The 40,668-nt window shown below is 73.9% G+C and carries 34 protein-coding genes and 1 pseudogene; 17 read left to right on the forward strand and 18 right to left on the reverse strand.

Annotated elements, in window-relative coordinates; translation table 11 throughout:
• Positions 1-426 precede the first annotated feature (426 nt).
• Positions 427-772: pseudogene (locus ACFRAR_RS27225) on the reverse strand (hypothetical protein); the annotation flags it as partial.
• A gap of 328 nt (positions 773-1,100) precedes the next feature.
• Here ACFRAR_RS27225 and def point away from each other — a divergent pair.
• From def to ACFRAR_RS27245, 4 genes are all read left to right on the forward strand, one after another.
• Positions 1,101-1,646, forward strand: a complete 546-nt coding sequence (gene def, locus ACFRAR_RS27230) for a peptide deformylase (RefSeq protein ID WP_380700835.1) — start codon at positions 1,101-1,103, stop codon at positions 1,644-1,646.
• A gap of 53 nt (positions 1,647-1,699) precedes the next feature.
• The gene (gene fmt / locus ACFRAR_RS27235; RefSeq protein ID WP_380700836.1) at positions 1,700-2,644 is read left to right on the forward strand and encodes a methionyl-tRNA formyltransferase; all 945 of its coding nucleotides are present in this window, start codon (positions 1,700-1,702) and stop codon (positions 2,642-2,644) included.
• A gap of 106 nt (positions 2,645-2,750) precedes the next feature.
• Positions 2,751-4,184 carry an RsmB/NOP family class I SAM-dependent RNA methyltransferase gene (locus tag ACFRAR_RS27240; RefSeq protein WP_380700837.1) on the forward strand — a complete coding sequence of 478 codons (1,434 nt, stop codon included), beginning with the start codon at positions 2,751-2,753 and terminating at the stop codon, positions 4,182-4,184.
• Positions 4,185-4,278: 94 nt separating this feature from the next.
• Positions 4,279-4,464 (forward strand): hypothetical protein, encoded by a 186-nt coding sequence (locus tag ACFRAR_RS27245; RefSeq protein ID WP_380700838.1) that lies wholly within the window; start codon positions 4,279-4,281, stop codon positions 4,462-4,464.
• Between the two features lie 26 nt (positions 4,465-4,490).
• Here the strand turns inward: ACFRAR_RS27245 and ACFRAR_RS27250 are convergent, their stop codons facing one another.
• The 5 genes from ACFRAR_RS27250 to ACFRAR_RS27270 all read right to left on the reverse strand — a co-directional run bounded on the left by ACFRAR_RS27250 (position 4,491) and on the right by ACFRAR_RS27270 (position 9,176).
• Positions 4,491-4,937: a hypothetical protein gene (locus ACFRAR_RS27250; protein ID WP_380700839.1), complete on the reverse strand. Its 447-nt coding sequence runs from the start codon at positions 4,935-4,937 to the stop codon at positions 4,491-4,493.
• A gap of 41 nt (positions 4,938-4,978) precedes the next feature.
• Positions 4,979-5,932, reverse strand: coding sequence for a polysaccharide deacetylase family protein (locus ACFRAR_RS27255; RefSeq protein WP_380700840.1), 954 nt, complete (start codon positions 5,930-5,932; stop codon positions 4,979-4,981).
• Positions 5,933-5,992: 60 nt separating this feature from the next.
• Positions 5,993-6,433 carry a sulfurtransferase TusA family protein gene (locus tag ACFRAR_RS27260; RefSeq protein WP_380700841.1) on the reverse strand — a complete coding sequence of 147 codons (441 nt, stop codon included), beginning with the start codon at positions 6,431-6,433 and terminating at the stop codon, positions 5,993-5,995.
• Positions 6,434-6,777: 344 nt separating this feature from the next.
• A complete protein-coding gene (locus ACFRAR_RS27265) occupies positions 6,778-7,197 on the reverse strand; it encodes a (2Fe-2S) ferredoxin domain-containing protein (RefSeq protein ID WP_380700842.1) in 420 nt (139 codons plus the stop codon).
• Positions 7,194-9,176, reverse strand: coding sequence for a heavy metal translocating P-type ATPase (locus ACFRAR_RS27270; RefSeq protein ID WP_380700843.1), 1,983 nt, complete (start codon positions 9,174-9,176; stop codon positions 7,194-7,196). The genes ACFRAR_RS27265 and ACFRAR_RS27270 overlap by 4 nt, the downstream gene beginning before the upstream one ends.
• 104 nt (positions 9,177-9,280) lie before the next feature.
• On the opposite strand from ACFRAR_RS27270, the gene ACFRAR_RS27275 reads away from it, so the two are divergent.
• Positions 9,281-9,703 carry an ArsR/SmtB family transcription factor gene (locus ACFRAR_RS27275; RefSeq protein ID WP_380700844.1) on the forward strand — a complete coding sequence of 141 codons (423 nt, stop codon included), beginning with the start codon at positions 9,281-9,283 and terminating at the stop codon, positions 9,701-9,703.
• Between the two features lie 9 nt (positions 9,704-9,712).
• On the opposite strand, the gene ACFRAR_RS27280 is transcribed toward ACFRAR_RS27275, so the two are convergent.
• Positions 9,713-10,588, reverse strand: a complete 876-nt coding sequence (locus ACFRAR_RS27280; RefSeq protein ID WP_380700845.1) for a choice-of-anchor K domain-containing protein — start codon at positions 10,586-10,588, stop codon at positions 9,713-9,715.
• A 449-nt stretch (positions 10,589-11,037) separates the two neighbouring features.
• Here ACFRAR_RS27280 and ACFRAR_RS27285 point away from each other — a divergent pair, with 449 nt between their 5' ends.
• The 3 genes from ACFRAR_RS27285 to ACFRAR_RS27295 all read left to right on the forward strand — a co-directional run bounded on the left by ACFRAR_RS27285 (position 11,038) and on the right by ACFRAR_RS27295 (position 14,963).
• Complete coding sequence (locus tag ACFRAR_RS27285; RefSeq protein ID WP_380700867.1) at positions 11,038-11,973, forward strand: glycoside hydrolase family 19 protein; 936 nt, start codon at positions 11,038-11,040, stop codon at positions 11,971-11,973.
• A gap of 204 nt (positions 11,974-12,177) precedes the next feature.
• The gene (locus ACFRAR_RS27290; protein WP_380700846.1) at positions 12,178-13,734 is read left to right on the forward strand and encodes an amidase; all 1,557 of its coding nucleotides are present in this window, start codon (positions 12,178-12,180) and stop codon (positions 13,732-13,734) included.
• Positions 13,731-14,963: an MFS transporter gene (locus ACFRAR_RS27295; RefSeq protein ID WP_380700847.1), complete on the forward strand. Its 1,233-nt coding sequence runs from the start codon at positions 13,731-13,733 to the stop codon at positions 14,961-14,963. The genes ACFRAR_RS27290 and ACFRAR_RS27295 overlap by 4 nt, the downstream gene beginning before the upstream one ends.
• 116 nt (positions 14,964-15,079) lie before the next feature.
• Here the strand turns inward: ACFRAR_RS27295 and ACFRAR_RS27300 are convergent, their stop codons facing one another.
• On the reverse strand, positions 15,080-16,528 hold the full coding sequence (locus ACFRAR_RS27300; RefSeq protein ID WP_380700848.1) for an Ig-like domain repeat protein: 1,449 nt from the start codon (positions 16,526-16,528) through the stop codon (positions 15,080-15,082).
• Positions 16,529-16,907: 379 nt separating this feature from the next.
• On the opposite strand from ACFRAR_RS27300, the gene ACFRAR_RS27305 reads away from it, so the two are divergent.
• Positions 16,908-17,429: a pyridoxamine 5'-phosphate oxidase family protein gene (locus ACFRAR_RS27305; protein ID WP_380700849.1), complete on the forward strand. Its 522-nt coding sequence runs from the start codon at positions 16,908-16,910 to the stop codon at positions 17,427-17,429.
• 53 nt (positions 17,430-17,482) lie between these two features.
• Here ACFRAR_RS27305 and ACFRAR_RS27310 read toward each other — a convergent pair whose 3' ends face one another.
• Complete coding sequence (locus ACFRAR_RS27310) at positions 17,483-18,442, reverse strand: EamA family transporter (RefSeq protein ID WP_380700850.1); 960 nt, start codon at positions 18,440-18,442, stop codon at positions 17,483-17,485.
• A 40-nt stretch (positions 18,443-18,482) separates the two neighbouring features.
• Here ACFRAR_RS27310 and ACFRAR_RS27315 point away from each other — a divergent pair, with 40 nt between their 5' ends.
• Positions 18,483-19,007 carry a MarR family winged helix-turn-helix transcriptional regulator gene (locus ACFRAR_RS27315; protein ID WP_380700851.1) on the forward strand — a complete coding sequence of 175 codons (525 nt, stop codon included), beginning with the start codon at positions 18,483-18,485 and terminating at the stop codon, positions 19,005-19,007.
• Between the two features lie 132 nt (positions 19,008-19,139).
• Here the strand turns inward: ACFRAR_RS27315 and ACFRAR_RS27320 are convergent, their stop codons facing one another.
• The gene (locus tag ACFRAR_RS27320) at positions 19,140-23,903 is read right to left on the reverse strand and encodes a hypothetical protein (RefSeq protein WP_380700852.1); all 4,764 of its coding nucleotides are present in this window, start codon (positions 23,901-23,903) and stop codon (positions 19,140-19,142) included.
• Between the two features lie 411 nt (positions 23,904-24,314).
• Between ACFRAR_RS27320 and ACFRAR_RS27325 the strand changes: the two genes are divergently transcribed.
• Positions 24,315-25,271 (forward strand): helix-turn-helix transcriptional regulator, encoded by a 957-nt coding sequence (locus tag ACFRAR_RS27325; RefSeq protein ID WP_380700853.1) that lies wholly within the window; start codon positions 24,315-24,317, stop codon positions 25,269-25,271.
• Positions 25,272-25,290: 19 nt separating this feature from the next.
• Here ACFRAR_RS27325 and ACFRAR_RS27330 read toward each other — a convergent pair whose 3' ends face one another.
• The 8 genes from ACFRAR_RS27330 to ACFRAR_RS27365 all read right to left on the reverse strand — a co-directional run bounded on the left by ACFRAR_RS27330 (position 25,291) and on the right by ACFRAR_RS27365 (position 32,809).
• Positions 25,291-25,872, reverse strand: coding sequence for a hypothetical protein (locus ACFRAR_RS27330; RefSeq protein ID WP_380700854.1), 582 nt, complete (start codon positions 25,870-25,872; stop codon positions 25,291-25,293).
• A 205-nt stretch (positions 25,873-26,077) separates the two neighbouring features.
• On the reverse strand, positions 26,078-26,323 hold the full coding sequence (locus ACFRAR_RS27335) for a hypothetical protein (protein WP_380700855.1): 246 nt from the start codon (positions 26,321-26,323) through the stop codon (positions 26,078-26,080).
• Positions 26,324-26,518: 195 nt separating this feature from the next.
• The gene (locus ACFRAR_RS27340) at positions 26,519-26,797 is read right to left on the reverse strand and encodes a hypothetical protein (protein WP_380700856.1); all 279 of its coding nucleotides are present in this window, start codon (positions 26,795-26,797) and stop codon (positions 26,519-26,521) included.
• 17 nt (positions 26,798-26,814) lie between these two features.
• Positions 26,815-27,174, reverse strand: a complete 360-nt coding sequence (locus ACFRAR_RS27345) for an antibiotic biosynthesis monooxygenase family protein (RefSeq protein WP_380700857.1) — start codon at positions 27,172-27,174, stop codon at positions 26,815-26,817.
• 118 nt (positions 27,175-27,292) lie between these two features.
• Positions 27,293-28,546, reverse strand: coding sequence for an ATP-grasp domain-containing protein (locus ACFRAR_RS27350; protein WP_380700858.1), 1,254 nt, complete (start codon positions 28,544-28,546; stop codon positions 27,293-27,295).
• The gene (speB, locus tag ACFRAR_RS27355) at positions 28,543-29,433 is read right to left on the reverse strand and encodes an agmatinase (RefSeq protein WP_380700868.1); all 891 of its coding nucleotides are present in this window, start codon (positions 29,431-29,433) and stop codon (positions 28,543-28,545) included. Before speB ends, ACFRAR_RS27350 begins: the two co-directional genes overlap by 4 nt.
• 56 nt (positions 29,434-29,489) lie before the next feature.
• The gene (locus ACFRAR_RS27360; protein ID WP_380700859.1) at positions 29,490-31,091 is read right to left on the reverse strand and encodes an asparagine synthase-related protein; all 1,602 of its coding nucleotides are present in this window, start codon (positions 31,089-31,091) and stop codon (positions 29,490-29,492) included.
• Positions 31,091-32,809 (reverse strand): thiamine pyrophosphate-binding protein, encoded by a 1,719-nt coding sequence (locus ACFRAR_RS27365; protein ID WP_380700860.1) that lies wholly within the window; start codon positions 32,807-32,809, stop codon positions 31,091-31,093. The genes ACFRAR_RS27360 and ACFRAR_RS27365 overlap by 1 nt, the downstream gene beginning before the upstream one ends.
• A gap of 888 nt (positions 32,810-33,697) precedes the next feature.
• Here ACFRAR_RS27365 and argH point away from each other — a divergent pair.
• The 6 genes from argH (at position 33,698) to ACFRAR_RS27395 (ending at position 40,631) form a co-directional block, all read left to right on the forward strand.
• On the forward strand, positions 33,698-35,290 hold the full coding sequence (argH, locus tag ACFRAR_RS27370) for an argininosuccinate lyase (protein WP_380700861.1): 1,593 nt from the start codon (positions 33,698-33,700) through the stop codon (positions 35,288-35,290).
• A gap of 2 nt (positions 35,291-35,292) precedes the next feature.
• On the forward strand, positions 35,293-36,465 hold the full coding sequence (locus tag ACFRAR_RS27375; RefSeq protein WP_380700862.1) for an argininosuccinate synthase: 1,173 nt from the start codon (positions 35,293-35,295) through the stop codon (positions 36,463-36,465).
• Between the two features lie 122 nt (positions 36,466-36,587).
• Complete coding sequence (locus ACFRAR_RS27380) at positions 36,588-37,538, forward strand: methionyl-tRNA formyltransferase (RefSeq protein ID WP_380700863.1); 951 nt, start codon at positions 36,588-36,590, stop codon at positions 37,536-37,538.
• A gap of 102 nt (positions 37,539-37,640) precedes the next feature.
• Positions 37,641-38,501 (forward strand): EamA family transporter, encoded by an 861-nt coding sequence (locus ACFRAR_RS27385; protein ID WP_380700864.1) that lies wholly within the window; start codon positions 37,641-37,643, stop codon positions 38,499-38,501.
• Between the two features lie 295 nt (positions 38,502-38,796).
• Positions 38,797-39,456 carry a ParA family protein gene (locus ACFRAR_RS27390; protein ID WP_380700865.1) on the forward strand — a complete coding sequence of 220 codons (660 nt, stop codon included), beginning with the start codon at positions 38,797-38,799 and terminating at the stop codon, positions 39,454-39,456.
• Complete coding sequence (locus ACFRAR_RS27395) at positions 39,456-40,631, forward strand: ParB/RepB/Spo0J family partition protein (protein WP_380700866.1); 1,176 nt, start codon at positions 39,456-39,458, stop codon at positions 40,629-40,631. The genes ACFRAR_RS27390 and ACFRAR_RS27395 overlap by 1 nt, the downstream gene beginning before the upstream one ends.
• Positions 40,632-40,668 lie beyond the last annotated feature (37 nt).

The raw sequence follows: 40,668 nt of genomic DNA on the forward strand, positions 1-40,668 counted from the left end.
GGGGGGGGGGGGGTGGGGTGGGGGGCCGCGGCCGCGGGGCGGGGCACGGCTGTGGGCGGCTCGGTCAGCCGCGCAGCGGGATGCCGGGTCGGTCCGGCTGGGGGCGGTCGACAGGGGTGCCGCGGTCGGCCGGGGTGCGGTCGATCGTGGGGCGTTCGATTGCGGGGCGGTCCATCGGGCTGCGGTCCATCGGGGTGCGGTCGATCGTGGGGCGGTCCATCGGGCTGCGGTCCAGCGAACCGCGGTCCATCGGGGGACGGTCCATCGGGCTGCGGTCGAGGCTGCTGCGGTCCAGGCCGCCCTGGCGGGCCGCCGGGACGGTCGCGGCCAGGCCGGTGCGCTCGGCGCCGGCGGGCAGCTCCTCGGCGCGGTCCGGGCGGCCCTGGCTCGGGACGGCACCGCTCGCGGCGAGGAGCTCGCTGGTCGGGCGGCGCATGCCGTAGCGCCGGTGCACGGCCTGCTTGGTGACCCCGAGGGCGGAGCCCACCGAGTCCCAGGAGAAGCCCAGCGCCCGGTCGAACTCGACCGCCGCCGCCACCAGCGTCTCCACGCTCTCCCGCAGCTCCTGCGCCAGGCGCACGGTCGGCGCCGGCGCCCGCCCGTACACCACGAAGCCGGCCGAGGTGCTCGGTCGGCGCGGACGGTAGACGTTGCCCAGTTGAGCGGTGAGCGTCCGCAGCGCATCGACCTGCCGCCTCACCCGCTCGATGTCCCGCACCAGCAGGTGCAGGCTCGCCCGCGCCCGGGCGTCGTGGTTGATCTGCTCGGCCATGGCCTACGTGCCACCTTCCGTACGGTTCAGCTCGGCCGGGACGCGGTGTTCCGTGCGCCCGGCCCCGGTCAATCTCTCTTGACCAACGCCGAATCGGGCCCGGGGTAACGCGGCTGGGCACAGTCGGGATGCGCGGACCGCCGATCCGGGTTCGGCGGGGGCTCCGGCGGGGGTGTGCGGGAGGCCTCCGCGGGAGGCCTCCGCGGGAGGCCTCCGCGGGTGGCCGGGCGGGTGGCCGGGCGGGCCGTCCCGGACGGGTTGCATAGACTTGCCGGTGAACCAGCAGCCGACCGCAGCCCGCGCCCCTACGGACAGGAGTCCGCACCCCGTGGCGATCCAGCCGATCCGCATCTTCGGAGACCCCGTCCTGCGGTCCACCGCCCAGCCGGTGACCACCTTCGACAAGGAACTGCGCAAGCTGGTCGGCGACCTCACCGACACCATGCTGGACGCCCCCGGAGCCGGCCTTGCAGCGCCCCAACTCGGCGTCTCCCTACGGGTGTTCACGTACCACGTGGATGGCGTCACCGGGCACCTGATCAACCCGGACCTGTCGCTGAGCGAGGAGGAGCAGGAGGGCCCCGAGGGCTGCCTCTCGCTGCCCGGGCTGCGCTACGACACCAGGCGCGCGTACGGCGTGGTGGCCAAGGGCTTCAACATGTACGGCGATCCGGTGACCGTGGAGGGCACCCAGTTGCTGGCCCGGTGCATCCAGCACGAGACCGACCACCTGGACGGCATCATCTTCATCGACCGGCTCGACCGCGAGCGGCGCAAGGCCGCGCTGAAGGCGATCCGGGAGGCGGACTGGGGCAACGGACCGGCCCCGGTGGTCAAGGTCTCGCCGCACAGCACCTTCGGCTCCGCCCGCTGAGCCCTTCGCCGTCCTCGCTCTCCACTGAACTTCGGTTTGCAGAAAGGCACTTGATGCGTCTCGTCTTCGCCGGCACCCCCGAGGTCGCCGTTCCCGCCCTGGACGCCCTGCTCGCCTCGGACCGGCACGAGGTCGTCGCCGTGGTCACCCGCCCCGACGCTCCGGCCGGGCGCGGGCGCAAGCTGGTCGCCAGCCCCGTCGCCCAGCGCGCCGAGGAGGCCGGGATCGAGGTCCTCAAGCCGGCGAAGCCCAGCGACCCGGACTTCGTCGCCCGGCTCACCGAACTCGCCCCCGACTGCTGCCCGGTGGTCGCCTACGGCGCGCTGCTGCGCCCCGGCGCCCTGGAGATCCCCAAGCACGGCTGGGTCAACCTGCACTTCTCGCTGCTGCCGGCCTGGCGCGGTGCGGCCCCGGTCCAGCACGCGGTGCTGGCCGGTGACGAGGTCACCGGCGCGTCCACCTTCCTGATCGAGCAGGGCCTGGACTCCGGCCCGGTGTTCGGCGTGGTCACCGAGGAGATCCGCCCGGGCGACACCAGTGGCGACCTGCTCACCCGGCTGTCCGTCTCCGGCGCGCGGCTGCTGGCCGCCACCATGGACGGCATCGCGGACGGCTCCCTGCACGCCGTGCCGCAGCCGGCCGAGGGCGTCACGCTCGCGCCGAAGATCACCGTCGAGGACGCGCGGATCGACTGGAACCACCCCGCGCTCCGGATCGACCGGGTGGTGCGCGGCTGCGCGCCGGCGCCCGGGGCCTGGACGGAGTTCCGGGGCGAGCGGCTGAAGGTCACCGGGCCGGTCACGCTGCTGCCGGGCTCCGCCGAGCTGGCGCCGGGCGAGGTCGCGGTGGCCGGCAAGAACAGCGTCCGGGTCGGCACCGGCAGCCACGACGTCGAGCTGGGGGAGGTGCGTCCGCAGGGGAAGAAGGAGATGCGGGCCGCCGACTGGGCCCGGGGCGCGCGGCTGGAGGCGGGGGAGCGCTTCGGGACCGGCGGCTGACGCTCCCGTTTGGCGTTACTGTTCGATTGAGATCGTTCGTTCGCCCTATGTGTTCGAGCCATGTGTTCGAGTTCGTTGATAACCACCGCAGCACCTTGAGGCACCTGTGACCACCCCCAGCGCCAAGCGCGCCCCCCGCCCGCACCGCCGCCCGAAGAAGGACCCGGCCCGGATCGTCGCCTTCCGCGCCCTGCGGGCCGTCGACGAGCGCGACGCCTACGCCAACCTGATCCTGCCCTCGCTGCTCCGGGAGGCCGAGCAGAAGGGCATGGACCGGCGCGACGCCGCCCTCGCCACCGAGCTGGTCTACGGCACCCTGCGCCTGCAGGGCACCTACGACGCGATCATCGCCGCCTGCATCGACCGGCCGCTCGGCAAGGTCGACCCGCCGGTGCTGGACGTGCTCTCGCTCGGCGCCCACCAACTGCTCACCACCCGCATCCCCACCCACGCGGCCGTCTCGGCGACCGTCGAGCTGGCCCGGGTGGTGCTCGGTGACGGCAAGGCGAAGTTCGTCAACGCCGTGCTGCGCCGGATCAGCGCCCACGACCTGGACACCTGGATCGAGCAGGTCGCCCCGCCGTACGAGAAGGACGCCGAGGACCACCTGGCGGTCGTGCACTCGCACCCGCGCTGGGTGGTCTCCGCGCTCTGGGACTCGCTCGGCCGGTGGCAGCCGGACGCCTCCGGGCGCACCGCGGTGGAGGAACTGCTGCGGGCCGACAACGAGCGGCCCGAGGTCACCCTCGTCGCCCGCCCCGGCCGCGCCACCGTCGGCGAGCTGGCCGAAGCGCTGCCCGAGGCCGAGCCGGGCCGGTGGTCCCCGTTCGCGCTGCGGCTCGCCGAGGGAGGCGACCCGGGCTCGGTGGCCGCCGTCCAGGAGAACCGGGCGGGCGTGCAGGACGAGGGCAGCCAGCTGGTCGCGCTGGCGCTGGCCTCGGCGCCGCTGGACGGCCCCGACCGGCTCTGGCTGGACGGCTGCGCCGGCCCCGGCGGCAAGGCCGCGCTGCTCGGCGCGATGGCCGCCGAGCGCGGGGCGGCCCTGGTCGCGAGCGAGAAGCAGCCGCACCGGGCCCGGCTGGTGGCCCGGGCACTGGCCGGCAACCCCGGCCCGTACACCGTGATCGCGGCGGACGGGACGCGCCCGGCCTGGCGGTCCGGCGGCTTCGACCGGGTGCTGGTCGACGTGCCGTGCTCCGGCCTCGGCGCGCTGCGCCGCCGCCCGGAGGCGCGCTGGCGCCGCCGGCCGGCCGACGTCGCGGCCTTCGGCCCGCTCCAGCGGGACCTGCTGCGCTCGGCGATCGAGGCCACCCGGGTCGGCGGCGTGGTCGGCTACGCGACCTGCTCGCCGCACCTCGCGGAGACTCGGGCCGTCGTGGACGACGTGCTGCGCGGCGAGGGCGGCCGGGTCGAGTGGATCGACGCCCGCCCGCTGCTGCTCGGCGTCCCGGCGCTCGGCGACGGGCCGGACGTGCAGCTGTGGCCGCACCTGCACGGGACGGACGCGATGTACCTGGCGCTGCTGCGGCGGACCGCCTGACGCGGTGGTGACGGCGCCTCCTCGGCAGGGGTTTCCGCCCGGCCGGGGAGGCGTTCGGCGTACGGGGCGCGTGGCGGGCGGGCGTGTGGCGTGTGTGCGGGGCGCGGCAGCCGCCCGCTCGTTGACGCCCGAGCTGCCGGAGGACCCGTCGGTCGGACAGGTCGAGGCCTGGGTGGAGTCGGCGCGGCCGGCCGGGGACGCCGGGTACCGGGAGCTGTTGCGCGGGCTGGTGGAGGCCGAGGCGGCGGAGGCGGACTGGGCGGCGCGCGCCGTGGGGTGAGCGGGCTCGGGGGCGCGTGACGGGGGTTATGGGTGGTTCGGGGTCGGGAAGGAGGTGAGGAAGGCGTGGGCCTGGGCGCGGAGGTGGTCGATCGGCGGGTCCTCGCAGATCACCTCCAGGCCGCGTCCGGTCACCCGGCCCAGGTCGTAGTAGGACTGGTAGGCGAGGTAGGGGCGGTGGCCGTCGGTGGGGTCGAGGCCGACGGCGAAGGTCGCGAAGTGGGTCAACTCGCCCTTGGCGGGGGCGGGCTCGGTGCGGGAGAGCCGCCATTCGAACTCGTACGGTTCGGGTTCGGCGGGCAGGTCCAGCAGGGCCTGGGCGAGCCGGCGGACCTCGTCCGGGTTCGCGAAGGAGAACGACTCCGACCAGGCGGGTGCCGAGGCGAGCAGTTCCCAGCCGTCGCCGCTGTGGCCGACGGCCAGGGCCCACTCGCCGTTCCGGTCCTGCCAGCGGCAGCTGATGATCGGGTCCACGGTGGTCAACCTCCGTGTGGCGCTGGGACGTTCGTGCCTCACTATCGTGGCACACCGGGTGCCCCGGGGGCCTGGTCGATGAGCCGTCCTCGGGCTCGTTGCCAGGCTTCCTGGAGCGTGCGGTAGCCGAGGACGGTGATGCCGTGCTGGGCGAGGAGGAGGGGGGCCTCGGGGGAGACGAGGAACGCGTGGTCGGTGCGCCGGACGCGCCAGCCGTCCTGCGGGTCACGAGGGTTCGGGCCGGCCAGGCTCGGGTGCAGGGCCCACTCGGTGAGGCCTGGCGGAAGGGCGGCGAGCAGCCGGGCGTAGTGGGCGGGTTTGTCGTCCACCGGGACGGTGAAACTGTCGAGGAAGCCGTGGTCCACCACCGGCAGCCCGCGCTCGCGCATCCGGGCCAGGGCGGGCGGCAGCCAGACCCGGACCGCCAGGCCGTACTCGGCGCCGAGGGCGAGGGTGAGATCGAGGATGTCCTCGCGGCCGCCGTCGGCCAGACAGTGGAAGTCGAGGTGGGTCGGGGTGAGGCCGGCTGCCGCCACCGTGTCGATCTGGGCGCGGAACTCGCGTTCCACGTCGTCGAGTCGGGCCCGGGCGAGCAGCCGGGCGCGTCCGGACGGGGTGGGGGCGAACAGCTCGCCGTCGGCGTCCAGGAGGGAGGGCACCCGGTCGCGGGCGGTGAGCGGGCCCCAGCGGCGGTCCGAGGACTCGCAGACCAGCGTGAGGTGGACGCCGAAGGGGACCTCCGGGTGCCGGCGCAGCAGCCGCAGCGCGTGCGGGGCGGCGGCGCACGGGGTCATCAGGCTGCAGGAGGCGGCGATGCCGTTGCGGACGGCGTCGATCACGGCGAGGTTGACGGCCTCGTCCAGGCCGAGGTCGTCGCAGTTGAGCAGCAGGAGGCGGGCGTCGGGCGGGTGGCCGAGGAGGTGGTTGGCGGTTCCGGTCGGGATCGGGATCGGGATCGGGATCGGGATGGGGGGTGGGGTGTCGGCTGCGGGCACGAGGGCAGTGTGCCCCGCGCCCCGGGGCGGATGCGCGGGGATTTCCGGAGCGGCGGCCGGTCAGTCGGCCTCGGGGGCCGGGTGCCAGGGGCGGTCGGGGCGGGTCCGGACCGGGGCGGAGGTGAGGCGCAGGGCGTACACCTCGCGGTCGGTGGCCTCGTACGGGACCGGGCCGAGGTACTCGTGGCCGGTCAGGTGGCACCAGGCGGGCAGGTCCAGCGGGGCGGCCGGGTCGGTGGAGTGGATGTGGACCACCGCGCCGGCCGGAAGGTGTGCGATCCGGGCGCGCAGCCGGAGCAGGAGCTGGACGCAGAGCAGCCCGGTGCCGTCGATGGTGAGGTCGGGGACGGCGGAGAACGCCCCGGCGGCGTACTCGGCGGGGGCGGACGGCCGCTCGTCGTACATCCCGGGGTTGGCGGTGTAGGTCCGCTGCCAGTGCGCGCGTTGGGTCTCGGCGAGGGCGCCTGCTCGGCCGGGCCCGGTGCCGGGGGTGTCGGTCACGGTGTCGCCCTTCGCGGGGTGGGTGGTGCGGGGGTGGTGCGCGTTCCTGGGGTGGTGCGTGCTGCGGATGGGGCGGGTTCAGCCTAGTACTCCAGCCGCACTTCGTGATCACGTAGCGAGTCGTCGCAGGTAGTGGCTGTGGCGGGCTCTGCCTTGGTGCACTCGTCGCCACATCGACCAGTGCAGGACCCGAGCGCGCGATCGGGGACGGTCGAGGACGAGTGCGTCGATGAGGCGGCGGATCTCATTGGCGGTCAAGGCGGTCGGTGCCGCCGAGGAGGCGTCGGGGGCGGGGGCGGGCGGGGGCGGCCCCCCCCCCGCGGGCCCTGCCCGTCAGGGCCGGGTCACCTTGATTCGTCGATCTGGCGGCTGATGCGGCGCGAGGGGCTGAACGCGTAGAGGTCGAGGACGCCGGGCGGGTCGGCGAGGCCGGGGCCGCCGGCCCGGACCCAGGCGGTGATGTCGGCGGCGGCGTCGGGGTCGTTGACCAGGCCGAGCCAGACGGGGCGTCCGCCGGCCTTGCGGCCCTCGGCGGAGGGCTGGACGACGATGACGTTGGCCTGCTCGCAGGCGTCCAGGCAGTCGGTGGGCCGTACGTTCGCGACTCCGGCGAGGGAGGCGCCCAGGCCGGTGAGCTGGGCGCGGTGGTCCAGGCCCGGGACCTTCGGGGTGCCGCAGCAGCAGCCCCGGCAGACGGTGACGGTGCAGCGGGCCGCCGTCCCCTGGGCGGGGGCGGCAGTCTGCTTGCGGGCGCGCTTGCTCATCGGCGGCCCTCGGTGCGGGCCCGGGTCCAGGCGGCTTCGCGCAGCAGGCGCAGGCCGTTGAGGCCGACGATGACGGTGGAGCCCTCGTGGCCGAGGACGCCGAGCGGCAGCGGGAGGGTGGCGACCAGGTCCCAGACCACCAGCACGGAGATGAACACCGAGGCGATCACCAGGTTCTGCACCACGAAGGAGCGGGCCCGGCGGGAGAGGGCGACGACGGCGGGGACGGTGGCGAGTTCGTCGCGCACGATCACGGCGTCGGCGGTCTCCAGGGCGAGGTCGGAGCCCGCGCGGCCCATCGCGATGCCGGTGTGGGCGGCGGCGAGCGCCGGGGCGTCGTTGACGCCGTCGCCGATCACCAGGACCTTGCGGCCCGCCTGCTCCTGGTCCCTGACGGCGGTGACCTTGTCCTGGGGCAGCAGGCCGGCGCGGACGTCGGTGATGCCGACCTCGGCGGCCAGGCGGGCGGCGGCGCGCGGGTTGTCGCCGGTGACCAGCATCGGCGCGGTGCCCGTCAGGGCGGTGAGCGCGGTGACGGTGGCGGCGGCGTCCGGGCGCAGGCGGTCGGCGATGCCGAGCAGGCCGACCGGGACGCCGTCCACCTCGACCAGGACGGCGGTGCGCCCGCCGTCCTCCAGCTCGGCGGCGACGCTGGCCGCGCGCGAGGAGACCGCGTCGGTCAGCAGCCGGGCCGGGGCGCCGACCGCGACGGCGCGGCCCCCGACGGTGGCGGTGACCCCGATGCCGGGGGCGGAGGCGAAGTCCTCGGCCGTGGCCAGGGTCAGGCCCCGGGTGCGGGCGGCGTCGACGACGGCGCGGGCGAGGGGGTGCTCGCTGGGGTGCTCGGCGGCGGCCGCCAGCGCCAGCAGTCCGTCCTCGGTGAAGCCGGCGCCGGCCAGGGGGCGGACGTCGGTGACGCGGGGAGTGCCCTCGGTGAGGGTGCCGGTCTTGTCGAGGGCGACGGCGTCGACCTGGCCGAGGCGCTCCATGACGACGGCCGACTTGACCAGCACGCCGTGCCGGCCGGCGTTGGCGATCGCGGACAGCAGCGGCGGCATGGTGGCCAGGACCACGGCGCACGGCGAGGCGACGATCATGAAGGTCATGGCCCGCAGCAGCGAGCCGGTGAACGCCGCGCCGAGGGCCAGTGGCACCGCGAACACCGCGAGGGTGGCGACGACCATGCCGATCGAGTACCGCTGCTCGACCTTCTCGATGAACAGCTGGGTCGGCGCCTTGGTCTCGGAGGCCTCCTCGACCATCTTCACGATCCGGGCGATCACCGAGTCGGAGGCGTCCCGCTCGACCTTCACCCGCAGCGCGCCGGTGCCGTTCAGCGTGCCGGCGAACACCTCGTCGCCCGTCCCCTTGGCCACCGGCAGCGGTTCGCCGGTGATGGTGGCCTGGTCGACCTCGCTTGCGCCGTCCAGGACGCGCCCGTCGGCGCCGATCCGCTCGCCCGGACGCACCAGGACGGTGTCGCCGACGGCGAGCCGCTCGGTCGGGACGCTCTCCTCGGTGCCGTCGTCCAGCAGCCGGGTCGCCGTCGCCGGTGCGAGGTCGAGCAGTCCGCGCACCGAGTCGGCGGTACGGGCGGTGGCGATGGCCTCCAGGGCGCCGGAGGTGGCGAAGATGACGATCAGCAGCGCGCCGTCCATCACCTGGCCGACCGCCGCCGCGCCGAGCGCGGCGACGATCATCAGCAGGTCGACGTCGAGGGTCTTCTCGCGCAGCGCCTGGAGGCCGGCCCAGGCGGGCTCCCAGCCGCCGGTGGCGTAGGCGAGCGCGTACAGCGGACCCCATGTCCACGCGGGGGCGCCGGTCAGCTGCAACGGCAGCGCGATCAGGAACAGCACCAGCGCGGCAGCGGCCCAGCGGGCCTCGGGCAGCGCGAAGATCCGCGTGCGCCGCCGTGGGGCGACACCGGTGGATCCGGCGGCCACCTCGGGGGCGGGGCGCTCGATCAGGGTGGAGGACATGGCAGACAGGACCCTTCGGGCAGGCCATGGGCAGGAGTGACGACCCGATCCACGATACAGGAATACATGAACACCCATTCAAGTGTTGTCTGTAGTATTGGCGCATGGGTCATGGAGCCGCTCCCGCGAAGAACGCCGTCCCGCGCACGCGCCTGGACGCGGACAACGCCGCCCGGGTGGCGACCACGCTGCAGGCCCTGGCCACCCCGTCCCGCCTGCTGATCCTCGCCCGCCTGCGCGAAGGGCCCTGCGCGGCCACCGACCTCGCCCACGCCGTCGGCATGGAACAGTCCGCCTGCTCCCACCAGCTGCGGCTGCTGCGCAACCTCGGCCTGGTCACCGGCACCCGGCAGGGCCGCTCGGTGGTCTACGCGCTGTACGACAACCACGTGGCCGAACTCCTCGACCAGGCCGTCTACCACACCGAGCACCTGCGCCTCGGGCTCAGCGACGCCGTCGGCGCCGAGGACGCGGACCTCGCCGACCTCGCGGGCGACGCGGCGGCCCGGTCGGTCGGCGGTTCCTGAGGGGGTGCCTCAGGCGGTCCCGGTCCCGCGGCCGGCGTCGGTGCCGTAGCTGTAGTCGGAGACCAGCGCGCCCTCGGTGTCGATGAGGTGCGCGGTGTCGCCCTTGTCGTTCCAGACGGCACGTCCGCTGCCGAAGGAGTAGCCGCCCGACTCGGCGTGGACTTCGTTGGTGTAGACCCGGATCCGCTGGCCGGCCCTGAGCGTGGTGCCGGGCGGGAAGGTGAAGTTCTGGCCGGGGTCGTCGGCGTGGAGGAGCCAGCCGGAGATGTCCGCGTGCGCCGTGCCCCGGTTGACGATCTCGACGTACTCGTCGGCCTGGGTGTACTTGACCGAGCCTTTGTGGCGCACGGTGGTGATGACCACGTCCGGGACGCCGACCCGGGAGAGCACGGCGACGATGTCGGCGCTGTTGGAGCCGTTCTCGGGGCTGAAGAACTTGTTGACGATCTCTCCGTTCCGCTTGAAGCCGGTGATCACGGCGGCGTACTCCTCGCCGTCGATGGTCACGCTCTCCGGGGACACCCGCGTGGGCAGGTCGACCTCGTCGTCGGGCGTGGGGCCGTCGTTGGGCGTCTCGAAGTGGTGGAACCTGAAGCTGAAGTCGCGGTCCTCGGCGTCCTCCTGGAAGCGGATGCGGACCACGAGATCGACGTCGAACCGGTTGACGCCGCCGCCCATGATGGGGAAGTTCTGGTGGGTGAAGGTGCCCAGCGTGGTCTCCGGGCCGCCGGCCTCCACGTCGACCGTGCCGCCGGTGAACGAGTAGCCGCTCTTGCCGCCCCCGACGGGGACGCCCCAGGTGATGTGCCCGGTGTGGAGCCCCGAGACGTTGGGCGGGGTCGGGGTGACGGTGGTCCAGGTTCCCGACGTGGTGACTTCGGACATGCTCGGACGACTCCTCGATTCGGTGGGCATGCCGCACGCGACGACGGTTGCGTGCGGCTCGCCGGCGGCCGACGCCGCGACCGGGCCCGGTCGGACCCGGGAGGGCCTTCGCCGGCTGACACTCCACTCTTCCAACTGCGCGGGCGAATCCCGCGCAAGGAGGCCTTTCCTCACTCGTCCGAGTGATGGGCGGCTTCGTGGCAGGGCCGGCGCGGCACCCCGCCGCGCCATCCGGAACCGAACGGTGGGGTACGGCTTTGCCCGGGACCCCTTGACAGGTCTAGACCATTCCGCTTGAGTTCTGGGTCAGCCCCGCAATCGGCCCGCACCCCGGTCGGCCCGTCCCCCCACGACGTGCCCCCGCCCCGCGGGGCCCGGCTCCCCTGCCCCGACGTCCCTACCTCCACGACCGTGCGGCCCCACACCGCACAAGGGGTGATCAAGTGTCCATGAAACGCCTGCTCGCACTGCTCTCCACCGTCGCCACGGCGCTCGCGGTGGTCCTGCTGCTGCCCGCGGCCAACGCCAGTGCCGCCGTCTGCGCCACGGCCTGGAGCTCCTCGGCCGTCTACACCGGCGGCGCCGCCGTCTCCTACAACGGCCACAACTGGCTCGCCAAGTGGTGGACCCAGAACGAGCCGCCCAGCACCGGCGGTTCCGGCGTCTGGTCCGACCAGGGCGGCTGCGGAACCGGCCCGACGACGACCCCGACCCCGACCGTCACACCGACCGTCACGCCGACCTCCACCGCCACGCCGAACCCGGGCGGATTCCCCGTCAGCCAGGCCCAGTTCGACCAGATGTTCCCGAACCGGAACCCCTTCTACACCTACCAGGGCCTGATCGACGCGCTCTCCGCCTACCCCGCCTTCGCGGCCACCGGCAGCGACACCGTCCGCAAGCAGGAGGCCGCGGCCTTCCTGGCCAACGTGAACCACGAAACCGGCGCGCTGGTCTACGTCGTCGAGCAGAACACCGCCAACTACCCCCACTACTGCGACAGTTCGCAGCCGTACGGCTGCCCGGCCGGGCAGTCCGCGTACTACGGGCGCGGCCCGATCCAGCTGAGCTGGAACTTCAACTACAAGGCGGCCGGCGACGCCCTCGGCATCGACCTGCTGCGCAACCCCAACCTGGTGCAGACCGACCCGGCCGTCGCCTGGAAGACCGCGCTCTGGTACTGGAACACCCAGAACGGGCCGGGCACCATGACCCCGCACAACGCGATCGTCAACGGCTACGGCTTCGGCGAGACCATCCGCAGCATCAACGGCTCGCTGGAGTGCAACGGCGGCAACCCCGCGCAGGTGCAGAGCCGGATCAACGCCTACCAGCGCTTCACCCAGCTGCTCGGCACCGTGCCGGGCAACAACCTGAGCTGCTGAGCTGAGCTGTTGGGCCGGGCTGGGTTGCTGACCTGAGCCGCTGAGCGCCCGACAGGACAGCTGGTCCACATCGCGGGCCGCCGTGCCGATCCTGGCGCGGCGGCCCGTTCGCATGAGGTAAGGCTTGCCTTGCTTTTTGGTCATGGCTGCCCCTACGCTCAAGTCCTCAGACAACCTGACAACCTGAGGACTTAGGGGCTGATCATGACTGACCTCCATGACCTGACGCTGGCCGAACAGGCCGCGGCGGTCCGCGCGCGCACCGTCTCACCGACCGAACTGGTCGACCACCACCTGCGCCGGATCGGAGAGCTGGACGGCGTGCTGGGCGCCTACCGGACGGTCGACGCGCCCGGCGCCCACCGGGCCGCCCGCGCGGCCGAGGCCCGGCTGGCCGCTGCCGGAACGGGGGCCGCCGGTGGAACGGGGCAGGGCGACGGGGCGGGGGAGGGCGATGGACTGCCGCCCCTGCTCGGCGTGCCCCTGTCCGTGAAGGACACCTGGCCGGTCGCCGGGCTGCCGTTCACCGCCGGCTCCGCCGCCTTCGACGACCGCGTCGCCCCCGCGGACGCCGCCGTGGTCGGCGCCCTCCGGGCGGCCGGCGGCGTACTGCTCGGCACCACCACGGCCGCCGAGTTCGGCTGCTCCGCGTACACCGAGACCACCCACGCCACCGCGCGCAGCCCCTACGACCCCACCCGCGGCGCCGGCGGCTCCAGCGGCGGGGCGGCCGCCTCGGTCGCGGCGGGGCTGGCGGCCGGTGCCCTGGGCAGCGACGGCGGCGGCTCGGTCCGGATACCGGCCGCCGCGTGCGGAGTCGTCGGCCTCAAGCCCAGCCGGGGACGGGTGACCCCCGCCCCCGGGACGGACGCCCTCGGGCTGGCCACCGCCGGCCCGCTGGCCAGGACGGTGCTGGACGCGGCCCTGCTGCTGGACGCCATGGCGGGCAGCACCCCGGGCGACGGCAGCACCCTGCCCGCCGTCCCCGCCGGGCACTTCCGGTCCTGCGCCGAACGCGAGCCCGGCCCCCTGCGGATCGGGATCCTGCCCCCGGCGGACGGCTGGCACCCCGAGGCCGCGCTCGCCTGCCGCCGCACCGCCGACCTGCTCGCCGACCTCGGCCACCGGGTCGAGGAGGCCCCGCCGTTCGACCCGGCCGAGTACCTGCCGGACTTCACCGTGCTGTGGAGCGTGCTGGCCGCCGCCGTGCCCGTCCCGCCGGAGCGGGAGGAACGGCTGCTGCCGCTGACCCACTGGCTGCGGGCCCGGGGCGAGGAGCACGGCGCGGTCCGGCTGTACGCGGCGACGGCCTCGCTGGCTGCCACCGCCCGGACGATCTGCCGCCGCTACGAGCGGTTCGACGCGGTGCTGAGCCCGACGACGGACCAGCCGCCGCTGCCGGTCGGCTCGCTGGCCGATCCGGACGACCCGGAGCGCACCTACGCCCGGATGCTCGCCGTCACCCCGCGCACCCCGGTGGCGAACCTCACCGGCCGGCCCTCGATCAGCCTGCCGCTGCACTGGACGCCGGACGGTCTGCCGATCGGTGTGATGCTGACCGCCCGGCTCCACCAGGAGGGCCTGCTGCTCGCCCTCGGAGCCCAGCTGGAACGGGCCCGGCCCTGGGGCCACCACGCCGCCCGGCAGGCGGCCGTCCTGGAGCGGGCCCGGCAGACGGCGGCGCCGGAACAGGCCCGGCAGACGGCGGCGCCGGAACAGATCCGGCAGACGGCGGCCCGGCCCGAGCGGAGCGCCCGGTGAAGCGCGGCAGGCTGGCGTTCCTGACCGGCACCCACATCGTCAACGACCTCTACCAGGGCGCCGTCCCGGCGCTGCTGCCCTTCCTGATGTCCCAGCGGCACTACAGCTACACCGCCGTCTCCGGCATCGCCCTGGCCGCGAGCGGCCTGTCCAGCGTCATCCAGCCGCTGTTCGGCCTGCTCGTCGACCGCCGCCCCCGCGGCTGGCTCATCCCGGCCGGCTTCCTCACCGCCGCCGCCGGCATCACCGGCGCGGCCATGGCCGACAGCTACCCGCTCACCTGGCTCTGCGCCGCCCTGGCCGGCATCGGCATCGCCGCCTACCACCCGCCCGCCACCCACCAGGCCCGGATCGCCGGCGGGCAGTCCCAGCGGGCGATGAGCCTGTTCTCCGTCGGCGGCACCCTCGGCGCCTCGCTGGCCCCGGCCCTGGTCACCCTCGTGGTCGGCTCGTACGGCCTCGGCGGCGGCTGGCTGCTGGCCGTCCCCGCGCTGGTGACGGCCGCGCTCTGGGCGGCGCAGGCCCGTCGGCAGCGGGGCCGTGCGACGTCGACCCCGACACCCGCCCGGGCCGCCGCGGCGAGCTCCCACCGCGACGACTGGCGGGCGTTCGGACGGCTCGCGGCGACCACGGTCGCCTGGTCGATCCCCTACGTGACCGTCACGTCGATGCTCGCCCTCCACATCCAGCGCGACCTCCACGGTTCGACCGGGCTCGGCGCCGCCGCGCTCACCCTGCTCACCCTGGCCGGGGCGGCCGGCACCCTGCTCGGCGGCTGGCTGGGCGACCGGCACGGACGGCTGGCCCCGATCCGCACCGGCTACCTGCTGGCCGTCCCCGCCCTCGCCGCCGTGGCCTTCGCCCCCTCCGCGGCCGTCGCCGTGGCCGGAGCGGTGGCCTTCGGGCTGGCCATGTTCCTGCCCTTCGCCCCGCAGGTGACCCTCGCCCAGGACTACCTGCCCACCCGGCCGGGCACTGCCAGCGGCCTGACCCTCGGACTCGCCATGTCCGTGGGCGGTCTGGCCGCCCCGGCGCTCGGCCGCCTGGCCGACGCCCACGGCCTGCGGACCGCCCTCGCCGTGGTCCTCGGCGTGCTGGTGGTGGCGCTCGGCTGCGCGCTGTGCCTGCGCGACCGGGTCCTGACGGAGGCCGAACCGGGGGACGGGCCGGAGGAGGGACCGGCCGGGCCGGCTGCCGAGCCGGTGACCGGGGGCGCGGTATCCGGGTGACGACGGGGCTGGCGGTGCGGCCGGGGCGGGACGGGGCTGACGGTGAGCCCGCCCCGTCCCGCCCCGCCCCGTGCCCTGGCGGTTCCGGTCAGGGGCTCACCGTCACGGTTTCACCGTCAGGGGCTCACCGTCACGGTGATGGTCTCGGGGCTGCCGCTGGTGTCCTGGTACACCGAGTCGCCGCTGTAGACGGCGGTGACGGTGTGGGCGCCGGTGGTGCCGAAGGAGGTGACCAGCCCGGCGGCGGCGCACCTGCCGAGGGAGAGGAACAGCCGCCCCGTGCCCAGGGTGGTGTGGGTGGTGGCGTCCGTGAACGTGACGGTGCCGGTGGGCGTGGCCGTGGAGCCGGGGCCGGGGCAGACGAGGTCGCCGAGCACGACCGGCCGGCCGGTCCGGGGGCTCTGCGGCATCGCGGTCAGCAAGGTGGTGACCGGCTTGCCCACGGTGTACGTGACGATCACCTGGCCGTTGTGGTTCGCCGTCCCGACCGTGGACAGGGCGTAGGACGTTCCGGTGCCGGACGGGGCGGCGAAGCTGCTGCCCCCGCCCCCGCCGCCCCCGCTCGCGTCGGTGCCGGTGTTGTTGACGGCGCCGCTGCCGCCGCCCCCGCCGGCGAAGTACCCGCCGCCGCCTCCCCCGCCGGCTCCGGTGGCCGTGGCGGCACAGCCGCCGTCGATGCTGCCGCCGGTACCGCCGGTGCCGACCGCCGCGCCGGAGAACCCGGCTCCCGGGCCACCCGCCGTGGCGCTGCAGAACGAAACGGTGCCGTGGGCCCCGCCGGTGCCTCCGGTGCTCGTGCTGGTACTGCCGCCGCCCCCGCCCTGCCCGGGCGAGGCCCCGGGGCCGGTGGCGGTTCCCGTGGTGCCGCCGGTGGCGTCCGGCGTCCCGCCGTCGCCTCCGGCCCCACCCGCGAAGCTGCCGCCGGTGCCGCCGGCCGCGCCGCCGCCTCCGGCGACCACCAGGAAGGAGCCCGCGCTGACGCTGGAGGCGCCGCCGCCGCCCGGGCCCTCCGCCTGGAAGCCGGTGACCGAGATGCCCCCGCCCGGGGCGCCGCCGTTGAACCCGCCGGCCCCTCCCGTGCCGGTGCCGTTGCAGCCCTTGCCTCCGGTGCCGCCGACGTTGATGGTGAGCGTCGTCGGGGAGGCGGTCTTCGGGAGGGTGGTGACGACCCGTGCCCCCGTCCCGCCCGTGCCCGTGACGGAGCACGGGGTGCCGGTGTCGTCCGCGCCGCCGGCGCCGTCGGCGGTGATCGTGACCACCGCGTTCGCGGGGACGGCGAGGCTCTGCGGGGCCCCGGTGAAGGTGTAGGTGAACGTCGGGTCGCCCCCTTGGGCCGATGCCGGGGTGAACGCCGGCCCGGCTCCCGTCAGCCCGGCCCCGGCCGTCCCGGCTCCCGCTGACACGGCGGCCGCAGGGGTCAGCCCGGTGCCGGACAGTGCCATGAACAGTCCCGCCACCACCCCTGCCCGCCGCCACTGCTCGCGCCGGTCGGCGCCGGTGCGGGTTTGACTCCGTCCGGCCTCCGCGCCGGGGAGGGACTGTTCCGGGGCGTGCTGTCTGGTCACTGCTGTCTCCTGACGCTCTGGCGTGGGGTGGGGCTCCGGGTGATGACGGACCACGCGTCCTGCCGACGGGTCGTCACAGCGGCCGGACGCTCCCCGGATCTGCCACCGCCGGCACCCGTCAGCCCGGAACGCCCGAGGCCGGTGACGCTCGCCGGGGTGCTCCAGTGAGGTGCCCGGCTGTCCGGGCCGCGAGCACAGCGTGACGGCTGGACGGCCCGGGTGCCCCCGATTGCTCCGATAGGCGGCATGTCACACCGGTACGCGGGTCGGCTGATGAAACACGACAGGAGGTGTCGGGTTTCGGCGGGAGAGTGGGGGACCGTCGGCCGGTGCCGCCTCGGCGCCGACCGGGAACGACGTACGGACACAAAGGACCCCCATGCGCGAGACCCCCGACGAGCTCCACCGCCTCCAGGCGCTCCTGGACACCTCCCTCTCCCGCTCCACCGCGCACCTGCGGTCGATCGTCAACGACGAACGCACGCTCACCGCCGAACAGCTCACCCGCGTCCTCACCGGCATGTGCACCCTCGCGCTCTCCACCGTCACCGCGAAGGGCGAGCCCCGGATCAGCGGCGCCGACGGGCACTTCCTCCACGGCATGTGGCACTTCGGCACCGCCCGCACCGCCGCCAAGGCCCGTCACCTCGCCGCCCGCCCCGCCGCCAGCGCCGCACACATGCGCGGGGAGGAGCTGGGCGTCTTCACCCACGGCACCGTCGAGGTCCTCAACCCCCAGGACGGCGAGCCCGCCGCCGACTGGCCGGAACTGCTCGCCTACTTCCAGGACTTCTACGGCCGGGACACCTTCGACTGGGACAACGACGTCGTCTACTACCGGCTGCGCCCGCACTGGATGACCGTCTTCGCCGCCGACCCCGCCGCACTCGGCCTGGGGTGACGGCGGGTCCGGCGCGTCCCATGCCGAGGTAGGGCAGCGCCGCCCGGCGGCGGTCAGCGGTGCGCGGTCGGCCGGGGTGAGCCGGGCTCCTCCCCGGCCGGGTCGGTGTCGGCCTCGGCCCCGGGTGTCCCGGGTATCCCCGCCCGCGGGCGACGCCCCGGGCGGCGGCCCCGGGCGGGCCGCCCGAGGACGACTCCGGCCAGGACGAGCGCCAGCCCGCACAGCTGCTGGGCCGTCAGCACCTCGCCGGCCACGGCCGTGCCGAGCAGCACGCCCGTGACGGGGTTGAGCAGTCCGATCAGGCCGACGGTCCCGGCGGGCAGGTGCCGCAGCCCGGCGAACCAGGCGGCGAAGGCCAGCGCGGTGGCGACGAGGGTGACGTAGCCGAACGCGAGGAGCGCCGACGGGGAGAGTGCGGGCGGAGGGCCCTCGACGGCCGCGGCGACGGGGAGCAGGAACAGTCCTCCGGCGGTGAGCTGCCAGGCGGTCGAGGCGAGCACGTCGGTACCGGTGTTCCACCGCTTGGCCAGGATGTGGCCGAAGGACGACACCAGCATGGCTGCGGCCGAGACGAGGACCCCCGGCACGCTCACCCCGCCCGCCCCCGTGAGCAGCATCAGGCAGACGCCGCCGAGCCCGATCGCGGCGCCGGCCAGGTGGGCGGTGCCGGGCCGCTCGGAGACGAGGCTCCAGGCGATGAGCATCATCGCCAGCGGGGACACCGCCATGACGGTCGAGGCGATGCTCGCGGGCAGGAGTTGGGAGGCGGCGTAGACGAGCACGAAGAACACGCTCACGTTGAGCAGCCCGAGCATCGCGGACCGCCACCACCAGGCACCGCGCGGCCGCCGCCGGCATAGGCCCAGCAGGACGAGTCCGGCGGGCAGCGCGCGCAGGGCCGCCCCGTAGAGGGGACTGCCGGGTGGCAGGAACTCGCGGGTGACGTAGTAGTTGGCGCCCCAGGCGACCGGCGCGACGGCGGTCAGCGCCACCCAGCGCAGATTGGCTTCCATGGAAGGCAATATAGCTTCCCAGGAAGCTACTATGGTGCGCATGCACGAACCGCAACCGCCGGACCGCGTGGCCCGCATCCAGGCCGACTGGCGCCGCGAACGCCCCGACCTCGACGTCTCCCCGCAGGGCGTGATCGGCCGGCTGCACCGCCTGGCCGACCACCTCACCGACGAGCTGCGCCTCGTCTACGGGCACTACGGCCTCAGCGAGGGGGAGTTCGACGTCCTGTGCGCCCTGCGCCGCGCCGGCGAGCCCTACGAGCGCGCACCCGGCGAACTCGCCGCACACACCATGGTCACCACCGGCGCGATGACCAAGCGCGTCGACAGCCTGGAACGGGCCGGACTCGTCACCCGCCGCCGCTCCGACGACGACCAGCGCGGCCGCATCGTCGCCCTCACCCAGCCCGGCCGCGAACTGATCGACCGGGCGTTCACCGACCACATGCGCAACGAACGCCGCCTGCTGAGCCTGCTGACGCCCACCGAGAGCACCGCGCTCGAAGGGCTGCTCACCACCTGGCTCTCACACGTGGAGAACGCGGCCCCGTCCGGCAGCAGCTGACCCGGTCGGGAGCCCCGGCCTCCGGCGACAGGGCGATGACAGTGAGGCGCCCGCCGGGGGCACGGGTGGGTTCCGTGGCCCGGCGGGCGCCGGTGACGTGGGTTGTCGGGTCAGGTTGTCCGGTCGGATCGGTCAGCGGTTGCGGCGGCGCCTGCTGAGGCCGATGGCGAGGGCCCCGATGACCAGCAGCACGCCCGCGACGGCGGTCGCGGTGAGGACGGCGGCGCCGGTGTGGGCGAGCGGTCCGGACGGCTTGGGCGCTGCCGGGGTGGCGGGGCCGCCGGGGTTGCCGGGCGTGGCCGGGTCGTCGTGCTCGACCTTCACCGTGGCGGTGGCCTCGGGAGAGGCGATCGCGCTGTTGCCCGCCTTGCCGGTGGCGGTGGCGGAGTTGACGACCTTTCCGTGGGTGGCGTCCTCGGCGGTGATGGTGTGCGGCTTGGCACCGCACTCCATCACCTCGCCCGGGGCGAGACTCGTCCTCGGGCAGGTCACGTCACCGGCGGTGGGGTCGTCGACCTTGATGTCGGTGACGGTGAGGGTGCCCTGGTTGGCGACGGTGAGCTTCCAGTCGATGCGGTCCCCGGCGTCGGTCTTCCCGTTCCCGTTGACGTCGGTGACCTCGGCGGACTTGGTGAGGCCGAGCGCGCCCTGTCCGTCGGAGGGAACGGTGACCTCGGACGGCGGGGACACCGGGGGTTCGCCGCGCGGCGGGGTGCCGGTGGCGGTGGCCGTGTTCCTGATCGTGCCGGCGTCGACGTCGGCCTGGGTGACCTTGTAGCCGGCGGTGCAGGTGACGGTGGCGCCGGGCGCGAGCGAGGACGCGTCCTTCGGACAGGCGAGGGGGGACAGCTTGCCGTGCCCGGTGAACTCGCCCTCGGTGACCTTGACGTCCTTGATGGTGACGTTGCCGGTGTTGGTGACGGCGAAGTCGTAGGTGACGGTCTCACCGACGACGAGCTTGCCGGGCTTCTCGGTCTGCGCGGACTTGACCACGGTCAGCGCGGGCTTCGGTGCCTGCGGCAGTTCCACCTCGGACGGCGGGGACACGGGGGGTTCGCCGCGCGGCGGGGTCCCCGTGCCGGTGGCGGTGTTCTTGACGGTGCCGGCGTCGACGTCGGCCTGGGTCACCACATAGGTGGCGGCGCAGGTGACGGTGGCGCCGGGTGCGAGAGCGGTGGCCTCCTTCGGGCAGGTGACGGGGGAGAGCTTGCCGTGGCCGGTGAACTCACCCTCGTTGATCTTGACGTCCTTTAGCGTGACGTTGCCGGTGTTGCGCACCGCGAAGCTGTAGGTGACGGTCTCGCCGGCGACCAGCTTGTCGTCCTGGCCGCCGGTGGTGGCCGACTTGACCACGGACAGGCCGGGTTCGTCGGTCGTGGTCACCGTCGTCTCGGACGGCGGGGACACCGGCGGCACACCCTTGGGCGGGGTGCCGGTGGCGGTCGCGCTGTTCTTGACCGAGCCCGCGTCCACGTCCGCCTGGGTGACGGTGTACGTGGCGGTGCAGAGCACCGTCGCGTTCGGGGCCAGGGAGGCGGCCGCGTCCTTGGGGCAGACGACCGGCGACAGCTTGCCGTGCCCGGTGAACGGGCCCTCGGTGACCTTGACGTCCTTCAGCGTCACGTTGCCGGTGTTGGTGACGGCGAACTTGTAGGTGATCTCCTCACCGGCGACGAGCCTGCCCGTGGAGGAGGTCTTCACGACGGCCAGGGCCGGCTTCTCCGGTGCCGGGACGACCGTCTCGGAGGGCGGGGACACCGGCGGTTCGCCGCGCGGCGGGGTGCCGGTGGCGGTGGCGCTGTTCCTGATGGAGCCGGCGTCGACGTCCGCCTGGGTGACGGTGTACGCGGCGGTGCAGGTCATCGACGCGCCCGGGGCCAGCGAGGAGGCCTGGTCGGCGGGGCAGTCGACGGGGTCGAGCTTGCCGTGGCCGGTGAACTCGCCTTCGGTGACCTTGACGTTCTTGAGGGTGACGTTGCCGGTGTTGGTGACGGCGAAGTCGTACGTGACCCGCTCGCCGACGACGAGCTCGTCCGGCTTGCCGCTGTGGCCGGTCTTGACCACGGACAGGCCGGGTTCGTCGGTCGTGGTCACCGTCGTCTCGGAGGGCGGGGAGACCGGCGGTTCGCCGCGCGGCGGGGTGCCGGTGGCGGTGGCGGTGTTCCTGACGGTGCCCGCGTCGATGTCGGTCTGGGTGACGGTGTAGGTGGCGGTGCAGGTCATGGTGGCGCCGGGGGCCAGCGAAGAGGCCTCGGCCGTCGGGCAGGTGACGGGCGACAGCCTGCCGCTGCCCGTGAACTCGCCCTCGTTGACCTTGACATCGTTGAGGGTGAGGTTGCCGGTGTTCTTCACCTCGAACCTGTACGTGATCTCCTCACCGGCCACCAGCGTGCCCGTCGAGCTGGTCTTGACCACGGACAGGCCGGGCTCGTCCTTGGTGCTCACCGTCGTCTCGGAGGGCGGGGAGACCGGCGGTTCGCCGTGCGGCGGGGTGCCGGTGGCGGTCGCGCTGTTCCTGACCGAGCCCGCGTCCACGTCCGCCTGGGTCACCGTGTACGTGGCGGTGCAGGTGACGGCGGAACCCGGGGCGAGCGAGGCGGCCTCCGCCGGGCAGGTCAGCGGGTCGAGCTTGCCGTGGCCGGTGAACTCGCCCTCGGTGACCTTGACGTCCTTCAGCGTCACGTTGCCGGTGTTGGTGACGGCGAAGCCGTACGTGATCTTCTCGCCGGTCACGAGCTTGTCGGTGGAGGAGGTCTTGACGACCGTCAGCTTCGGGTCGCTCGGCGACGGGACGATGACCTCGGACGGCGGGGACACCGGCGGTTCGCCCTTCGGCGGGGTGCCGGTGGCGGTCGCGCTGTTCTTCACCGAGCCCGCGTCCACGTCCGCCTGCGTCACCGGGTAGGTGGCGGTGCAGGTCATGGATGCGCCCGGGGCCAGCGAGGCGGCCTCGGCCGTGGGGCAGGTGACCGGCGACAATTGGCCGTGGCCGGTGAACTCGCCCTCGGTGACCTTGACGTCCTTCAGCGTCACGTTGCCGGTGTTCTTCACCTCGAACGTGTAGGCGACGTTCTCGCCGACGACCAGCTTGTCCGGCCGGCTGCTGCTCGCGGTCTTGACCACCGACAGGCCGGGCTCGTTCGGCGCGGTCACGGTGGTCTCGCTCGGCGGGGAGACCGGCGGCTCACCGCTCGGCGGGGTGCCGGTGGCGGTGGCGCTGTTCTTCACCGAGCCGGCGTCCACGTCTGCCTGCGTCACCGTGTACGTGGCGGTGCAGAGGACGGAAGCGCCCGGGGCCAGGGAAGCGGCGCCGCTCGGGCAGGCGACGGGGTCGAGCTTGCCGCTGCCCGTGAACGCGCCCTCGGTGATCTTGACGTCCTTCAGCGTGACGTTGCCGGTGTTGGTGACCCGGAAGCCGTACGTGACCTTCTCACCGGCGACGAGCTTGTCGGTGGAGGAGGACTTGACCACGGTCAGCGCGGGGTCGCTCGGCGCCGGGACGGTGACCTCGGACGGCGGTGAGACCGGCGGCGGACCGGTCGGCGGATTGCCGGTGGCGGTGGCCGAGTTCTTGATGGAGCCCGCGTCGACGTCGGCCTGCGTCACCGTGTAGGTGGCCGTACAGGTCATCGACGCACCGGGAGCCAACGAAGCGGCCTCGGCGGCGGGGCAGGTGGCGACCGGCGGGGTGCCGGTACCGGTGAACGCGCCCTCGGTGACCTTGACGTCCTTGAGCGTGACGTTGCCGGTGTTGGTGGCCACGAAGCTGTACGTGACCTGCTCGCCGAGAACGAGTCTGTCCGGCCGGCTGGTGGTGGCGGACTTCTTGACCGACAGGGCCGGCGCCGACCTCTGTGCCGGCACGGTCGCGGTGGCGAAGGCGGGCGGGCTGGTCATGCCGACGTCGTTGGTCCCGGTCGCGGTCGCGGTGTTCGTCACCGACCCGGCGTCCACGTCGGTTTGCGAGACGGTGTGGGTCGCCGTCGACGTGCACGTGACCGAGGCGCCGGGGGCCAGGCCCGGTGCCGGCGGCTTCGGGCAGGTCACGGCACCGAGGGCCGGGTCGTCGACCGCCACTGACACGAGGGGTGTCGACCCGGTGTTGGTGACCGCGAACGAGTAGGCGACGGTGTCACCGACCTTCGCGCCCGTCTGGTCGGCGGCCGGGGTGACCGTCGCGGTCTTCTTCAGCGACACCGAGGGGGCCGGGCACAGGACGCTCGGCCGGACCTGCGCGTCGAAACCCTCCGCGTTCGCACCGGACTTGATCTGCACGGCGATCGTGTTCAGGCCGGTCTGCCAGTTGTTCTTCAGCGTCGTCTGCGCGGCGTTCGCCGTCGTGAAGCCCGCGTAGTAGTAGACGCCGGTCATTTGCCCGGCCGGCGGCGGAGCGGTCAACGTGGTCTGCGGGAGACCCGTCGTCTGCTTGGACTGGGCGACCCCGTTGACGTACACCTCGGCCACGGCGTTGTCGGCGAGGAAGTTCATCGACAGCGCGAAGGCGGACGGACTGACGGACGGGGAGAGGTCGAACTGGTAGCGGTAGTACCAGTCACCGTTGGTCGGACCCTGGTCCGGTGCGGCCTTGGTCTGCTGTGAGATCCACTGCGCGTTCTGGTAGGGGCTGGCAGCCCACACGCTGGGGACCAGGTTGGCCACGTTGGCCGGGGCGAACATGGCACCAGCCGGCGGCGGCGCGACCGAAGCCGTGGCCGCGAAGGGACCGGCGACCTCCCAGTTCGCGTCCTTCGCGCCGTCGGCGAGGACGCCACCGGTTGCCGCGTCGTACCCGGTGTTGAAGATGTTCGGGCTCGTCGTGCACGTGACGGTCGGCACGGCTGCCTGCGCGGGCACCGGGGTCAACGCGGTGACCGCGACGCCGATCGTGGACGCCATCAGTGCCAGTGCGCCCACCACCGCTCCCGACCGGAGCCTCCGCGCCCGGTGTCGTCCCGGGCCGCGCATCATGGCGGTCATTCGGCAACCTCCGGCGTCTGCCGCGATGTGCCGCCGAGCGCGTACGGGGTGGATCGCTTCCACCGTCTCGACCACGTCATTGCGGGAACTCCCCTCCAGGCCGCCACACGCGCGGCTAGGGCAGGACCGCGGTGGCAGCGATGTTCGACAAGAGACGTACTTCTGGTGGCAGAGCAAAGCACTGATTTGTAAAAGGTTGGTACATTTAGTCAAATACCGGCGTTTCGCCCAACTTCTCGAACCGACGTCTCCGGGGTGGCTCCGGGCGGCCTAGGATCACCAGCGGACGAGCCGATGGAATGCGGGCGAACCGAGGGCAGGGGCGCGAACATGCGGGGGAGCCGGACCATCGCGCTGCTGCTGCTCCTCCAGGGCCGGCGGGCGATGACCGCCGCCGAGCTCGCCGCCGAGCTGGAGGTCTCCGAGCGCACCGTTCAGCGGGACGTCGCCGCGCTGGTCGAGGCCGGGGTGCCGGTGTACGCCGAGCGCGGGCGCGGCGGGGGCTACCGGCTCGTCGACGGCTACCGCACCCGCCTCACCGGCCTGGAGCGCGCCGAGGCCGAAGTGCTGCACCTGGCCGGACTCCCGGGCCCGCTGCGCGACATGGGCCTGGCCGGGCACGCCCTCGCCGCCCGGCTGAAGGTCGCCGCCGCGCTGGGCGACGCCCCCGCGACCGCCGGCCGGCGCTTCCACCTCGACGCACCGGCCTGGTTCCGCGAGGCCGGGACCCCGCCGCTGCTCGCCGAGGTGTCGCGCGCCGTGTGGCAGGAGCGCGTCCTGCACGCCCGCTACGCGGCGCGCGCCGGCACCCGGGAGCGGCGGCTGGAGCCGTACGGCCTGGTCCTGAAGGCCGGGCAGTGGTACCTCGCGGCGCGCGGCGCCTCCGGCCGGGTCGGCACGTACCGCGTCGACCGCTTCGAGAGCGCCGAGGCCGCCGACGAACGGTTCGAGCGCGACCCGGAGTTCGACCTCGCCGCCTACTGGGCGGCGGCGGCACGGGAGTTCACCCGCGCCATGCTGCGCGAGCGGGCCGAGGTGCGGCTGAGCCCGACGGCCGTCGGAAACCTCGCCGCCCTGCTGGAACCGGTCGCCGCCGCCGACGCCCTCGCCACCGCCGGCCCCCCGGACACCGACGGCTGGGTCACCGTGACCCTGCCGGTCGAGAACTGGGAGATCGGCTACCTCGAACTCCTGCGCCTCGGCCCGGAAGCCGAGGTCCTCCACCCGCCCGAACTGCGCGCCCGCCTCGCCGAGGCGACCCGCCGCGCCGCCGCGCTCTACGGGTGAGCGTCCCGGCGGCGTCGGCTCACGCCGCCAGCTCGGGCGCGCCGGCCTCCCGCCGCAGCGGCGCCGCGGTGGCGAGGGGCCCGGCCGGCAGCGGGCGGCCGAGCAGGAGGAGGTCCGGCGCCGGGACCCCGTACGTCAGGACCCGGTCGGCGTCCCTGGTGTGCTGGACCGTCATGTCCAGAACGCCGGGGAAGCGGGTGCGGGAGCAGGTGCGCCACTGGACGGCCGCGACCCAGCCGGTGGCCATGGCGATCCCCGCGTAGGCGCGGGCGCGCCCGTCGGGCCAGGTCGGGTCGAAGGCGCGGCCGTGCCGGTCGACGCACCAGGCGTGGCGGGACATGGTGCCGTCCTCCTCGATCGCGTACCCCTCGGCGTACGCCAGGCCGGGCGAGCGGCGGGCGACGCGCCACGCGTTGGGGAAGCCGGCGCCGCCGTTGCCGCGCCGGGGCATGCCGACCGGCCAGGGCGACGGGGTCTGCAAGCGCCCCTGGGCGAGGACCACGGCCTCGGCGGTCAGCCTGCCGCGCTCGGCCCTCGCCCGCAGCGCGCCGACCAGGACCCGCTCGTGCAGGGAGGTCTCGGCGTTCTCGATGGGGGCCACGTTGGCCAGTCTTCTCAACGCCCGGGAGCCGCGCGAGGAGTGCTACGCCATCCGGTGCGCCCGGTGAACACCGCACCCCGGCAGGCCCCTTGGCGTGACGCGCCGCCGAACGGGCCGGGCGCCGGCCGAACACCTGCCGATCCCATGCCACTTCGGCAGCCGGGACGTCCCGGAGCCGCCGGGCCCCCGCCGGTGGCGCCGAGCGCTACGTCGGCGGGTCCTGAGGCGGGTCCTGAGACGGGTCCGGGAGCAGGTCCTGAGGCGGCTTCGCACCGCCCGACGGTGGTGGGGGAGCCTCGTCCTCCCGCCCCTCCCGCCCCTCCTCAGCCGACGGCAGCTCGTCCGGCAGCGGCATCGCCGGGTGCCTCGGCACCCGGTTGGGGCCGCGTGTCCCCCGGCCGCGCTGGTCGCGCCAGCGGCCCTGGTCGTCCCGGCGGATCCTGCCGCTCATGGCGTCCTCCTCGTGCTGGTCGAACCCCCATCGTGGCGCGCCCGTTCCACCCGGGGGCACGATTTCGGTCACGGGCCACGGGCCACGGGCCACGGGCTCCCGCCGACGAGCGGCCGGGGGCCGGACGCCGGGACCCTGTAGCACCCGCCCGCTCGCCCGCTCGCCCGCCTGCCCGCCGTCAGCCGGAGCGGCGCGTCAGCGGATCCGCTCCACGACGAAGCCGGCGCGCTCCAGCCAGGCCACGGCCGCCGCCCTGCCGCCCGAGAACTCGCGGTTGGTGAGGGCGCGTCCGTACTCGTAGCGGTGGGCGACCCCGGCGATCGCCTTGGAGTCGTAGGTGTGCCCCTCGTGGTGCAGCACGTAGACGAGGGCCCTGCCGAAGCCGTACGTCTCGCGGAACGCGTCGGCTCCGGCCCGGTCGCACTCCTCGATGGCCCTGATCACCGATTCCCGGCTGAGGATCCCCTTGTTCATGGGCGGCATCGTAGGGCCTACGTCTCGGCGGGGCGGGTGAATCCGTAGGCCCGCTCGACCTTGGCCACGTGGAGCGCGTACGAGGCGTACCAGTGCTCGCGCCCGTGCTCGCGGGCCAGGACGTGGTCCGCGTGTTCGCGCCAGGCGGCGATCGAGGCCTCGTCCTTCCAGTACGACACCGTGACGCCCAGGCCGTCCGCGCGGCGGGCGGAGTCGATCCCGAGGTAGCCCGGCTGCTCGGCGGCCAGTTCCATCAGCCGGTCGTCCGTCTCCTGGTAGCCGTTGTCGCCGGGAGTCCGGAGGGCGGTGAAGATCACGGCGTAGTAGGGCGGGGCGGGCAGCGGGGCGGGCGCGGGATCGGTCACGGGAGTGGTCACGGGGTCCTCCGGCGGACGGTACGGGCGGGGTGGCGTCTCAAACGATCCCGTGCGCCCCGCCGGCCCCACAACCCTCCTGTCCGATCATCGACGAACGCTCCACATCGCTCCACAACGCTCACCGGAGCGCCACCTCGACGCCGAGCTGCCCCAGGGCGGCCTCGGCCCGTCGGCCGGCCTCCGCGCCGGTGGTGCCGGTGGCCACGACGCTGCCGATGACGTCCACGTTGTCCCGGGCCCGGCGCACCCGGTCCCCGGCCTCGGCGTGCACCTCGACCTCGACGGTGCCGGGCACCCGGGCGGCGAGGTCCCGGCCGTGGACGGCGACCAGGCGCCCGGTGTCGGGGGCGGTGAGGTAGCGGGAGGCGGCGCCACCGAGGTGGCGCACGGTCAGGTCGGGCGCCCGGCCGGTGTGCAGCCGGACGAGCTCCCGGGGCAGGTCGAGGCCGGTGGACTCCTTGATCAGCCGGGTGATCCAGGCGCCCGGCATCCGGGCGTTGACCTCCACCAGGCGCGGCCCGTCGGGGGTGAGCTTGACTTCGACGTGGGCCGCGCCGAAGTCGTGCCCGATCGCGTCGAGGGCGGCCAGGGCGGCGGCGACGGCCTCCTCCCGGACGGGTTCGGGCAGCACCGAGGGGAAGGTCTCGCCGAGTTCGACGAAGTACGGGTGCGGGCCGAGGGACTTGTCGGTGACGCCGAGCACGGTGCGTTCGCCCGGTCGGACCGTCAGGACCTCGACGCTCAGTTCCGGTCCGAGCAGGTACTCCTCGACCAGGGCGCCGGGGCGGCGGGCGCCGCCGCGGAAGTCCCGGGGGTCGGCGGTGATCCCGGCGAACTGGGCGGCGACCTCGGCGGGGGTGCGGCACAGCCGCACCCCGATGCCGGCGGCGTCGGTGAGGGGTTTGACGACGCAGGGCAGGCCCAGCTCGTGGCCGGCCGCGACGGCCTCCTCGGCGGTGCGCGCCCAGTGCCACCCGGGGGTGGGGACGCCGGCCTCGCGGCAGGCCTGCCGGGTGAGCTGCTTGTCGCGGGCGAGGCGGGCGGCGCGCGGGTCGAGGCCGGGCAGGCGCAGCCGCCGGGCGGTCTCGGCGACCACCGGGACGTTGTAGTCGTTGGTGGTGAACACCCCGCGCAGGTCCGGCACCTCGGCCAGGGTCTCGGCCACGGCGGTCGGGTCCTGGGTGTCGCAGAGCACGACGCGGTCGGCGAGTTCGCGCCAGGCGGCGCGGTCGGCGGCGGTGTGGGCGTAGGCGTGCGGGTCGCGGGCGAGGAAGACGGTGGTGAGCCCGAGCTCCTTGGCGGCGGCCAGCGGGGCGCGGCCGATCGGGGACAGCCAGGTCTCCACCACCGCGAGGGTGCCGGGCGGGCTCACGCGCCGCCCGCCTTGCGCGAGCGGGCGTACTGGTGGAGCAGTTCGGCGCCGATCTCGGCGGCGAGCAGCGCGGTGATCCCGGAGACGTCGTGGGCGGGGCAGACCTCCACCACGTCGAAGCCGACCGGCCGCAGGGTGCCGACGCCGCGGACCAGGGCGAGCACCTCCCGGGCGGACAGGCCGCCGGGCGCGGGGGTGCCGGTGCCGGGGGCGAAGGCCGGGTCGGCGACGTCGACGTCCACCGAGACGTACAGCGGCAGGCCGGCGGCCCGCTCGTGGAGGGCGTCCAGGACGGGGCGTACGCCGTCCTCCATGACCTGGTCGGCGGTGACGATGTGGACACCGCGCTCGCGGGCCCACTCCAGCGAGTCGACGCGGGGGGTGTGGCCGCGGATGCCGGCCTGCACCAGCGCGCCGGGGGCGATCAGGCCCTCCTCCAGGGCGTGCCGGAAGGGGGTGCCGTGGTGGAAGGTGCCGCCGTAGACCGGGGGGTAGGTGTCGGAGTGGGCGTCCAGGTGCAGGACGGCGAGCGGGCCGTGCCGCTCGTGGGCGGCGCGCAGGGCGGCGAGGGTGAGCGAGTGGTCGCCGCCGATCATCAGCAGGGCGTCGTTGTGCCGGGCGAGGTGGCGCAGCCGGTCGGTGGCGTCGGCGACGGCGGCGTTCATGTCGTACGGGGACAGGTCGATGTCGCCGGCGTCCACAGCGCGGATCAGGTCGAAGGTGGCGTGCGGGCGGTCGACGCCGGTGCCGTGCAGCAGGACGGATTCGGCGCGTACGGCGCGGGGGCCGAAGCGGGCGCCGGGGCGGTAGCTGGTGCCGCCGTCGTAGGGGGCGCCGATCACGACGACGTCGTAGCCCTCGGGGGCGGGGTGGTGGGCCAGCCGCATGAAGGTGGGCAGTTGGGCGTAGCGGGGGGAGGTGACGGCGTCGATCCGCTCCGTGCTCACGCGGGGAGTCCTTTCAGGAAGTCGTCCAGCGGGATGTCGTCGGGGTGGGCGGGCCCGGCGACCAGGGTGTCGTACAGGGCGTCCAGGGCCTGCCGGCGGGCCTGGCGGACGCGGTCGGGGGCGGTGCCGTGCGCGAGGAAGAGGCGGTCCAGGGCGCTGGTGGTGCCGGAGCCCTCGTGGACGCCGAGCTTGGGCCGGCGGACGGTTTCGGCGGGCAGCACGTCGGCGGCGGCGCGGCGCAGCACCCACTTGTCGATGCCGTCGCGGTGCTTGAGGCCGGCTTCGAGGGGGAGCAGCGTGTCGAGCACGTCGCGGTCCCAGTAGGGGTGGGTGGTCCAGTGTCCGGCGATGGCGGCGAGGGTGGGGCTCATCTCGTTGAGGCCGTCGAAGTGGGCCATGTCGTGGGCGACCAGGTCGTCGAGTTCGGGCAGGTGCCGGGCGTGGCGGTGCATGCCGCCGAGCGGGATGTCGGCGCCGTAGCCGGTCAGGATGCGCCGGGGCGGCCCGTCGAGGCGCCGGTAGAGGGCGACGAGGGGCAGCAGGTACTCGATGATGTCGGGGTCGGTGACCTCGGCGGCCCAGACGGCCCAGGGGAGTTCGGCGAGGAGTTCGCCGGTGGTGAGGGTGATCTCGGTGTGGCGCAGGCCCGGGTGGCGGGCGCCGAGGTGGTCGGCGACCAGGCGGGCGGCGGCGAACTCGTCGCCGAGGTCGGTGCCCATGGAGACGGTCTCCAGGCCGTGCCCGGCGCCGGCGGCCAGGGCGGCGACGGTGCTGGAGTCGATGCCGCCGGACAGGACGGCGGTGGGGGTGCCGGCGGCGGGCAGGCGGGTGCGGACGGCCCGTTCCAGGGCTTCGCGGGTGCGGGTGACGGCCTGGTCGGGGGTGGGCAGGTGGCGGGCGGGGGAGGGGGTCCAGGTGGTGAAGGTGCGGGCGGCGCCGGTCTCCAGGTGGAGGACGGCGGCGGTGCCGGCCGGGACCTGGCGCACCTCCTGGCTGCCCCGCACCGGCAGCAGGCCGGCGGGCGGGGTGCCGGTGTGGTCTCCGGGGTGCAGCAGGGCCTTGGCTTCGGTGGCGAGGCGTACGGCGGCGCCGGTGCGGTGCAGGTAGAGCGGCACCCCGCCGGCGTGGTCGGTGGCGGCGAGCAGCAGGGGGCCGTCGCACAGCAGGAGGGCGTAGCGGCCGTTGAGCATCCGCAGGACGTGTTCGCCGTAGCGGGCGTAGGCGTGGGCGAGCAGTTCGGCGTCGCCGCCCTCGTACGGGCCGGTGCCGGTGCCGGTGCCGACGCCGGTTCCGGTTCCGGCTCCGGTGCCGAGGCCGGTGGCGCGGGCGAGTTCGGCGCGGTTGTGGAGTTCGCCGGCGAGCAGCACGCTGACCCGGCCGGTGTGGGCCCGGGCGGCACCGTCGGGGTGTTCCTCCAGGGCGAGGGTCCAGCCGTCCCAGGCGTGGCCCAGGGCCCGGTGGTGCAGGGGCGTCAGGTGGCCGCGGGCGGCGAGGCGCGGTTCGCGGGGTGTGCGGGGCAGGTCGCCGGGGGCGGCGGCCGCGGTGACGGCGAAGGCCACCGCGGCCGGGGTCACCGACGCGTTCGTCCGGTGGATCATCAGATGCTCAGCGCCCCGAAGCCGCCGGTGCGGAAGTCGTAGGCGATGGGCACTTCGATGAGGAACGGCCGGCCCAGCTGGGCGCCCTTGTGGAGTGCGGCGAGCAGGTCCTCGCGGTTGTCGGCGCGGGTGGCCTCGACGCCGTTGGCCTCGGCGAGGGCGACGAAGTCCACGCCGGTGAAGCGGATCGCGGGGTCGTGGGAGCGCTGGTGGCCGAGGTTCTGGTAGAGCTCGATCAGGCCGTTGGTGTCGTTGTTGACCACGACCATGACCAGTGGCAGGCCGAGGCGGGCGACGGTCTCCAGGTCGGCGCTGTTGGAGTGGAAGCCGCCGTCGCCGGCGATCAGGAAGGTCGGCTCGCCGGGCCGGGCCAGCTGGGCGCCCATGGCGGCGGGCAGGCCGTAGCCGAAGCTGGAGCAGCCGGCGGAGGTGAGGAAGCCGTAGGGCTGGTCGGCGCGGGCGAACAGCACGCCGTAGTGGCGGAAGAAGCCGATGTCGCTGACGACGGTGCCGCGGCCGGGTCCGGCGGCCTGTTCCAGGACGGTGTTGACGGAGTCGACGACCTGGTGGACGCGCATGCCGTCCTCGTACTCGCGCGGGTCGGCGAGGAGTTCGGCGATCCGCGCGCGCAGGCCGCCGATGTCGTGCGGGGTCTTGGGGGCGAGGTGGGCGGTGGCGGCGTCCAGGGCGGTGACGAAGTCGGCGACGTCGGTGACGACGTCGACCGCCGGGCGGTAGACGCGCGGGACGGGGTTGGTGGTGGGGGCGACGCGGACCTCGGTCTTGGCGGCGCCACGGGTCCACATGGAGGGGCGCAGGTCCTCGGCGTAGTCGTAGCCGACGGTCAGGACGAGGTCGGCCGGGCCGAAGAGCTCGTCCAGGGCCGGGTAGTCGAGGATGCCGTCCATGTAGCCGGTGACGGCCCCGTAGTTGAGCGGGTGGGCGTGCGGCAGGACGCCCTTGGCGATGTAGGTGGTGATGACCGGTACGCGCAGCCGTTCGGCCAGGGCGCGGAGGCCGGCCACGGCGCCGGCGCGGATCGCGGAGGCGCCGACCACCAGGACGGGGTGCTCGGCGTGGGCGAGCAGTTCGGCGACCTCCGGCACCAGGGCCTGCCAGTGGGCGTCGACGGTGGCGGCGGGCCGGGCGTGGCGGACGGGGGCGCCGGGGTGCGGGGCGTCCTCGGGCAGCGGGGCGCCGAGCAGGTCGACGGGCAGGCTGATGAAGCCGGGGCCGACCGGTTCGGTCATCGCGGCGGTGACGGCGGAGTCGACCAGGTCGGTGATGTCGGTGGGGCGTTCCAGCTGCCGGGCGTACTTGGTCAGCGGTGCCATGACGGCGACGGAGTCCACGCACTGGTGGGTGTCGCCGGGGAAGATGTCGTAGGACTCCGACTGGGCGGCCAGGGCGAGGACGGGGCTGCGGTCGAGGAACGAGGTGGCCACGCCGGTGGACAGGTTGGTCATGCCGGGCCCGAGGGTGGCGAAGCAGGCCTGGGGACGGCCGGTGAGCCGGGCGAGGACGTCGGCGGCGACGCCGGCGGTGAACTCGTGGCGGGTCAGGACGAAGTCGAGGCCCTCCACCTCGTCGAAGAGGATGGAGGCGGCCTCGCGTCCGACGACGCCGAAGACGTGCCGCACGCCGTGGGCGTGCAGGCGCTCCAGCAGGGCGACGGCGGTGGTGCGGCCGGTGGTGGGGGTGGTGGAGACTCGGGACACCGGTGAGCCTTTCTCCTGGGAGATTCCGTACGGGATTCCGGGCTGAGGGCGTGCGTGATTCCGGGTCGAGGGTGTGCTCGGGGAAGTGCGGGCGTTGCCGCCGGTGAAATCCGCGCGCTGTGGCGCGGCATGTGGCACGGCATGTCGAATTCGGTGGGCGGGGCGACCGGGGTTGCCGGGTGCGAAATTCCGAATTTCGTCGAAGTGGATCGAAGCGGAATGTGCCGGTCCGGTGGGGCCCGGCCCCGTGACGAGCCAATCTGCCTGCGGTGAAGGGAAGTTGGCGAGTGGGATGCCCCGGTCCGTCGGGCAGCCGCCTCCTAGTCATGACTATCACCGTGCGGGAAGGTTATGCGCGTCTTTCGCGTGATCTGGGTCACGCGCTCGCCGTAGATTTCCGGACGACCCGTACCGGAACGGCCAATAGGCGACCGGTCGTTGCAGACGTCACTCTGTGATCTGTACACTCCGGTGCATCACTATGCGGCACCCAGCCAGAAAGCGCTTCGGCCATGCCTCACACCTCTCCCAAGGGTTTTCAAAGCACCGCTGCGAATATCGGGGCGAGAGCGGGGGCGGAGAGCGGAATCGCCGACCCTGGCGCGTGAAGGCCGGTTCCTTCCGCGGCGCCTGACCGGCGCGCGGGGCGCACCGCACGGCCCCGCCGGGGTGCGCCCACCGCTTTGACGCGCTCACATCACACCAGTACGGCGCAGCGCCATCACGCACGACCAGGCACCACACGGCACCACCAGGCACCGACGCCCGGCGTACCCGCTACCCGCACACGCCGCGGCCGCGGACTCCCGCGAGCACCAGGCAGCCCGACGCCCCCCGCACCACCGGGGCCGACGGCCGTCCCACCGCCTCGACCAAGGAAGGGCCCTGATGACCGAGAAACTCTGGGGTGGACGCTTCGAGGAGGACATCACCCGTGACGTCCTCGACTACACCCTCACCACCGACGTCGACGTCCGGCTGGTCTTCGCCGACCTGTGGCAGGACATCGCCCACGTCCTGATGCTCGGACGGCAGGGCATCATCCCCGCCGACAACGCCCGCAAGATCCTCGCCTCCCTGCTCGACCTGCACGAGAAGCACGAGAACGGCGAGCTGCGGCTGCGTCCCGAACTGGAGGACGTCCACTTCAACATCGAGCAGCTGGTCATCGACGACCTCGGCCGCGAGGTCGGCGGGCACATGCACACCGCCCGCTCCCGCAACGACCAGGTCTCCACCGACACCCGGATGTACCTGCGCCGCGCCCTGCTCGAAGCGATCGACGCCAACCTCGAACTCATCGCCGAGCTGCTCTCCTTCGACGAGCAGGACCTGCTGGCGATCCTGCCCGGCTACACCCACTCCCAGGCCGCCCAGCCGGTCTCGGTCGGCTTCTGGAAGACCGCGCACGCCAGCATGCTGCTGCGCGACGTCGAGCGGCTGCGCGCCGCCTACACCCGCGCCGACGCCTCCCCGCTCGGCGCCTGCGCCCTGGCCGGCACCAGCTTCCCGCTGGACCGCGACCTGACGGCCCGGCTGCTGGGCTTCGGCGCCGTGCTCACCCACGCCCTGGACGCCACCAGCGCCCGCGACCACGTCATCGAGGCCGCCGCCGCGTTCGCCATCGGCAGCAACAACCTCTCCCGGATGGCGGAGGAGGTCGTCATGTGGTCGGGCCACGAGTACAGCCTCGTGGAGGTCTCCGACGCCTACGCCACCGGCAGCTCGATCATGCCGCAGAAGAAGAACCCGGTGGTCGCCGAGCTCACCCGCGGCCGCGCCGGACGCACCGCCGGCACCCTGGTCCAGCTGCTCACCATGGCCAAGTCCGTCACCCTCGGCTACAGCTGCGACCTCCAGGAGGACAAGCCCTTCCTCTGGCAGGCCATCGACGCCTACACCGCCACCGTGCGCATCACCACCGGCCAGACCCGGGGCCTGCGCTTCGACACCGCGCGCGGCGAGAAGCTGTGCTGGGACAACTTCTCCACCGCCACCGAACTGGCCAACTACCTGGTCTCGGACCGGGACCTGCCCTTCCGCGAGGCCCACCACGTGACCGGCTCGCTGGTCGGCGCGCTGATCAAGGAGGGCGCCACCCTGCGGGACGTCCCGCTGGCCGCCCGGATCCTCGTCGACCTCGGCCACCCGGTGCCCGAGACCGTCCTGGCGGACCTGCTGGCGCCGCGCACCGCCGTCACCAGCTACACCTCTGCCGGCGGCACCTCCCCGCAGAGCGTCTCCGCCGTGCGCGAGGAACTGCTGCGCGGCGCCGGCACCCACACGTCCTGGGCCGAGGAGGCCCGCACCGGCCTGGACCACGCCCTGACCACCACCCTGGCGACCGCCCGCAAGGTCGCCGACGGCGCGGACTTCGCCGCCGAACTGGAGAGCGCCGTCGGCGCCCTGGCCTCCTCCACGGCCGCCACCGCCACGACCGCCGCCACGACCGCCGCCACCACGTCGACCCAGGGAGCCTGACCATGAAGATCGTCCTGGCCTACTCGGGCGGACTGGACACCTCCGTCGCCCTGCACTGGCTCAAGGAGCGCTACGACGCCGAGGTGATCGCCTTCTGTGCCGACATCGGCCAGCTGGAGTCCCTGGAGGCCGTCAAGCAGCGCGCCCTGGACACCGGCGCCGCCAAGGTCTACATGGAGCCGCTGACCGACCGCTACCTGAGCGACTTCGCCCTGCCCGCCCTCCAGGCCCACGCCGCGTACGAGAACAAGTACCTGCTGGCCGCCCCGCTCTCGCGCCCGCTGATAGCCCAGCGCATGGTGGAGATCGCCCACCAGGAGGGCGCCGACGCCGTCGCCCACGGCGCCACCGGCAAGGGCAACGACCAGGTCCGCTTCTACACCTCCGTCACCGCCCTGGACCCGGGCCTCAAGGTGCTCGCCCCCGTCATCGACTGGGAGCTGACCGACCGCGACTCGGAGATCGCCTACGCCCGGAAGCACGGCATCCAGGTCTCGGTGACCAAGGAGAACCCGTACAGCATCGACACCAACATCTGGGGCACCAGCATCGAGTGCGGCGAGCTCGACGACATCACCGCCGCGCCCCCCGCCCGCGCCTGGCAGCTCACCGCCGACCCGGCCGCCGCCCCGGACACCCCCGAGGACGTCGCCATCGGCTTCGAGGCGGGCGTGCCCGTCTCCCTGGACGGCGAACGGCTGCCGCTGGCCGAGCTGGTGCGCCGGCTCTCCGAGCGCGCCGCCCCGCACGGCGTCGGCCGCGTCGACATCGTCGAGAGCCGCATCGTCGGCTTCAAGACCCGCGGCATCTACGAGGCCCCCGCTGCCACCGTGCTGATGGCCGCGCACGCCGAGCTCGAAGCGATCGTGCTCGACCGCGAGACCCTCCACCACAAGCAGGCCATGTCCCTGCGCTACGCCGAACTCACCTACTACGGCTACTGGTTCTCCGACCTGCGCCGCGCCATGGACGCCTTCGTCGGCTCCCTCCAGCCCCAGGTCACCGGCGAGGTCACCATGCGGCTGTTCAAGGGCGGCTGCACCGTGCTCTCCCGCACCTCGCCCAACTCCCGCTACAGCAACCGCCTGGCCACCTACGAGGCCGGCGACACCTTCAACCACGCGGCCGGCGCCGGCTTCGCCTACGTCTGGGCCCTGCCGCTCACCCGCCCCTGACCGGTCCCCGCCCCTCCGGTCCATCCGGCCCGTCCGGCCCGACCCGCCCGTCCGGCCCGACCCGACCCGACCGGCCCGTCTCGCCCGTCCCGTCCGCCGTTCCGCCGAAAGGACACACGACCGTGCGCATCGTCTTCATGGGCTACCAGACCTGGGGCCACCGCGTGCTGGAGGCCCTGCTCGCCTCCGACCACGAGGTGCCGCTGGTGATCACCCACCCCAGCAGCGACCACGTCTACGAGACCATATGGAACGACTCCGTCATCGAGCTGGCCCGCAGCCGCGACATCCCCGTCATCGAGCGCAAGTACGCCAACGACGACGAGGTCGCGGGGCTGCTCAAGGAGATCGAGCCGGACCTGCTGGTCTCCTCCGACTGGCGCAGCTGGGTGGCGCCGCACATCTACGACCTCGCCCGCTACGGCGCCATCAACATCCACGACGCCCTGCTGCCCCGCTACGGCGGCTTCGCCCCGCTGAACTGGGCCCTCATCAACGGCGAGCCCGAGGTCGGCGTCACCGTCCACTTCATGAACGAGCAGTTCGACCTCGGCGACATCGTCGTGCAGAAGCGCGTGGCCGTCGAGGACACCGACACCGCCACTGACCTGTTCCACAAGACCGTCCGGCTCTTCGCCCCGGCGACGCTGGAGGCCCTCGACCTGATCGGCTCGGGCCGCACCACCTGGACCAAGCAGGACCCGTCCCAGGCGACCTTCTTCCACAAGCGCTCCGTCGAGGACAGCCGGATCAGCTTCGACTGGAGCGCCGGCGACATCCGCAACCTGGTCCGCGCCCAGGTCGACCCGTACCCCAACGCCTTCGCCTACTACAAGGGCGAGCGGGTGCGCATCCTCTCCACCTCCGTCTCCGCCGACCGCCTGGGCGGCACCCCCGGGCGGGTCTTCCGCCCCGAGGGCGAGAGCGGCGTCGCCGTGGTCTGCGGCCCGCAGTCCCACCGCGGCACCGAGCACGGCCTGGTGATCGAGCGGCTGCGCACCGACGACGGCACCGAGCACACCGGCGCCGAGTTCTTCACCACCATGGGCGGCTACCTGACCAGCAGGCCCTGACGCCCCTCACCCGCACACCGCGCGGGACGCCCCCACCAGGGCGTCCCGCGCTGCCTGCTCACCCTCCTGGAGGCACCCCCGTTGGCTGTGATCCTGGCCCTCATGTCCGCCATGGTCCTCGGAGCCGCCGACTTCACCGGCGGCCTGGCCACCAAGCACGCCCGCGCCACCTCGGTGGTGTTCTGGTCCAACGTCACCGGACTGGTCACCGCGTTAGCCCTCGCGGGTCTGCTGTCCACCACCGGCACCAGCGTCCACGACGCCATCTGGGGCTCCGCGGCCGGCCTGTGCGGCAGCATCGGGGCGGTTCTGCTCTACCGGGCACTGGCCTCCGGGGTGATGAGCCTGGTCGCCCCCACCACGGCGGCGGCCGCGGCCGCGTTGCCGGTGATCGCCGGGGTGCTGACGGGAAACCACCTCACCCTGCTCGGCGTGGTCGGCATCGCCACCGCGCTCGTCGCCGTCCTGCTGGTCTCGCTCACCGGCGGCGACCCGGAAGCCGCTCCCGATGCCATGGAGACCGTGGAGGAGCGGGCCCGGCGCCGTTCCAAGGCCGCCGGCGCCGTCGTCTGGGCGCTGCTGGCCGGCACCGGCTTCGGCCTCTACTTCGTCTTCCTCCAACGCGCCCCCACCCACACCAGCCTGTGGCCGCTGGTGTGGACCCGCTGCGCCTCGCTGACGATGCTGCTGATCGCCGCGGTGTTCGCGCGCCGCGCCCCCGTGCTGCCCCGCAACGTCGCGCTGATCGCCCCGCTGTCGGGACTGCTGGACATGGCCTCCAGCGCCCTCTACCTGGTCGCCGTGCGCAACGGCACCCTGGCCGTCATCGGCCTGCTGGCCTCCCTCTACCCCGTCAGCACGGTGCTCCTCGCCCGGATCGTCCTCAAGGAGCGGATCCGCCCCGTCCAGCACCTGGGCGTGGTCCTGGCCCTGGGCAGCGTCGTCCTGCTCGCCTGGAACTGACGGGGGAACCGGCTGACACACTGACGCCCCCCCCTGTCGACGCGGCACCACCGCATCCGGAAATTCCGGGAGTTCGCAGGTCGGAACAGCTGACCTGAGCGAATCTCCCGGATATCCGGTCCGGCATGACCTGTCATTTCGTGTTCGGATCGTTGCTCCGACACGGGCGGGTCGTGTCGGGCTTCGGGCTGATCATCTGGAATGCTGTTCCCCGTCCGCTGTCCATGGCTTGCGCGGCGGACATCCGCAGTACCGGGCACTCGGCCCGGGAAGCCCACGGAGAGAACGGAACATCATGAAGCCATCCGTGCTTGTCGTGTCCACCGACCCGCAAGGGTCCGCCGTCGTCTGGGCGGAGCGGGTGGGAGACAACCTGCCCTTCGACTTCATGGCGGCACACGACGACGCCGAGCAGCTGGTCAACCTGAAGAACACCGGCGCCAAGATCCACGTCATCGCCAACCAGAAGGGCGGCGTGGGCAAGACCACCACCACGGTCAACCTCGCGGCGTGCACCTTCGACGTCCTCGGCGAGAAGGACGAGTACCAGCACATCTTCATCGACACGCCGGGCACCCTGGCCGACGAGGAGATCCTGCGCAGGGCGCTGGAGATCGCGGACGACGTCCTGGTCCCGATGATCACCGAGCCGCTGTGCTTCGACCCGACGGCCCGGACCATCCAGAAGGTCATCGAGCCGATGGACATCCCCTTCCGCGTCGTCGTCAACAACTGGGACCCGCGCGACGGACGCGCCGACCTGGAGGACACCGAGGCGTACATCGCCGCGAAGGGCTGGCCCCACGCCAAGACCGTCCTGCGCCGGTACAAGATCCACTCGCGCGCGGTGGCCGAGGGAACGGTCGTCACCCAGTACAAGGAGAGCGGCACCGCCTACCGGGCCCGCGAGGACTTCTTCCGCCTGTCCCTCGAACTCGGTTACGGGGGCCGCTGATGGCAGGCCGCCGCGTCTCCTTCGCCTCGATGGCCGCCGACCCGGTGGTCGACGCCCCCGGGGTGGACAGCACCGAGAACACCCCGGCGGCCCGGTGGATCCCCACCGCCAGCTGCCTGCCCAACCCGCGCAACCCCCGCGACGAGCTGGGCGACCTCTCCGACCTGGCGAGCATCAAGGACCGCCAGCTGCAGAGCTGCCTCGCCGTCACCCCGGCGGCCTACCTGCGGCTGTGGCCGGAGGACCGGCAGACACTGGGCGCCGGCCCGCAGGACGTGATCATCGTCAACGGCAACCGCCGCCGGGCGGCCGCCGAGCTGTACGGGCGCGAGCAGCTGCTCGTCGTCGTGGACGACTCGGTCGCCGAGTCCAAGGCGACCCTGCTGCGGGCCGCGCTCGACGAGAACATGGCGCGCAAGGACTTCGACCCGATCGAGGAGGCCAACGCGGTCCTCCTCATCGTGGCGCAGTACCCCACCGCCAAGGAGGCCGCCGAGGCCGAGGGCTGGTCGCAGAGCTGGATCTCGCACCGCAAGAACCTGCTCAAGCTCCACCCCGACCTCCAGCGGCAGGTCCGGGCCAAGGCACGCGGCGAGGACGGCGTCTCCATCAACGTCGCCCGCCGGCTCGGCTCGGTGAAGGGCATCGAGGCGATGTCCCTGGCCGAGCAGGCGGCGGAGCTGGAGCAACTGCTCCAGGCCGACGCCGAGGCCGTGGTGGCCAGGCGGGCGGCGAAGGCGGAGGCCAAGGCCGCGGCCGCGGCCGCCGCCCCCAAGGCGACTGTCGACGCCCCGGCGCCGCCGCCCGCCGCCGCCCCGGCTCCCGCGCCCGTCCCGGCGGCCCAGCCGGCTCCCGCCGCCCCCCGGCCGGAACCCGAGCCCGCGGCCCCCCGCCCGGAGCCCGCGCCCCGCCCCTCGGCCGCGAGCCCTGAGCCCGCTCAGCGCCCCGACCGATTTTCCGCGGAAAATTCCGAGTCCCTCCCGATGCCGGAACAGCGAGCCGTCGCCACCCCGTCGGCCGACCCGGCGCCGGCGACCCCGGATGAGGAACTCGACGCCGTCGACTGGCACAACGTCGAGGAACTGGCGGACGCCATCTGCCGCACCCTCTCCGCCGACGAGGCCTACCGCCTCGACTACGCCCTGGCCAACCGCCTCCTGACGACGGGCGCCTGACCCACCCCCGGTGTCCCGCGTCCCGCCCACCCGGCGG

The sequence above is a fragment of the Kitasatospora sp. NPDC056651 genome (assembly GCF_042792155.1).
Classification (GTDB): domain Bacteria; phylum Actinomycetota; class Actinomycetes; order Streptomycetales; family Streptomycetaceae; genus Kitasatospora.

Bases quoted from the DNA above. Each gene is read 5' to 3' on its own strand.
- fmt (WP_380700836.1), top strand. From the start codon at position 1,700: ATGCGTCTCGTCTTCGCCGGCACCCCCGAGGTCGCCGTTCCCGCCCTG.
- ACFRAR_RS27265 (WP_380700842.1), bottom strand. From the start codon at position 7,197: ATGAGCAAGCGCGCCCGCAAGCAGACTGCCGCCCCCGCCCAGGGGACG.
- ACFRAR_RS27270 (WP_380700843.1), bottom strand. From the start codon at position 9,176: ATGTCCTCCACCCTGATCGAGCGCCCCGCCCCCGAGGTGGCCGCCGGA.
- ACFRAR_RS27275 (WP_380700844.1), top strand. From the start codon at position 9,281: ATGGGTCATGGAGCCGCTCCCGCGAAGAACGCCGTCCCGCGCACGCGC.
- ACFRAR_RS27280 (WP_380700845.1), bottom strand. From the start codon at position 10,588: ATGTCCGAAGTCACCACGTCGGGAACCTGGACCACCGTCACCCCGACC.
- ACFRAR_RS27285 (WP_380700867.1), top strand. From the start codon at position 11,038: ATGAAACGCCTGCTCGCACTGCTCTCCACCGTCGCCACGGCGCTCGCG.
- ACFRAR_RS27290 (WP_380700846.1), top strand. From the start codon at position 12,178: ATGACTGACCTCCATGACCTGACGCTGGCCGAACAGGCCGCGGCGGTC.
- ACFRAR_RS27305 (WP_380700849.1), top strand. From the start codon at position 16,908: ATGCGCGAGACCCCCGACGAGCTCCACCGCCTCCAGGCGCTCCTGGAC.
- ACFRAR_RS27310 (WP_380700850.1), bottom strand. From the start codon at position 18,442: ATGGAAGCCAATCTGCGCTGGGTGGCGCTGACCGCCGTCGCGCCGGTC.
- ACFRAR_RS27315 (WP_380700851.1), top strand. From the start codon at position 18,483: ATGCACGAACCGCAACCGCCGGACCGCGTGGCCCGCATCCAGGCCGAC.
- ACFRAR_RS27320 (WP_380700852.1), bottom strand. From the start codon at position 23,903: ATGGCGTCCACGATCGGCGTCGCGGTCACCGCGTTGACCCCGGTGCCC.
- ACFRAR_RS27325 (WP_380700853.1), top strand. From the start codon at position 24,315: ATGCGGGGGAGCCGGACCATCGCGCTGCTGCTGCTCCTCCAGGGCCGG.
- ACFRAR_RS27335 (WP_380700855.1), bottom strand. From the start codon at position 26,323: ATGAGCGGCAGGATCCGCCGGGACGACCAGGGCCGCTGGCGCGACCAG.
- ACFRAR_RS27340 (WP_380700856.1), bottom strand. From the start codon at position 26,797: ATGAACAAGGGGATCCTCAGCCGGGAATCGGTGATCAGGGCCATCGAG.
- speB (WP_380700868.1), bottom strand. From the start codon at position 29,433: ATGCGGCTGGCCCACCACCCCGCCCCCGAGGGCTACGACGTCGTCGTG.
- ACFRAR_RS27360 (WP_380700859.1), bottom strand. From the start codon at position 31,091: ATGATCCACCGGACGAACGCGTCGGTGACCCCGGCCGCGGTGGCCTTC.
- argH (WP_380700861.1), top strand. From the start codon at position 33,698: ATGACCGAGAAACTCTGGGGTGGACGCTTCGAGGAGGACATCACCCGT.
- ACFRAR_RS27375 (WP_380700862.1), top strand. From the start codon at position 35,293: ATGAAGATCGTCCTGGCCTACTCGGGCGGACTGGACACCTCCGTCGCC.
- ACFRAR_RS27385 (WP_380700864.1), top strand. From the start codon at position 37,641: ATGTCCGCCATGGTCCTCGGAGCCGCCGACTTCACCGGCGGCCTGGCC.
- ACFRAR_RS27390 (WP_380700865.1), top strand. From the start codon at position 38,797: ATGAAGCCATCCGTGCTTGTCGTGTCCACCGACCCGCAAGGGTCCGCC.
- ACFRAR_RS27395 (WP_380700866.1), top strand. From the start codon at position 39,456: ATGGCAGGCCGCCGCGTCTCCTTCGCCTCGATGGCCGCCGACCCGGTG.